This window comes from Nocardiopsis sp. LOL_012 (genome assembly GCF_048060475.1).
Lineage (GTDB): Bacteria > Actinomycetota > Actinomycetes > Streptosporangiales > Streptosporangiaceae > Nocardiopsis.
Window position 1 is genome coordinate 1 of the sequence record NZ_JBHMIV010000003.1, and the last position, 55,956, is coordinate 55,956.

General features: G+C 71.0%; 55 protein-coding genes, 1 tRNA gene, 2 pseudogenes and 1 CRISPR repeat array (1 of these 59 only partly in view). Of the genes and pseudogenes, 35 read left to right on the plus strand and 23 right to left on the minus strand.

Features of this window, described 5'->3' with window-relative positions:
- The 4 genes and pseudogenes from ACFHWE_RS02595 to ACFHWE_RS02610 form a co-directional block, all read right to left on the minus strand.
- A pseudogene (locus ACFHWE_RS02595) lies at window positions 1-696 on the minus strand (hypothetical protein); the annotation flags it as partial.
- Window positions 697-1,001: 305 nt separating this feature from the next.
- Window positions 1,002-1,688 carry a chaplin gene (locus ACFHWE_RS02600; protein ID WP_416598918.1) on the minus strand — a complete coding sequence of 229 codons (687 nt, stop codon included), beginning with the start codon at window positions 1,686-1,688 and terminating at the stop codon, window positions 1,002-1,004.
- Between the two features lie 159 nt (window positions 1,689-1,847).
- On the minus strand, window positions 1,848-2,780 hold the full coding sequence (locus ACFHWE_RS02605; RefSeq protein ID WP_416598919.1) for a hypothetical protein: 933 nt from the start codon (window positions 2,778-2,780) through the stop codon (window positions 1,848-1,850).
- Window positions 2,781-2,998: 218 nt separating this feature from the next.
- The gene (locus tag ACFHWE_RS02610; protein WP_416598920.1) at window positions 2,999-4,321 is read right to left on the minus strand and encodes a M20/M25/M40 family metallo-hydrolase; all 1,323 of its coding nucleotides are present in this window, start codon (window positions 4,319-4,321) and stop codon (window positions 2,999-3,001) included.
- 158 nt (window positions 4,322-4,479) lie between these two features.
- On the opposite strand from ACFHWE_RS02610, the gene ACFHWE_RS02615 reads away from it, so the two are divergent.
- A tRNA-Leu gene (locus ACFHWE_RS02615) sits at window positions 4,480-4,564 on the plus strand.
- A 743-nt stretch (window positions 4,565-5,307) separates the two neighbouring features.
- Here the strand turns inward: ACFHWE_RS02615 and ACFHWE_RS02620 are convergent.
- Window positions 5,308-6,576, minus strand: a complete 1,269-nt coding sequence (locus tag ACFHWE_RS02620; RefSeq protein WP_416599111.1) for an MFS transporter — start codon at window positions 6,574-6,576, stop codon at window positions 5,308-5,310.
- A gap of 252 nt (window positions 6,577-6,828) precedes the next feature.
- Window positions 6,829-7,965 (minus strand): LacI family DNA-binding transcriptional regulator, encoded by a 1,137-nt coding sequence (locus ACFHWE_RS02625; RefSeq protein WP_416598921.1) that lies wholly within the window; start codon window positions 7,963-7,965, stop codon window positions 6,829-6,831.
- A gap of 84 nt (window positions 7,966-8,049) precedes the next feature.
- Here ACFHWE_RS02625 and ACFHWE_RS02630 point away from each other — a divergent pair, with 84 nt between their 5' ends.
- The 14 genes from ACFHWE_RS02630 (at window position 8,050) to ACFHWE_RS02695 (ending at window position 22,200) form a co-directional block, all read left to right on the plus strand.
- Complete coding sequence (locus ACFHWE_RS02630; protein ID WP_416598922.1) at window positions 8,050-9,339, plus strand: ABC transporter substrate-binding protein; 1,290 nt, start codon at window positions 8,050-8,052, stop codon at window positions 9,337-9,339.
- A gap of 149 nt (window positions 9,340-9,488) precedes the next feature.
- A complete protein-coding gene (locus ACFHWE_RS02635) occupies window positions 9,489-10,331 on the plus strand; it encodes a carbohydrate ABC transporter permease (protein ID WP_416598923.1) in 843 nt (280 codons plus the stop codon).
- A complete protein-coding gene (locus ACFHWE_RS02640; protein ID WP_416598924.1) occupies window positions 10,321-11,247 on the plus strand; it encodes a carbohydrate ABC transporter permease in 927 nt (308 codons plus the stop codon). The genes ACFHWE_RS02635 and ACFHWE_RS02640 overlap by 11 nt, the downstream gene beginning before the upstream one ends.
- Window positions 11,248-11,286: 39 nt before the next feature.
- Window positions 11,287-12,054, plus strand: coding sequence for an SDR family NAD(P)-dependent oxidoreductase (locus ACFHWE_RS02645; RefSeq protein WP_416598925.1), 768 nt, complete (start codon window positions 11,287-11,289; stop codon window positions 12,052-12,054).
- Window positions 12,042-13,805, plus strand: a complete 1,764-nt coding sequence (locus ACFHWE_RS02650) for a heparinase II/III domain-containing protein (RefSeq protein ID WP_416598926.1) — start codon at window positions 12,042-12,044, stop codon at window positions 13,803-13,805. Before ACFHWE_RS02645 ends, ACFHWE_RS02650 begins: the two co-directional genes overlap by 13 nt.
- Window positions 13,806-13,813: 8 nt before the next feature.
- The gene (locus ACFHWE_RS02655) at window positions 13,814-15,841 is read left to right on the plus strand and encodes a hypothetical protein (protein ID WP_416598927.1); all 2,028 of its coding nucleotides are present in this window, start codon (window positions 13,814-13,816) and stop codon (window positions 15,839-15,841) included.
- A gap of 24 nt (window positions 15,842-15,865) precedes the next feature.
- Window positions 15,866-16,453 (plus strand): hypothetical protein, encoded by a 588-nt coding sequence (locus ACFHWE_RS02660; RefSeq protein WP_416598928.1) that lies wholly within the window; start codon window positions 15,866-15,868, stop codon window positions 16,451-16,453.
- A complete protein-coding gene (locus ACFHWE_RS02665; RefSeq protein ID WP_416598929.1) occupies window positions 16,450-16,962 on the plus strand; it encodes a hypothetical protein in 513 nt (170 codons plus the stop codon). Before ACFHWE_RS02660 ends, ACFHWE_RS02665 begins: the two co-directional genes overlap by 4 nt.
- A gap of 13 nt (window positions 16,963-16,975) precedes the next feature.
- Window positions 16,976-17,755, plus strand: coding sequence for a polysaccharide lyase family 7 protein (locus ACFHWE_RS02670; protein ID WP_416598930.1), 780 nt, complete (start codon window positions 16,976-16,978; stop codon window positions 17,753-17,755).
- Window positions 17,756-17,955: 200 nt separating this feature from the next.
- Window positions 17,956-18,633 (plus strand): bifunctional 4-hydroxy-2-oxoglutarate aldolase/2-dehydro-3-deoxy-phosphogluconate aldolase, encoded by a 678-nt coding sequence (locus tag ACFHWE_RS02675; protein ID WP_416598931.1) that lies wholly within the window; start codon window positions 17,956-17,958, stop codon window positions 18,631-18,633.
- Window positions 18,630-19,610, plus strand: a complete 981-nt coding sequence (locus ACFHWE_RS02680; protein WP_416598932.1) for a sugar kinase — start codon at window positions 18,630-18,632, stop codon at window positions 19,608-19,610. The genes ACFHWE_RS02675 and ACFHWE_RS02680 overlap by 4 nt, the downstream gene beginning before the upstream one ends.
- 70 nt (window positions 19,611-19,680) lie before the next feature.
- A complete protein-coding gene (locus ACFHWE_RS02685) occupies window positions 19,681-20,079 on the plus strand; it encodes a GNAT family N-acetyltransferase (RefSeq protein WP_416598933.1) in 399 nt (132 codons plus the stop codon).
- A gap of 935 nt (window positions 20,080-21,014) precedes the next feature.
- Complete coding sequence (locus ACFHWE_RS02690) at window positions 21,015-21,407, plus strand: nuclear transport factor 2 family protein (protein WP_416598934.1); 393 nt, start codon at window positions 21,015-21,017, stop codon at window positions 21,405-21,407.
- Window positions 21,408-21,561: 154 nt separating this feature from the next.
- On the plus strand, window positions 21,562-22,200 hold the full coding sequence (locus tag ACFHWE_RS02695; RefSeq protein ID WP_416598935.1) for a TetR/AcrR family transcriptional regulator: 639 nt from the start codon (window positions 21,562-21,564) through the stop codon (window positions 22,198-22,200).
- Between the two features lie 9 nt (window positions 22,201-22,209).
- Here ACFHWE_RS02695 and ACFHWE_RS02700 read toward each other — a convergent pair whose 3' ends face one another.
- Complete coding sequence (locus tag ACFHWE_RS02700) at window positions 22,210-24,222, minus strand: heavy metal translocating P-type ATPase (RefSeq protein WP_416598936.1); 2,013 nt, start codon at window positions 24,220-24,222, stop codon at window positions 22,210-22,212.
- Window positions 24,223-24,412: 190 nt separating this feature from the next.
- On the opposite strand from ACFHWE_RS02700, the gene ACFHWE_RS02705 reads away from it, so the two are divergent.
- Together ACFHWE_RS02705 and thiD are read left to right on the plus strand one after the other, a co-directional pair.
- Window positions 24,413-25,687, plus strand: a complete 1,275-nt coding sequence (locus ACFHWE_RS02705; RefSeq protein ID WP_416598937.1) for a flavin monoamine oxidase family protein — start codon at window positions 24,413-24,415, stop codon at window positions 25,685-25,687.
- Window positions 25,688-25,788: 101 nt separating this feature from the next.
- A complete protein-coding gene (gene thiD, locus ACFHWE_RS02710) occupies window positions 25,789-26,583 on the plus strand; it encodes a bifunctional hydroxymethylpyrimidine kinase/phosphomethylpyrimidine kinase (RefSeq protein ID WP_416598938.1) in 795 nt (264 codons plus the stop codon).
- An 81-nt stretch (window positions 26,584-26,664) separates the two neighbouring features.
- On the opposite strand, the gene ACFHWE_RS02715 is transcribed toward thiD, so the two are convergent.
- Window positions 26,665-27,159: a MarR family winged helix-turn-helix transcriptional regulator gene (locus ACFHWE_RS02715; RefSeq protein WP_416598939.1), complete on the minus strand. Its 495-nt coding sequence runs from the start codon at window positions 27,157-27,159 to the stop codon at window positions 26,665-26,667.
- Between the two features lie 149 nt (window positions 27,160-27,308).
- Between ACFHWE_RS02715 and ACFHWE_RS02720 the strand changes: the two genes are divergently transcribed.
- Complete coding sequence (locus tag ACFHWE_RS02720; protein ID WP_416598940.1) at window positions 27,309-28,235, plus strand: EamA family transporter; 927 nt, start codon at window positions 27,309-27,311, stop codon at window positions 28,233-28,235.
- Between the two features lie 91 nt (window positions 28,236-28,326).
- Complete coding sequence (locus tag ACFHWE_RS02725) at window positions 28,327-29,247, plus strand: Gfo/Idh/MocA family protein (protein ID WP_416598941.1); 921 nt, start codon at window positions 28,327-28,329, stop codon at window positions 29,245-29,247.
- 13 nt (window positions 29,248-29,260) lie between these two features.
- On the opposite strand, the gene ACFHWE_RS02730 is transcribed toward ACFHWE_RS02725, so the two are convergent.
- Window positions 29,261-29,521, minus strand: coding sequence for a GlsB/YeaQ/YmgE family stress response membrane protein (locus ACFHWE_RS02730; RefSeq protein ID WP_416598942.1), 261 nt, complete (start codon window positions 29,519-29,521; stop codon window positions 29,261-29,263).
- Window positions 29,522-29,727: 206 nt separating this feature from the next.
- Window positions 29,728-30,210, minus strand: coding sequence for a MarR family winged helix-turn-helix transcriptional regulator (locus tag ACFHWE_RS02735; RefSeq protein WP_416598943.1), 483 nt, complete (start codon window positions 30,208-30,210; stop codon window positions 29,728-29,730).
- Between the two features lie 226 nt (window positions 30,211-30,436).
- Here ACFHWE_RS02735 and ACFHWE_RS02740 point away from each other — a divergent pair, with 226 nt between their 5' ends.
- From ACFHWE_RS02740 to mnhG, 6 genes and pseudogenes are all read left to right on the plus strand, one after another.
- Window positions 30,437-33,385, plus strand: a complete 2,949-nt coding sequence (locus ACFHWE_RS02740) for a Na+/H+ antiporter subunit A (RefSeq protein ID WP_416598944.1) — start codon at window positions 30,437-30,439, stop codon at window positions 33,383-33,385.
- Window positions 33,382-34,212 (plus strand): Na(+)/H(+) antiporter subunit C, encoded by an 831-nt coding sequence (locus tag ACFHWE_RS02745; protein WP_416598945.1) that lies wholly within the window; start codon window positions 33,382-33,384, stop codon window positions 34,210-34,212. Before ACFHWE_RS02740 ends, ACFHWE_RS02745 begins: the two co-directional genes overlap by 4 nt.
- Window positions 34,212-35,882 (plus strand): Na+/H+ antiporter subunit D, encoded by a 1,671-nt coding sequence (locus ACFHWE_RS02750; RefSeq protein ID WP_416598946.1) that lies wholly within the window; start codon window positions 34,212-34,214, stop codon window positions 35,880-35,882. Before ACFHWE_RS02745 ends, ACFHWE_RS02750 begins: the two co-directional genes overlap by 1 nt.
- Entirely contained in the window at window positions 35,879-36,490 is a 612-nt protein-coding gene (locus ACFHWE_RS02755; RefSeq protein ID WP_416598947.1) for a Na+/H+ antiporter subunit E, read from the plus strand. Before ACFHWE_RS02750 ends, ACFHWE_RS02755 begins: the two co-directional genes overlap by 4 nt.
- Complete coding sequence (locus ACFHWE_RS02760; protein ID WP_416598948.1) at window positions 36,487-36,801, plus strand: monovalent cation/H+ antiporter complex subunit F; 315 nt, start codon at window positions 36,487-36,489, stop codon at window positions 36,799-36,801. The genes ACFHWE_RS02755 and ACFHWE_RS02760 overlap by 4 nt, the downstream gene beginning before the upstream one ends.
- An 8-nt stretch (window positions 36,802-36,809) precedes the next feature.
- Window positions 36,810-37,169: pseudogene (gene mnhG / locus ACFHWE_RS02765) on the plus strand (monovalent cation/H(+) antiporter subunit G); the annotation flags it as partial.
- 8 nt (window positions 37,170-37,177) lie between these two features.
- Window positions 37,178-37,511: direct repeats of the CRISPR family, unit length 29 nt; unit sequence GGGTCCATCCCCGCGTGCGCGGGGCTCAC.
- 219 nt (window positions 37,512-37,730) lie between these two features.
- Here mnhG and ACFHWE_RS02770 read toward each other — a convergent pair.
- Both ACFHWE_RS02770 and ACFHWE_RS02775 read right to left on the minus strand, forming a co-directional pair.
- Window positions 37,731-37,922 (minus strand): DUF397 domain-containing protein, encoded by a 192-nt coding sequence (locus ACFHWE_RS02770; RefSeq protein ID WP_416598949.1) that lies wholly within the window; start codon window positions 37,920-37,922, stop codon window positions 37,731-37,733.
- 12 nt (window positions 37,923-37,934) lie between these two features.
- Window positions 37,935-38,789 (minus strand): DUF5753 domain-containing protein, encoded by an 855-nt coding sequence (locus tag ACFHWE_RS02775; RefSeq protein ID WP_416598950.1) that lies wholly within the window; start codon window positions 38,787-38,789, stop codon window positions 37,935-37,937.
- Window positions 38,790-39,018: 229 nt separating this feature from the next.
- Here ACFHWE_RS02775 and ACFHWE_RS02780 point away from each other — a divergent pair, with 229 nt between their 5' ends.
- The 6 genes from ACFHWE_RS02780 (at window position 39,019) to ACFHWE_RS02805 (ending at window position 41,343) form a co-directional block, all read left to right on the plus strand.
- Entirely contained in the window at window positions 39,019-39,198 is a 180-nt protein-coding gene (locus ACFHWE_RS02780; protein ID WP_416598951.1) for a hypothetical protein, read from the plus strand.
- Window positions 39,195-39,464, plus strand: a complete 270-nt coding sequence (locus ACFHWE_RS02785; RefSeq protein WP_416598952.1) for a hypothetical protein — start codon at window positions 39,195-39,197, stop codon at window positions 39,462-39,464. Before ACFHWE_RS02780 ends, ACFHWE_RS02785 begins: the two co-directional genes overlap by 4 nt.
- Before the next feature lies 1 nt (window position 39,465).
- On the plus strand, window positions 39,466-39,696 hold the full coding sequence (locus tag ACFHWE_RS02790; protein ID WP_416598953.1) for a hypothetical protein: 231 nt from the start codon (window positions 39,466-39,468) through the stop codon (window positions 39,694-39,696).
- Window positions 39,693-39,899 (plus strand): hypothetical protein, encoded by a 207-nt coding sequence (locus tag ACFHWE_RS02795; protein ID WP_416598954.1) that lies wholly within the window; start codon window positions 39,693-39,695, stop codon window positions 39,897-39,899. The genes ACFHWE_RS02790 and ACFHWE_RS02795 overlap by 4 nt, the downstream gene beginning before the upstream one ends.
- A gap of 506 nt (window positions 39,900-40,405) precedes the next feature.
- Complete coding sequence (locus tag ACFHWE_RS02800; RefSeq protein ID WP_416598955.1) at window positions 40,406-40,879, plus strand: hypothetical protein; 474 nt, start codon at window positions 40,406-40,408, stop codon at window positions 40,877-40,879.
- A gap of 92 nt (window positions 40,880-40,971) precedes the next feature.
- Entirely contained in the window at window positions 40,972-41,343 is a 372-nt protein-coding gene (locus tag ACFHWE_RS02805; RefSeq protein ID WP_416598956.1) for a hypothetical protein, read from the plus strand.
- A gap of 15 nt (window positions 41,344-41,358) precedes the next feature.
- Here ACFHWE_RS02805 and ACFHWE_RS02810 read toward each other — a convergent pair whose 3' ends face one another.
- Both ACFHWE_RS02810 and xylB read right to left on the minus strand, forming a co-directional pair.
- Window positions 41,359-42,567: an ROK family protein gene (locus tag ACFHWE_RS02810; RefSeq protein WP_416598957.1), complete on the minus strand. Its 1,209-nt coding sequence runs from the start codon at window positions 42,565-42,567 to the stop codon at window positions 41,359-41,361.
- Complete coding sequence (gene xylB / locus ACFHWE_RS02815; RefSeq protein WP_416598958.1) at window positions 42,564-43,988, minus strand: xylulokinase; 1,425 nt, start codon at window positions 43,986-43,988, stop codon at window positions 42,564-42,566. Before xylB ends, ACFHWE_RS02810 begins: the two co-directional genes overlap by 4 nt.
- 154 nt (window positions 43,989-44,142) lie before the next feature.
- Here xylB and xylA point away from each other — a divergent pair, with 154 nt between their 5' ends.
- A complete protein-coding gene (xylA, locus tag ACFHWE_RS02820; protein ID WP_416598959.1) occupies window positions 44,143-45,309 on the plus strand; it encodes a xylose isomerase in 1,167 nt (388 codons plus the stop codon).
- 188 nt (window positions 45,310-45,497) lie between these two features.
- The gene (locus ACFHWE_RS02825) at window positions 45,498-45,806 is read left to right on the plus strand and encodes a DUF1801 domain-containing protein (RefSeq protein ID WP_416598960.1); all 309 of its coding nucleotides are present in this window, start codon (window positions 45,498-45,500) and stop codon (window positions 45,804-45,806) included.
- Between the two features lie 24 nt (window positions 45,807-45,830).
- On the opposite strand, the gene ACFHWE_RS02830 is transcribed toward ACFHWE_RS02825, so the two are convergent.
- Together ACFHWE_RS02830 and ACFHWE_RS02835 are read right to left on the minus strand one after the other, a co-directional pair.
- Window positions 45,831-46,565 (minus strand): dienelactone hydrolase family protein, encoded by a 735-nt coding sequence (locus ACFHWE_RS02830; RefSeq protein ID WP_416598961.1) that lies wholly within the window; start codon window positions 46,563-46,565, stop codon window positions 45,831-45,833.
- A gap of 64 nt (window positions 46,566-46,629) precedes the next feature.
- Window positions 46,630-47,223, minus strand: a complete 594-nt coding sequence (locus ACFHWE_RS02835) for a TetR family transcriptional regulator (protein ID WP_416598962.1) — start codon at window positions 47,221-47,223, stop codon at window positions 46,630-46,632.
- A 429-nt stretch (window positions 47,224-47,652) separates the two neighbouring features.
- Here ACFHWE_RS02835 and ACFHWE_RS02840 point away from each other — a divergent pair, with 429 nt between their 5' ends.
- A complete protein-coding gene (locus ACFHWE_RS02840; RefSeq protein WP_416598963.1) occupies window positions 47,653-48,771 on the plus strand; it encodes a WD40/YVTN/BNR-like repeat-containing protein in 1,119 nt (372 codons plus the stop codon).
- Complete coding sequence (locus ACFHWE_RS02845) at window positions 48,768-49,052, plus strand: MoaD/ThiS family protein (RefSeq protein WP_416598964.1); 285 nt, start codon at window positions 48,768-48,770, stop codon at window positions 49,050-49,052. Before ACFHWE_RS02840 ends, ACFHWE_RS02845 begins: the two co-directional genes overlap by 4 nt.
- Before the next feature lie 9 nt (window positions 49,053-49,061).
- On the opposite strand, the gene ACFHWE_RS02850 is transcribed toward ACFHWE_RS02845, so the two are convergent.
- From ACFHWE_RS02850 to ACFHWE_RS02880, 7 genes are all read right to left on the minus strand, one after another.
- Entirely contained in the window at window positions 49,062-50,519 is a 1,458-nt protein-coding gene (locus ACFHWE_RS02850) for an SDR family NAD(P)-dependent oxidoreductase (protein ID WP_416598965.1), read from the minus strand.
- 87 nt (window positions 50,520-50,606) lie between these two features.
- Window positions 50,607-50,906 (minus strand): DUF6221 family protein, encoded by a 300-nt coding sequence (locus ACFHWE_RS02855; protein WP_416598966.1) that lies wholly within the window; start codon window positions 50,904-50,906, stop codon window positions 50,607-50,609.
- Window positions 50,907-50,989: 83 nt separating this feature from the next.
- The gene (locus ACFHWE_RS02860) at window positions 50,990-51,823 is read right to left on the minus strand and encodes a glutamate ABC transporter substrate-binding protein (RefSeq protein WP_416598967.1); all 834 of its coding nucleotides are present in this window, start codon (window positions 51,821-51,823) and stop codon (window positions 50,990-50,992) included.
- Window positions 51,824-51,863: 40 nt separating this feature from the next.
- Window positions 51,864-53,312, minus strand: a complete 1,449-nt coding sequence (locus ACFHWE_RS02865) for a hypothetical protein (RefSeq protein ID WP_416598968.1) — start codon at window positions 53,310-53,312, stop codon at window positions 51,864-51,866.
- A 6-nt stretch (window positions 53,313-53,318) separates the two neighbouring features.
- Window positions 53,319-54,032, minus strand: coding sequence for an FHA domain-containing protein (locus ACFHWE_RS02870; protein WP_416598969.1), 714 nt, complete (start codon window positions 54,030-54,032; stop codon window positions 53,319-53,321).
- Window positions 54,033-54,101: 69 nt separating this feature from the next.
- Window positions 54,102-55,322, minus strand: coding sequence for a PP2C family protein-serine/threonine phosphatase (locus ACFHWE_RS02875; protein ID WP_416598970.1), 1,221 nt, complete (start codon window positions 55,320-55,322; stop codon window positions 54,102-54,104).
- Between the two features lie 17 nt (window positions 55,323-55,339).
- Window positions 55,340-55,956: the 3' end of a tetratricopeptide repeat protein gene (locus ACFHWE_RS02880; RefSeq protein WP_416598971.1), read on the minus strand. It continues 1,711 nt past the right edge of the window; 617 of the gene's 2,328 nt are visible here — the last part of the coding sequence; its start codon lies beyond the right edge, outside the window; the stop codon is at window positions 55,340-55,342.

Below are 55,956 nucleotides of genomic sequence, written 5' to 3' on the forward strand. Positions count from 1 at the left end.
CAGCTGGTTGCCGCCCAGCAGCGAACCGTTGCCCGAAGTGGCCACGTAGTCCGCGCTCTGGTGCACACGGGCCGACTGCTGCTGGCGCTCCGCGGGGGCGGACTGGCGCAGGACGCCCATGTCCACGCTGCGGGAGAGTTCGCCCACGGGCAGGACCGAGGCGTTCTCGGTCGCCTCGTTCAGCAGCTCCATCGCGGCCTCGGCGTCGGAGGCCGTGAAGGCCGGGCTGCTCTGGTGGGAGCGGTAGCCGTGGTCGCCCCCCTTGTCACCGTGGCGGCTGCGGTCGGAGGATTCGCGGACGATCGCGTCGGAGTCGGTGGCCGCCGCCCCGGCGACACCACCGACCGCCCCAACCGCGTTGCCCGCCGCGTTCACCGGCACGTCCAGCTCGGCCACCAGCTGGTTGCCGCCCAGCAGCGAACCGTTGCCCGAAGTGGCGATGTCGCGGTGCGGCTCCTTCACGACGGCGTCCGAGTCGGTGCAGGAGGCCCCGGCGATGCCGAGGACCGCGCCGATCGCGTTGCCGCAGACGTTGACGGGAACGTCCCCGTCGACCACGGCCTGGTTGCCGCCGAGGAGGGAACCGTTGCCGGAGGTGGCCACGTCGCTGTCGGCGTAGGCCGCTCCGGTGCCCAGCGTCACGAAGCCGAATGCCAGCAGCATCGTCTTCGCGGAGGTACTGGCCCACTTGCTCATGCGGGAAGTCCTTTCAGAGAACGAGGTGTTCGGGATGTGCTCGGGCCGCAGGCCGCTCCGCACCCCTGGATGGGGCGCGGGCCTTCGACCGGGGCCGGGGATCGTCCGGTCGGCTCCACACCTGGGCGGTGTGTGTCTGCCGGTCTGGCGAACGCTCGGCGCTCCGTCCCCGCCGGGTGCGGGGCGAACGCTCGGCGCTCCGTCGATCAGCTCCGCTCTGGTTGAGCGATGGCTGGCGTGAACCCCGCGAGCGATACGCGGGACTCACGTCAGCCCCCGGGCCGCGGGCGGCCCGGGCGAGCCGGTCAGGCGCCGGCGCGTCGGCGCACTCCGAGGACGATGAGGGTCATTCCGGCCGCGGCGGTGGCCAGGGCGGTGGCGACCATGCCGATCAGCCCGGAGCCGCCGGTCGTGGCGAGCGCGCCGCCATCGGCCCTGTCCTGCTCGGGGGTGCCGTCCCAGTCCGATCCGCCGGAGGAACCCGGTCCGTCCCCGCCGCCGCTGTCCCCGCCGCCGCCGTCCCCGCCGCCGCCGTCCCCGCCGCCGCTGTCGCCGCCGCCGCTGTCGCCGCCGCCGCTGTCGCCGCCGCCGCTGTCGTCGGAGCCTCCGTCTCCGCCGCCGCCATCGCCGCCATCGCCGCCGCCGTCTCCACCGTCCCCGCCGTCTCCGCCGTCGTCAGAGCCTCCGCCGCCACCGTCGTAGCCGTCACCCGGGGTCTCCCCTCCGTCACTCGGCCCGTCCGGGGACGAGGCCCGGCCGTCGACCGTCTCGGCCTCACCCCCCAGGCAGGCGGCCCCGGTGACACCGACGACGGCGATGGCGTTGCCGCAGACGTTGACGGGGGCGTCCAGGTCGAGAACGAGCTGGTTACCGCCGAGGAGGGAACCGTTCCCGGAGGTGGCCACGTCGTCGGCGTGGACGCCGGTGGCGGTAGCGGTGAGGAACCCGGCCGCCATGAGGGCGGTGAGGCGTGCGGAGGCCGTGTAGGGCATGGGATGTCCTTCGGTCGACGAGAAAGAAGAGGTGTCTGCTGCTCGTGGACCGCGGACGGCGGCTCCCAGCCCGATCAGGCGAAGGAGGGGGCGCCCACCGGAAGTCGGTGGGGCGGTCGCGCACAGGGGCGCACGGACCGGCCGCGGTCGAAAGCGCGGCTAGTCAGGGGAGAAGGAGGGGTCGTCCGCGGCGTCGCGGACCACCAGGGTGGGGTCGCCGGGAAGGGCGACCCGGTGGGCCTGGGGGACGAAGTACAGGTCCCTGGCCATGAGGTATCCGGCCGCGCCGGGCGCGGGGAAGGACGGAGCGGACGAACCGGTCGCGTCGGCGGCCGCCGAGTGCGGCGAAGCGCCGGGAGCGGGGTGCACGCGGTCGTCGGACCGCTCGTCGTGGGCGGTCCGGGCCACCTCGTCGCGGGCCGCCTCCCGAGCGGCTTCGGACGGGAGTCCGCCCGTGGCGGCGGCGGTACCCACGGGCTCCACCGGTCCGCCACCGGTCTCGGCGCCGTCCTGCTGCTCGCCTTCGGGTACCGCGGCGGAGCCACTGGTTCCGGGCGGGGGCAGCTGAATCGGGACCACGTGGGCCACACCGTCGGTCACACTCGCCGGGTCGGTCAACCCGGTGGTGACGGTGTCCACCAGTGCGGTTTCGCCCAGCGATCCGTCGGCGGACTCCACGACGCTGCGTCCGGTGCGGGCCAGACCCCTGACGAGGTCGTCGGCGCCACCTGCGGTGGCGGTACCGACCGTGTCCAGACCGTCCGCGGAGAGCACCGCGGTCGGACGGAGCACGGTGTCGGTGAGCGCCCCCGTGGTCGAGGCGGTCCGAGAAGCGGTCTCGGAGAGCATGGGACGACGGGTGTCGTCGGATGGAGCGCGGTCGGCGTTCCCTGCCGCTTCCTCCGGGAGCCCGACGATCGTGCCGACCAGGCCGCCGGCCTCGGGGCCGGTCTCAGCGTGGGCGACACCGACCCCGGCGAGCCACGCGGCGACGGCGAGGCCCGACAGGAGCAGCAGGCGGAGGCAGGCACCACGGGAACCGAAGGGCACGCGACCGGCTGCGGCCGGTCCCCCCCGCTCCGTGAAAGCCATCGGTGCCCCTTCGATCCCACTGCCACTGTGCGGCCGCGCCGCGCTCACGTGCGGGTGCCGGGCGGCTTCCGCCCTCTGACGCGAGCGGAGCACCTCAGCACCCTTCGACTGACCGCAACATTAACATCACGTTGGGTGATCGCGCACGAGGAAGCGCGCCTCCTTCGGCAGACTTCTCGCTTTCTCCGGACGTCCTGGCCCGACAAAGCAGGACATGGTCAGATCATGTCGATGAACCGGTCCAACACCCGTACACCGAACTGAAGGCCGTCGATCGGGACACGCTCGTCGACCCCGTGGAACATGCCGGAGAAGTCCAGCTCGGGAGGCAGCTTCAGCGGCGAGAACCCGAAGTTGCGCACTCCCAGCTTGGCGAAACTCTTGGCGTCGGTACCGCCGGAGAGGCAGTAGGGCACGGCCTTGGCCCCGGGGTCCTCCGCCAGAAGGGACGCTTGCATGGCGTGGACCAGCCCGCCCTCGAAGGGGGTCTCGACGGCGGGCAGGTGGGCGATGAACTCACGGTCGACCTTGGGGCCCAGCAGCCGGTCGATCTGCTCGAAGTACTCCTGCTCGGTCCCTGGGAGAAAGCGGCCGTCCACCTGCGCGGAGGCCTCACCGGGGATGACGTTGGCCTTGTATCCCCCGTCCAGCACCGTGGGGTTGAGGGTGTTGCGCAGCGTGGCACCGATCATGCTAGCGATCGGGCCGAGCCGAGCGACCGTGGCGTCGACGTCGCCCTCGTCGAAGGCGATCCCGAACTCCTCGCAGATCTCCTCCAGGAACGTGCGCACGGTCGGGGTGAGCCGCACCGGTGCCCGGTACTCGCCCAGGCGCGCCACCGCCGCCGCCAGTTCGGTGACCGCGTTGTCGCCGTTGACCATCGAACCGTGCCCGGCCGTGCCGCGCGCGGTCAGCTTCATCCAGGCGATGCCCTTCTCCGCGGTCTCCACCAGGTAGAGGCGGCGATCGTCCTTCACCGTGAAGGAGAAGCCGCCGACCTCGCTGATCGCTGCGTCGCAGTCGGCGAACAGCTCGGGGTGCTCGGCGACCAGGTAGCGGGCGCCCCACGTCCCGGCGGCCTCCTCGTCGGCGAGGTAGGCCAGCACGATGTCGCGCGGCGGGCGGCGGCCCTCGCGCAACCGCTGCCGCAGCACGGCGAGCACCATGGCGTCCATGTTCTTCATGTCGACGGCGCCTCGGCCCCACACGCAGTCATCGGCGACCTCACCCGCGAAGGGGTGGTGGGTCCAGTCCTCGGCTGCTGCCGGGACGACGTCCAGGTGCCCGTGGATGAGCAGGGGCGGGCGACTGGAGTCCTCCCCCTCGATCCGCGTGACCACGTTGCTGCGGCCCGGGTGCTTCTCGTAGATCCGGGACTCGACGCCCACCTCGTCGAGCTTTCCGGCGACGTACTCGGCGGCCTCGCGCTCACCGGGCCCCGAGTGGTCGCCGTAGTTGGAGGTGTCGATCCCGATGAGCTCCCTGCACAGGTCGACGACCTCGACCTCGGCGGTGCTCAACCCCTGCTCCGGCTCTGCCATCTGTCCAGCTCCCGTCCGGCCTCGCCCTCGTGGCCTCACTGACTGACGTTCCCGAGCCTGTCACACCGCCGCCCGACGGCGGGAAACTGGTTCGTGCCACTTCAGACCTTTGCTATGGTTGTCGTGTCCGGCGGCGAGCTCCGCTGGTCATCACACCGGTCCGGGTGGCGGAATAGGTAGACGCGCTAGCTTGAGGTGCTAGTGGCCGTTAAGGCTGTGGGGGTTCAAGTCCCCCCTCGGACACAGGATTACCCCCATGCAGGGGTACGGGCCCGGCCCAAGCGACTCTACGAGATTGCTCGGCGTCGGGCCTTCGGCGTTCCCTGCCCACACGAGCTCCCACAGCACCGCGTCACAAGGGACCACCAGGTCGCTTCTACGCAGACGCCGGACGATGGGGTTCGGGCCGACCGGGCGAGTGCATCGGCGGCTGTAGCGCCCGATCCGCTGCTCCTTACCGCGTCGCGCTCCACCAGGTTCGGTGCGGCGGTGTGGAAGGGGTCCTGCCGAGTGGAGCCGCGCTTCCATCCCTTGCGCGGGTGCGCACCGGCCAGACCGTTCTCACGCACGAGGCGCTCGACGCGCTTGCGAGATCAGCACACCCCCTGGCAGTGCAGATGGTGCCAGACCCGCGGGGAGCCCCGTAGGTCGGGTCGAACTCGCGGGCTAGGCGGATCTGGGTGATGCCCTCCAACAGTCCGGCGTCCCCCTTGCTTCAGGCGCTGGCACCGATCGGCCTCGTCCCGGCGGATCCAGTTGCGCGGTGCCTCGGGGCGCGTGTTCAGCCGCTCGGCCGGTCGGCCGAAGCTGAAGGGGACCTGGGGTCGGACTCGCGATACAAGCGCACCGCACGCTCGCGCAGGTCATCGGGGTGTCTCCCGGGCACCGCCGCACCAACTTCCCTCCTCGATCTGTCCTTGAGCGAGCCGGACCCGGAAGTCTCCGGACAAACGGGGGAAGCTCAGCACGGGCGTCACGGACGCCGGTCACTTGGGCAGGTCGGCTCCCTCGCTCGTCTTTCGAGGCTCGATCCGGATCCGCGGGAAGGGGCGGCTCCAGCCGACCACGATCCGGTGACCGCCGGCTCTGACGAGGAGGAGGCCGGTCATCGTCGCGGTGACAGCCGCCACCGCTCCGGCCGCAGCAAGGCCAGTCCGGGCTCCGTAGGTGTCGGTGATCCAGCCGACCACCGGAGCGCCGAGAGGCGCGCCGCCGAGGAGGACCATCATGTACAGCGCGGTGACCCGGCCGCGGATGGCCGGGGCAGTGGAGGTCTGCATGGTGGTATTGGTGGTGACGTTGACGACCATGGCGAACAGGCCCATAGGGACCAGGAGCAGCGCGAAGCTCCACAGAGTCGGCGTCACGGCGGCCACGGCCTGCAGTACGCCGAAGGCCAGCGCGGCGAGGAAGGGCAGTCTCCATGTGGCCTCGTGCCGGGCGGCGAGCAGCGCTCCTGCCAGGGAGCCCACGGCGACCAGGGTGTTGAAGAGGCTGTAGGCGCCTGCACCGGCATGGAAGACGTCGTCGGCGAAGGCGGAGAGATGAACGGGGAAGTTGAGCGCGAAGGTACCGAAGAAGCCGACCAGGACAATGGGCCAGAGCAGGTCGGGGCGGCCAGCGACATAGCGCAGGCCCTCACGCAGTTGCCCCTTTCCGCGCGGCGCGCGCTCAACAGCGTACAGTTCGCGACCGCGCATCAGCATCATGCAGACCAGAGGGGCGACGAAGGACACTCCGTTGAAGAGGAACGCCCACCCCGTGCCAACGCCCATGATCAAGAACCCCGCCAAGGCCGGACCGATGAGCCGGGCGGACTGGAAGTTCGCAGAGTTCAGGCCGACCGCGTTGCGCAGCAGTTCCGGGCCGACCAGTTCGGAAATGAAGGACTGGCGCGCGGGGTTGTCGAGCGCGGTCGCCAGGCCCACGGCGAACGCGGCGGCATACACGTGCAGGACGTGGACGTGGCCGGTCAGGGTGAGTACAGCGAGGGCGAGGGCTGTGAGGGCCATGGCCACCTGGGTGGCGAGGAGTACGGGACGTTTGGGCAGGCGGTCGACGAGGACGCCACCGTGCAGGCCGAAGAGCAGCAGAGGCAGGAACTGCAGGGCGGTTGTGATGCCGACTGCTGTCGAGGAACCGGTGAGGCTGAGAACCAGCCAATCCTGGGCGATGCGTTGCGTCCATGTACCGTTGTTGGAGACGACCTGGCCGAGGAAGAACAGGCGGTAGTTCCTCACCCTCAGCGCGGACAGTAGAGAGGCCCTGAGGGGAAGGGCTCCGAACGAATCACGGGTGTCGGGTGTGGGGGTGGAACCGTTTCCGGGTTCCGCACTCAATCGGGTTCGCCTCCTAGTCGTCGTCCGGCTCATACGTCGGCTTTCGTTCCGGTGTGCCGCTCCGTCCCCAACGAGGACGACAGCCTGGGCGGACCGGCTCCGTCAACGGCCGGGCGCGTGTGCGGGGAGTATCCGCGGGTTCGACTGTGGTGGAGAAGATGCGGTCGGCTACATGACCGGGGACGTCACGGGCGCTGAGGTCGAGTCTCGGACCACCAGTGCGGGCCGGTGCAGGATGGAATGACCACTCTCCCCGCCCTCCCCGTCCATGGCCTGGCGCAGCTTGGCGAACGCGGTGGCGGCCATCTCCTCCACCGGCTGCCGCACCGTGGTGAGTGCGGGCATGGCCATACCCGCGAGCATGATGTCGTCGTAGCCGGTCACGGAGACGTCGCGGCCGGCCACGAATCCCGCTTCCCTGGCACCCGCGACGATACCGAGCGCGCACATGTCGTTGATGGCGACGATCGCGGTCGGCGGATGGGGGGAGGAGAGGATTTCCAGCGCGGCGACACGTCCGAGTTCGGCGGTGTCCCGGTCGTCGAAGTCCAGGGTGTCCGCCCCCGACCACACGATTCCGGCTTCCGGGGGCAGGCCGGCGGCCTCGATGGCCTGTCGGAACCCGCTGTGGCGTTCGGCCCTGTTGATGCTGCCGATGGATCCGGACACGAAGGCTAGCCTCCGGTGTCCGAGCTCCAGTAGATGTTCTGTGGCCAGGCGCATTCCAAGCACGTTGTCCGTCCCGATGTTCACCACGTTGTGTGGGTCGCCGGGTTGGGCGGTGCGGTCGAAGGCCACCAGCTTGAGCCCCGCCTCGACGATCGGCGTCACGTGGTCGAGCGACGGGAGCGAGGAGCACAGGACCACGCCACCGATGCCGTCCCCCCAGAGCTGCTCGACGTAGTGGCGCTCACGGTCTTGGTCGCGCTCGCTGTTGCACAGGAGCATGTAGAAACCCTCCGCCAGGGCTGCGGCTTCGAGGTGACGTGCGAACGTGCCCCAGAACGGGTTGGCTACCGACGGCACGATCAGCCCGAGCGTATGGATTCGCCCGGTACGCAACTGCTGGGCGGCCCTGTTGGGCCGATAGCCCAGACGCCGGATCGCCGACTCGACCCGGGCCCTGGTCTCCGGGAGCATCTTGCCGGTCCGGCCGTTGAGCAAATTCGAGACCGTGCTAGGTGAGACCCCCGCTTCCGCCGCCACCTGGTAAATCGTTATTCCACCCACATCCACCCCCCGCTCGCCTTGAAAACTCAAGGTTTCCACGATGTTGACATCAAGTAAGAGTGTTCTTAGTCTCATACATCAATGCACTAGTAAATCGGTGCACCACGATCAACGCAAGTCTCGCCCACCCAGTGCACGTCCCACTGTAGGGAGTCAGTTGTGCGTTCATACCCCTCTTCCCTGTCCAGACGAAGCCTGCTTGGCCTAGGCGCCGCAGCGGTCGCCAGCGCGGCACTGACCGCCTGCGGCGGAGCCGCCCCCGGCGAGTCGGGCGGTGGCAGTGCCGCGCTGCGCCTACTTACGCCGATCTTCGACCGAGCGGATGGGCAGGAGCTCCTCACGTCCCTGCTCGAAGACTTCAAGAAGGACAACCCCGGCGTCAGCGTCCAGGTCGACTACACCGAGTACGGGAAGCTCAACGAGAAGCTGACCACCTCGATCGTGGGCGGCCAGCCCTACGACGTCATGCTCATGGGCGTCGGCTGGATACCGCCCTTCGCGGAGAAGGGGGTCCTGGCCGATCTGGAGACGACCGAGGCCGAACTGGCTCGAATGTACAACCCCCGGGTGATCCAGCCCGGTATATACGACGGCAAGGTCTACGCCCGCCCGATCCTGCTCGACACCAGGATGGGCATCTACCGCAAGGACATCTTCGCCGAAGCGGGCATCGAGGCTCCGCCCCAAGACCTCACCGAGCTGAAGGAGATGGCGAGGGAGCTGACGATCCGCAGGAACGGCGAGCTGACCCGCGCCGGCGTCGACATCCTCAGCAACGACCTCCGCCAGACCTATCTTCCTGTGATGTGGGCTCACGGAGCCGACCTGTTCGACGGCGGCAACCCGGTCTTCGACTCTGACGAAGCGGTGGACGCCCTCCAGTGGATGGTGGACATCATCCGCACGGAAAAGATCGAGGACTACGGGTTCACCCAGCAGGGGGCCGTCGCCGCTCCCCTCGTGCAGGGGCGAGCGGCCATGATGATCGGCCACAACGACATGTGGCGGCAGATCTCCGAGAGCGCCCCCGAGCTGATCACCGAGGACAAGGTCGCCGGGTTCATGCTGAACCAGCAGCGTCCCGCGCTCTTCCAGGGCGGCACGCTGGCCACCATGTCGGCGGAGACCAGCCACCCCGAGCAGGCCAAGAAGCTGGTGGAGTTCCTGTCGGGCGAGAAGGTGTCGCCCCTGGCCGCCGAGCAGCGGGGAAACATTCCGGCGGTCCTCAGCGCGGCCGACTCCCCGTACGTTCAGAACAACAAGCTCGTCTCCTTCGCCGTGGACAACCTCGACCACGCCTTCTCCGAGGGCGGGGTGCCCACCTGGCTCGAGATTCGTGAGGAGTTCAAGCCGGCGCTGGAAAACGCCCTGCTCGGCAACGTCACCCCCGCCGAGGCCCTCCACGGACTCGCCAGGAAGGCCGAGACGATCATCGCCGAGGGGCCCTGATGCCGGCGTCCCCCGGTGCTACCGCAGACACAATCGCGGAAGGGTCGGCAGTGCATCGTTCTACCACGCATTCGGGGCTGCCGCCCGGGAGCGGTCGCACTCCGCGCACGAAGAGGTTCGGTCATGATCGGCGCAGGGCGGCCGTGCTCATGCTGGCGCCTTCAGTCATCCACCTCGTCTGGTGGATCGGTATTCCCGTAGCCGCGACCTTCGTCCTGGCCTTCACCGACTACGACATCCTCGCCGGCACGGTCGCGTTCAATGGCCTGGACAACTTCCGGGAGATCTTCAGCGACGAGACGTGGAACGCCTCCATCTGGCACACGGTGGTGTTCACCTTCTTCACCGTGCCCGTCGCCATGGCCATCGCGGTGGTCCTGGCCGTCCTGCTCAACGTGAAGATGCGGGCAGCCGTCTGGTACCGCACCGCCGTCTTCATGCCGCATGTCACCGCGACGGTTGCGATCGCCCTCGTGTGGATGTGGATGTTCGAACCACGGCTCGGTGTGGTCAACACCATGCTCGGCTGGGTGGGCATCGACGGGCCGGCCTGGCTCGCCGACCCGGACTGGGCGCTCACCGCAGTGATCATCGTCAGCATCTGGAAGGGCATCGGCATCAAGATGCTCATCTACCTAGCCGCGTTGCAGGCGATGCCGGAGGACGTGTACGAAGCGGCTCGGATCGACGGGGCCTCGCAGATCCAGCAGTTCTTCGCCATCACGCTCCCCCTGCTGAAACCAGCGACGTTCTTCGTCCTGGTGGTGTCGATCATCGACTCCTTCCAGGCGTTCGACCAGCTGTACGTACTGACACCGGACGGTGGGCCCGGCAACTCGACCACGGTCATGACCTATGAGATTTACCGCACGGCGTTCAAGGAGTTCAACATGGGCGCTGCCTGTGCGCAGAGCGTGGTGCTGTTCGCGTTCCTGCTGGTGCTGATGCTGATCAGTCGACGCCTCACCGGAAAGGAAGAGGATGTCCGCTGAGAAGCTCCTCCAGGGAGACACGGATCGCGGGCCCCTGCCCGCGAACCGCCTCCCGCTCGCTCGCTTGTTGCGGAGGACGGTCCTACACCTGGCACTCGCCACGGTATCGCTCGCGATGGTGCTCCCCTTCCTCTGGATGATCATCACCTCGCTGAAAACCGATCCCGACCTCGCCTCCTATCCCCCCAACCTGCTGCCGCAGGTATGGGACTGGGACAACTACTCCGAGGCCCTGGAGTACGCCCCCTTCGGTACGTACTTCAAAAACAGCCTGCTCATCTCGTTCGGACACACAGCGTTCAACCTCGTCCTGGCGTCCACGGCGGGGTACGCACTGGCCCGCGTGCCCTTCCGCGGTCGGACCTTGGTGTTCATGGGGGTACTCGCCACCATGATGATCCCGACGTACACAAAGATTGTCCCGCAGTACCTGATAGCCAAGGGAATCCCGTTCTTCGGCGGGAACGACTATCTGGGACAGGGCGGGCACGGCTGGCTCGACTCCTGGTGGGGCCTGATCGTCCCGGGCGCACTGACACCCTTCGCCATCTTCCTCTTCCGACAATTCTACCTTTCACTGCCGCGTGAGCTGGAAGAGGCTGCCCGCATCGACGGAATGGGTGAGTTCGGTATCTACGCACGGGTGATGACGCCCCTAGTCAAACCAGCTATCGCCACTGTCGCGCTACTCACCTTCGAGAGCAGCTGGAACAACTTTCTCTGGCCGTTGATCATCACCAGCGACACCAATCTCCGTGTCATCCAGGTGGGTCTTTCCACCTTCCAGCAGGCCGACCAGAACGCCTGGGCTTATCTGATGGCGGGCACGACGCTGGCCACCATTCCGATGGTGGTGCTGTTCCTCTTCACCCAGCGCTACTTCGTCCAGGGATTCGCCAGATCAGGCATCAAATAGCCCCGCTCCTCTTTTCCGAAATAACCATGGAGAATTCTCATGCCTTTTGATCTCACAGGTCGCCGAGCGCTCGTCACCGGTGCAGGCCACGGCATCGGCGCGTCGGTCGCGCTCGGACTGGCGGGGGCGGGCGCGGACGTGATCGTTCATCACGGACACTCCGCCGCTGCCGCTGAGAGGGTCGTGGCCGAGATCATCGCGATGGGGCGCAAGTCCGCGTGTCTGGCCGCTGACGTCACCGACCCCCACGAGGTCACTCGACTCGTGGACGAGGGCGTCGCCCTTCTCGGAGGACTCGACATCGTCGTGGCCAACGCGGGACACCTGGTCGGTCGGGTGCCCGTCACCGAGATGAGCGAAGAGCACTTCCGCAGTGTGGTCGATGTCAATCTCTTCTCCGTCTTCCGCACGTGCCGGGCGGCACTGCCGTACGTGAAGGAGGCGGGACCCTCGGGCCGCTTCGTCCTGATGGCCTCCCAGGCGGCCCATGACGGCGGCGGCCCCGGGGCTGTCGCCTATGCCGCGGCCAAGGCCGGAGTGATCGGCTTCACCAAGGGGCTGGCCAAGGAGGTCGGAGGCAACGGCGTCACGGTCAACGCGCTCGCCCCCGGATACATTGGCGGCACCGCCTTCCACGACACGTTCACCTCGCCCGAGGCTCAGCAGGGCATTGTCGAGAAGCTTCCCATCGGCCGTGGCGGCACGGTGGAGGACGTCGCCGGTGCAGCCGTCTACCTCGCCTCGGACGAGGCCGGCTACATCACCGGAGCCACCCTCGACATCGGCGGTGGCGTATGGCCGCGCTGACCATCACCCGTGAGCGGGGCGGCTGGTGGCACGCCTATGTGTGCCCGGCCCACGGCGTCGAGCTCGACCACGGCGACCTGATCGGCGATCCCTTCCCGAGCACCGGAGCCGCATGCCGGTACGGCTGCCGGATGGACACGGAGGCGGTGCGCGGTGCGCGGACCGTACTGGCCCATCAAGCCGCTGCCCAGCGCCTGCGGCATCTCGCCTGCGGCGGGTCGGCCGAGCGCTCCGAAGCACTGCGGCTGCTCCTGGAGTACGCGGAGCTGTACGCGAGTCTTCCCAGCAAGCACCCGGGAGCGGCCAGCTGGATGCTGCACGGCCGCCTCTTCCATCAGGCCCTCACCGAAGCCATCTGGGCGGTGGCTGTCTCCCACGCTGCACGGACGCTCGCCGCGCACCGGGGGATGCGTACCGAACTCGGTACCCTGCTGCCCTTCCTCCGGTCGCTCGGAAACTGTGCCGGTGAGGCGCACGCGGAGCTGCGGCACAAGGGGGAGAGCCGTTCCAACTACACGGCATGGCTTGCCGCCGCGGAGATGTGCTGCCGGTCGGCCGCACTCGCCATTGAGGGTGTCGAACCCGACACCGTGGAACTGGCGGACCACTACGGGCTGTTCGAGCACATGCGCACGGCGGTGCACGAGGACGGCTGGGAGTGGGAGGGCAGTACCTATTACCACCTCTTCGTCCTGCACGCGTATCTGCTCGCTCTGCGAGGCAGCAGGCCGGAGCGGTTACCCGGGGACATCGCCGGAGTGCTGGGGGCGATGACCGTAGCCCTGGCCGGTATCGCGACTCCCGCCGGTACCCTGCCGGCCTTGCACGACGGCCCGTACCGGCGTGAAGCGCAGTCCGCCGAGATATGCGAGGTGGCTGCACTCGCTGATCAGTTGTTCGCCGGCGCCCCGTTGTCTGCGGTAGCCAGCGCCGCAGCCCGGGACGTGGCCACCGAGCTGCCAGCGGACCTCCCGGGCTGGTTCAGCGGACCGTCGCTGCCCGCCCGCGCCCTGAGGCGGTCCTTCTCGGATACGGGATACGCGGTGTTCCGTTCAGCCGGAGTACACGCGCTTCTGGATGCCGGACCACACGGGGGAGGGCACGGGCACCTGGACAAGCTGTCCCTCTACCTCTACGCGGATGACGGTACCGCCTGGCAGCCTGATCCAGGGCAGGTCCCCTACGCGCACCGGACCTATCGGACGTACTACGCCGGCACGAAGGCCCACCCGACCTTCCGCGTCGACGATTCGGAGCAGGCGCCTTGCGACGCAGTCCTCGACGGCGACACCGGCAGATGTGTCGGGGCCTACGACGGTGTGTCCGCCATGCGGCAGGTCGTCACGGGCTCCCCTTACCTCCTCGACATCCTCGTCCTCGAAGCCGATGACGAGCGACTGCTCACGGCTCAGCTACGCCCGGGTACCGATCTCGATGTCGTGGCTCAGGGCCCCGGTCGCTCACACACCGTCTGGGGCGAAGGCGGGAGCGGGACCGCGGTCATGACTGGGCAGCACGTATCGCGTCCGCCTGCCGAGTTCACCGTCGTCGCACACCCGGGCCCCGCCGATGACCCGGCGCGAACATGCCGGGGGGTCGACTGGTCGACCACCGGCCGGCGCGCGGTGTTCGCCTCCGTCTACCAGTCCGCCGAAGCGACACCACCCGTCCGCCGGGTGAGCCTGTCCGAACGAACCGTCCATATCGATCTGGCCGACGGAACCGTCGCCACCCACTCCATCGGAAGGTGAGTCCGCACATGCTGCTTCTCGAAGGGCGACTCGAACCGCTCCGCGGTGAGCTGAACGGGACGCTCGCCGCCCAGTGGCGCCGACTGTACGAACAGTGCGACTGGTACCGCCGACAGTCGCCGCCCACGGAGCACCCCGAGGCGAGCATCACCTACTTCGGGCCCGCCGCCGCCAACCTGGCACTCGCCTATCGGCTCACCGGACAGCGCGGCTATCTGGAGGAGGCATGGCGCTGGATCTCGACCTGCGTCGCCTTCCCCCACTGGGGCCGAGCCCACATGCCGGACCACGACCTGGACGCGGGATGGCTGCTGCACGGCCTCTCGCTCGCCTACTCCTGGCTGGGTGAGGACCTGGAGCCGGAACGGCGAGACACCCTGCGGGCCAAACTGGAACTCCAGGGAGAGCGGCTCCACTCGTACGCGGAGGAAACCACCGGCAGCTGGTGGTCGAGCGCCTACTGGCAGAACCACAACTGGATCTGCTGGACCGGTATCGCCACAGCGGGCTACGCACTAGGGCGTTCCGAGTGGACCAAAGCGGCCCGGGCGAATCTGGAGACGGTCCTGAGGATGCTGCCCGAGGACGGTTCGGACTCGGAGGGGGTCGTCTACTGGCGGTACGGTGTGCCGTGGCTCGCCATCCACACCGACCTCGTGCAGCGGCAGGAGGGGGCCGACCTCTGGTCGGTGGGCGGCTTCCTGCGCAACACCACGCACTGGCGCCTGCACCAGAGCGCGCCGGGTTTCGGGGAGAACATCGACCACGGCGACTGCCACGACCGGCGCAGCGGGCACAGCGTCGCCCTCTACTACCGCTTGGCCTCTGCCTACCGCGACAGCACGGCGCAGTGGCTGGGCGACCTGGTCGCGGAACGCCACTTCTGGCGCGAGGCGTACGAGTCGGGTGTGCGCCCCGGTGTCATGCCCGAAGCCTTCCTCGAACTGCTCTGGTACGACCCGGGGGTCGTGCCCGTCGCCCCCCACCAGGAACCCCTCACCGCGTACTTCCCAGACCTCGGGCAGATCACGGCGCGTACGGGCTGGGACAGCGCTGCCACCTGTGTCAGCTTCAAAGCCGCGCCCGGTGGCGGCCACCGCGCCTGGGAGGAGGGACACCGGCTGAAAGCCGCAGGCGGGTGGGACGCCATGAGCGCGGGCCACCACCACCCCGACGCCGGAGCCTTCGTCCTGCACTCGCACGGCTCCTTCCTCGCGGTCGACGAGGGATACAGCAACCAGAAGCGTGCCGCGCACCACAACCTGATCCTGGTAGACGGCCAGGGGTGGGCGGACGAGGGCCGTTACCACGTGTACGAAGGCCTGCCGTACGAGCGACGGGCAAGCGTACGGGACGTGCTCGCGGAGGGCGGATTCGCCCATGCCACGTCGGAATCCGCAGCGATGTTCTCCGAACGGCTGGGGGTGCGACGCCTCGACCGTACTCTGGTGGTGACTCCGCGCGGGCGTGTCGTCATCCTCGACGAGCTCGAGGCCGACTCCCCGCGCGAGTGGACCTACCTGCTGCACACCGACTGGCCCGCCTCCCAGCTGGACCCGGACGGCTGGCGGTTGGAGTCGGGGCCCGCAAGCGCGCGGCTCACCCGGCTTCTACCCACGGACGCCGATGCGGCTCAGGAGCGCACCGATGTGGAGGCGAACCCCACATCCAGCACCCCGAGCCTCAAGGTCAGCAAGACGATGCATACCCTGCGGCTCACCACCGCCAGGACCCGCAATGCCAGGTTCCTGACCGTCCTCGAGAGCACGGGGGCGCTCGACCCACAGCCCGGCCCCGCTGTTCTCCTGCCCTCGGACCAGGGGCACGCAGTGTCCGTCGGTGAGGGCGCCGAGAGCGAGCTCGTGCTCCTCGCCCCGAGCACGGGGGCCATCGAGACGGAGCGCGTACACGCCGACGCGGCGGCGGTTCTCCTCTCCGGAACACAGATCGCGACCGTACGGGCGCGCAGCATCGAGCTCGACGGCAGTAACAGGCTGCGGGCCGACCAGCCTTTCACGGGCCTGCTGAGTATCTGACCGACTGAGAACCGGGAGTACGTCATGAAGGGCTGGGAACGCGGTGCACTGCGGGCGATGGAGTTCGTCGCACAGCCAGCGCTGGCAGGCGCCGCGTTCTGCCTGCTGGCCCTGGGAATCCTCACCTGGCTCCCGGCGCTGGCAGCCGCTGGAAGCGCGTTGCAGGACTGGCGGAGCGAAGGGGGCGGACGTCCCTTCACCGGAACGCTGCGTGCCTTCCCCCGGCTCTGGCGCGCCCTGTGGCGAGAGAGTCTCATCGCCACCGCCGTGCTCGCCGTCCTCGCCCTGAACTGCCTCTTTCTCCTGGACACGCGAAGTGCGACGGGCCTGTTGCTGTTCCCCGTCCAGGTGGGACTGATGGCCGCGACGGCGGTGTACACCCTGTCGCTGGCCGCCGTCAGCGCGGTCGGCACGGATGAAGATCCACGCCGCAGGGCGGCCGTCCTGGCCTTCGGTTCGCCGCGGCGAACCGTCGTCCTGTTGCTCGTCGCCGTACTCGCTCCGTTCGCCGTGCTGCCGATCCCCCTGGGACCTCTGTTGTTCGGCCCCACCCTTCCCCTGCTCCTGGCCCTCTCCCTGCTCACACCTGCGGCTTCGAGGAGACCGGTATGAGAGTCACCCACCGCGGCGCTGCGTTGGGCGCCTTACTGGCGGCGGCGGTTCCCGCCGCGTCCGCCGTCGCCCAGGGCTCCGGCACCAGCCACGACAACTGGTTCCACCACAACCTGGTCAACACCCGGGGCGACGAGTGCGTGGACACCAAGGAGAACTCCGCCGCGAACCTGGTGGAGAGCAACGACTGCACGGGGCGGCGCGACCCCGGCACACACATCAGCGGCACCCCCTTCCGTGCCGACCACTCCCACGAAAACCTCGGCGCCGAGGTCCGAGTGGACGGCGACATCCCCGATGGAGGCATCCGCAACGACACCGAGGGCAACGCCCTCCCCTTCAACTCTGCAGGGGCGTCAAGTTCGAAGCCACCCCGCAGAGCCAGGTGCGCGACAGCACCCTGGCAGGCAACACCGACGGTGACGCGACAGGAACCTGTGGACACGGTTGCGCCCCGTCGCACACCTCATGACCCAACCCCCCACAACACCCGACACAACCAACAGTAAGGAAACAGCTGACATGCGCCTCACACGCAAGCGCACGCTCACCATGGCCGCCGTGGCCGCACTCTCCACCCTCACGGCACTGACCGCGCCCATCGTCGCCCCCGACGCCGCGGCCGCGGCTGCCCCGTGCGACTACCCCGCCCAGCAGCTCAACCTCACCAACTGGAAGGAGACCCTGCCGACCGGGCCCTCCGGCTCGCCGACCGAGATCAAGCAGCCCGCGCTCGCCACGTACTCCTCGGACCCCTGGTTCAGGGTGAATGACAGGTGCACCGGCGTGCAGTTCCGCTCCCCCGTCAACGGCGTGACCACGCCGAACTCCAGCTACGCGCGCTCCGAACTGCGCGAGATGACCAACAACGGCACAGAGAGAGCGTCCTGGTCGGCCACCTCGGGGACCCACACCCTCACCTTTAGGGAGGCGTTCAACAAGCTCCCCAACACCAAGCCGCACGTCGTCGGCGCGCAGATCCACGGCTCCGACGACGACATCACGGCTTTCCGCCTGGAAGGCTCCAACCTCTACATCACCAAGGGCAACGACACCCACCACAAGCTCGTGACCAGCAACTACAACCTGCACACGGTCTTCGAGGGCAAGTACGTCGTCAGCAACGGCCAGATCAAGGTCTACTACAACGGCGTCCTCCAGACGACCATCTCACACACCGGGTCCGGCAACTACTTCAAGGTCGGCGCCTACACCCAGGCCAACTGCGGCAACTCCTCGCCGTGCAGCAGCTCCAACTACGGCCAGGTGAGCGTCTACGCCCTGAAGGTCACCCACTCCTGATGAAAGGGGGTGTCGGGCCTCGGACCAGGAGGCCCGGCACCTCTCAGCAGAGTACAACGGGCTGAACCGACCTCCCGCGCCGCCCTCGGGGCGCGGGAGGCGCGGGGTCACCGATCCCGCCTCTCCCCGGTACACACCGCCCGTACGAGGGCCGGCGCCCAAAGCAAAGCATCTGCCTCAGAACAGGACATGAAGCGGAAATGACCCGAGCTGACGACCCGGCGCCCGCGCGGCCGGAATGCCCGATCACCACGGAGATCACCTCCCGTGGGCTGATCGCGATCCTGCGCGCCCCCACCGCCGAGCACTTCCCCGTGATCGCCGACACGTTGCTCGCCGCCGGGATCCACGCCATCGAGATCACCCTCACCACTCACGGAGCCCTGCGGTGCATTCGTGAGCTCACGACCGCCTACGGCCAAGAGGCGGTCATCGGAGCGGGGACAGTCATGACCGCCGACCAAGCGCAGACCTGCATCGATGCCGGTGCCCGGTTCCTCGTCTCGCCGGTGTCGGCGCCCGAGGTCGCCCGAACGGCCCGCGCCGCGGGCGTAGCCGCCTACCCGGGCGCGCTCACACCCACCGAGATCAACGCCGCCGACCATACCGGCGCACCCGCCGTGAAACTCTTCCCCGCCTCGTCCGTCTCGCCCCGGTACGTCTCGGACCTGCGCGGTCCGCTTCCCGGTATCCCCCTCATCCCCACCGGCGGCATCTCCCTGACCGAAGTTCCGGCATGGACCGCGGCCGGGGTCGCCGCCGTGGGCCTGGGCACGCCCCTGGTCGGCGCGGCGGCGACGGAGGGCGCCGACGGCCGCCTCGCGGCCCGCTGCCGCCAAGCCCTCGCGGCTGTCTCCGAAGGCAGGGCCGCGCGGTGACACACTCCCGAGACACACCCGCGCCGCGGGCCAACGACGGCCTCATCACCTTCGGCGAGACCATGGGCCTGATCACCGCGCACACGGTCGGCACTCTGGAGTACGCGCGTGACTTCACCTTCGGTATCGGCGGTGCCGAGAGCAACGTGGCCATCGGTGCCGCGCGCCTGGGAGCCCCGGTTACCTGGATCGGCCGCGTGGGAGACGACGCGGCCGGAGATCTCGTCGGACGCCGTCTGAGGGCCGAAGGCATCCACACCATGGTGGTCCGGGACACCTCCTTCACCGGCCTCATGGTCCGCCACCGCCGCGCTGCCGCCGTGGTCCATGTCGACTACCACCGCGCCGGATCGGCCGGTTCCCGCCTCACATCGCGCGACATCCCGGTCGACACGATCCGACGGGCCGCGATCCTGCATCTCACCGGCATCACCCCGGCCCTCAGTGCCTCCGCCCTCCAGGCCGCCTGGGACGCGGTCGTCACGGCGAAGGCGCACGGTGTACTCGTCAGTATCGACGTGAACTACCGCAGCAAGCTCTGGGACAGAACCACGGCCCGGTGCGAGTTGCGACGGCTCGTCGCGGAGGCGGACATCGTCTTCGCCGGGATTGAGGAAGCCCAACTCGTCCTCGACTCAGAGGAGGACGCTCCCGATTCCCTGGCCGCGGGCCTGACGGCGACGGGGCCAGACGAGGCCGTCATAAAGACCGGAGCCCAGGGGTGCACCGCCCGCATCGACGGCGCGATCCACAAACAACCAGCGCTGTCCGTCCCTGTCGTCGACACCGTCGGTGCCGGCGACGCGTTCGTGGCCGGGTACCTGTCAGAACGTCTACGGGGAGCCGACATCCTCCAACGGCTCCGGACAGCCTGCGCCATGGGTGCCTACGCCGTGTCCGTTCCCGGCGACTGCGAACTGTTGCCGACCCGCGGCGAACTGGAGACCTTCCTGACGACCGGAGACGTCCTGCGATGAAAGGTGCGCCCGCGAAACCGTGCATCCCCTTGGCTCTGGCTGAGCCCATCAGCCCATCAGCCCATGCCCGGTGACCTTGCACAGGACAGTGTTCGCCGACTGGCAGTCGGTCCACTCGTGGGCCAGCCTGCCCGATGTCTGCCGCTTCCAGTCCTGGGGGCCGAATACCGAGGACCAGACCCGCGATTTCGTGAGAGCGGCGGTCGAAGCCTGGGAGCAGGAACCACCCCGGAGGCTGACCCATGCGGCACGCGCCGGGAACGCCGTTGTCGGCATGGGTGAGCTGCACGTCCGCAGTCACACACAACGCCAGGGTGAAATCTCCTACATCGTGCATCCGAGGCTGTGGGGCCGGGGAATCGGCACGGAAATCGGCCGCTCGCTGCTCTCGCTGGGCTTCGACGGGTGGGGGCTCCACAGGATTCGCGTTACGTGCGCCCCCGGAACCGGGGATCCGCCCGGGTGCTGACGAAACTCGGCATGACGTACGAGAGATACCACCGGCACACGGCCTTGATCCGAGACGGATGGCGGGACTCCCTGGTGTTCAGCACCATCGAGGACGAATGGCGGGCTGCGACCCGAAGCCGTGCCGACGCTGTCGCGGAGGGACTGCGCCCCCTCAGCCGGGTGCCATGCCAGGGGCCGCCCCACCCGGGGCGACCACGCCGGGGCGACTGCCCTGTGCCTGCGTCAACCATCCGGTCTGCCAGGTCAGCGGCCAAGAGGGCGGCGGCGTTGGCCCCTGCCGACTCCGGTGACAGGGCAGGTGACGCGCCAGTCCAAGAACTCGCCGGTGAGGTCCCCACCGGCACAGCCAGGGACAAGGCAGCCGGGATACCCGGCACGACGATCGCGATCGCCCCGCTCTAAAGGTGCTCGGACGTCATACGGCGCGCGTGTCCGACAAGCGTCGCCCGAGCGAGAGACCGCCACCCCGGCGACGAACCGGGCCGCCATGATCAGGATGTCGTCGCCGGAGAAGGCCGTCACACTGTTGGCGAGGGCGAACCCCGCCATGCCGGGCTGCCCACCAGGATCATCAAACAGATCCTCCCCTGTCTGGACAAGCCCCGGACGATCCACTTCTCCGACGCCGCACCCGAGATGCTCGCCAGCCTGGAGCGGGAGCGGGACCGCGTGACCCACCGCATCGAGTACCTCACCAACAACCGGGACGCGGTCTCCGAAGTACCTCGACGCGGTACGCGACCACCCCTCCCACGGGGTGTCCGAGCCGAGCGGCGTACCGGCCTCCCCCTGACCCGCCCGTACGGCGGTCCGCGCCGGGGCCGCCCCGCAGCCCCCAACGGTATGACTACGGTCACATCAAGGCCATGGACAGCGCTATCCGCCCTGGTTAATGTCGGTCGGACTCAACGCAGATCTCGCTTAGGAGCGTCAGTGCATCCGTTCCGCAGGGCGGCCGAGGCCGATGACATGATCACGATCAAGGCGATGCTCGCCAAGGGCGTGCACCTCCACACGCCCGTCGTGCTGCGCCCCTACGTGGGCAGGAAGATCACCGCGGCGATCCTGCGCCACGTCCCGCAGACCTTCAAGGAGCTCCGCTACGTGCGCGAGATCGTCAGCGCCGACGGCCGCGACCTGGTCCTGACCTTCACGACCAAGGTGAACGGTGTCCAGACGCACGGGGTCGACATCCTGCACTTCAACGACGAGGGGCTCATCGACGACTTCGAGATCACCGTACGCCCCCTGTCGGCCGCCACCGCCCTGGCCAGTGCCATGAGCGAGCAGTTCCACCAGATCAAGCGGGCGGCCGAGCTGGAGTAGGCCCCTCCTCGCGGTCCCCCGGGTCCGGGTGGGGCGGGCGGCGTCGTGCGACCCCATCAACCCGTTCCATGTTAAGTCATATGACTTAACGCGGGGCGGGCCGGATATGATCCACGTCCCACCGGTCCCACCATCACCGCCTTCGGGAGGCCGCATGCCGACGCTCCGATCGGACACCCCTCGCACCACGCTCCTCGACACCGCCGAACGCCTCTTCGCTGAGCAGGGGATCACCGCCGTGTCCGACCGCAAGGTGGCGGAGGAGGCGGGACAGCGCAACCACTCCGCGGTCGCCTACTACTTCCGCAACCGGGAAGGGCTGCTGCGCGCCCTCATCGAGCGGCAGACCTCCTCCCTGGATCCCGAGCGCCAAGCCCTCTTCGAAGCGTCCGACTCCCTGCTCGACGACGTGCGCAGCCTCGTCCTCCCCCTCACCGACGACCTCGCGTCCCTGCCCTTGCCCACCTACAGGGCGCGCTTCCTCGCCCGGGCCTTCCACAACCCCATCGCCTCCGGACTCACACGTGAGAGCGTGGACGTCAGCCCGGTGGCCCGCGCGATCGGCGCCTCGCTCCTGCGCCGGCTCGACCACCTCGACCCGGCGATCGCCAAGGGACGGCTCACCCTGATGACGCAGATGGTGCTGCACTCCTGCGCCGACGTGGAGCGCATGGCCGAGAGCAACAACACCGCCCCGCCCTGGCGCTCCGTCGGCCTCTTCCTCTGCGACGCCATCGCCGGGATGCTCCAGGCGCCCTCCAGCCAGTCCAGCCGCTACCCGGACCTCGACTGAGGCCACCACTCAGGGAGCGGCCGCGGCCTCCGGGCTCAGGTCCAGCCCGCGCAGCGTCTGCGCGTTGAGCGCGACGACGACCGTCGACAGCGACATCGCCGCCGCACCGACCGCCATCGGCAGGACGAAGCCGACCGGGGCGAGCACACCGGCGGCCAACGGCACCGCGACCAGGTTGTACCCGGCCGCCCACCACAGGTTCTGCTTCATCTTCCGGTAGGCGGCCCGGGAGAGCCGGAGTACCGACAGCACCGCCCGGGGATCGTCGCCGGCCAGGACCACCCCGGCCGAGGCGATCGCCACGTCGGTTCCCGCGCCGATCGCCAGTCCGACGTCGGCCCGCGCGAGCGCCGGGGCGTCGTTGACGCCGTCGCCCACCATCGCCACGCGGCGCCCCTCGTCCTGCAGCCCGGCCACCTTCGCGCCCTTGTCCTCGGGGCGGACCCCGGAGAACACCTCGTCGATCCCCAGGTCCTCGGCGACCGCGCGGGCCACGGGTTCGGCGTCCCCGGTGACCATCACGACCCCGGTACCGCGATCCCGGAGTGCCCGCACGGCCTGGCGGGACTCCTCGCGGACCTCGTCGGCCAGGGCCAGTGCCCCGGCGGTCTCCCCGTCGGCCAGGACGTACAGGACGGTCGCTCCCCCCTCCCGCCACCGCACGGCGCCCTCGGGCTCGTCGGCCCCGTGTTCGCGGAGCATCCGGGGGCCGCCGACCCCGACCCGGGTACCGTCCACCTCGGCGGACACACCCACCCCCGCCGACGACCGGAAGCCCGAGGCGGACGGGACGTCGAGACCACGTTCACGCGCCTCCGCCACGATGGCGCGCGCGAGGGGGTGCTCGCTGTCTGCCTCGGCCGCGGCGGCCAGGGCGAGCAGACCGTCCTCTCCAGGGTCCGCCGCCACGACGCCCGTGACCACGGGCTCGCCCTTGGTCAGGGTTCCGGTCTTATCGAAGAGGACCGTGTCCACCGTCCGCATCCCCTCCAGTGCCAGCCTGTCCTTGACGAGGATCCCGGCCCCGGCGGCGCGCTCGGTGGCGATGGACACCACGAGGGGGATCGCGAGCCCGAGGGCGTGCGGGCAGGCGATGACGAGCACGGTGATCGCGCGGACCAGCGCGTCACCGGGGCCGGCGAGGACGGACCACATCGCGACCGTCGCCGTGGCGGCCGCCACGGCGAACCAGAAGAGCCAGGCGGCGGCACGGTCGGCCAGGCGCTGCGCCCGGGACGAGGAGTTCTGGGCCTCGTCGACCAGGCGCCGGATACCGGCGAGCGCGGTGTCGTCGCCGATGGCGGTGACCTCGACGCGCAGGGCGGTGTCGGTGGCGACGGTCCCCGCGACGACGTGGTCACCGGGGCCTCTGGGGACGGGGCGCGACTCCCCTGTGACCATCGACTCGTCGACGTCGGCGGTACCCTCCTCGACCGTACCGTCGGCGGGGACACGCTCTCCGGGCCGGACGACGACGGTGTCGCCGACGGCGAGGTCGGCCGGCGACACGGAGGCGGTACCGTCCCCGACCACCTTCTCCGCCTCGTCGGGCAGCAGTGCGGCCAGGGAGTCCAGTGCGGAGGAGGTCCTCGCCAGAGAGCGCATCTCGATCCAGTGCCCGAGGAGCATGATCACGACGAGGAGCGCCAGCTCCCACCAGAAGTCGAGGTCGTGGGGCAGGACGCCGAGGCTCGCCCCCAAGGAGGACAGGAAGGCGACGGTGATGGCGAGCGCGACCAGCAGCATCATGCCGGGCTGGAGCGAACGGAGTTCGCCGACCGCACCGGAGAGGAAGGGCCACCCGCCCCAGAGGTACATCACGGTGCCGGCCACGGGGGAGATCCACTCCGCTCCGGGCAGGTCGGGCACGGAGTAGCCGAGCAGGGCGGCGAACATCCCGTTCGCCAGAACCGTCGGCACCGCAAGGACCAGCATGGTCCAGAAGAGGCGGCGGAAGCGGGCGACATGACCGTCGTGATCCGAGTCGCGGGTGCGGCCTGCGTGCTCCGAGTGCGTGACCATGAGGCCAACATACCCTTGAGGGGTATATTTGCACGGGTTTCAGCGTGCCGCTCCTCACTCCCGCTTCCTCCACCGGTGTCCCGGACCGGCGGACCGCCGTCGGCGCACCGTCTCCACCGTTTCGGGGGAACCGGCACGCGGCCTGGACGCGTCTCCTACCGTTGAGCCACCCAGTCGCCGAGGAGCCGCCATGCCGGAAGCCCCGATCACCCGCCGCGCCGCCCTCCTCGTCGGGGGCGGAATCCTGGCCGGGGTGCTTCCAGGGGCGTCCGCGCCCCTCACCGTGTGGGACGCCGCGGTGGTCGGCGCCGGGGTGTCGGGGCTCTCAGCGGCGCGCAACCTCATGGACCACGGCCTGCGCGTGGTCGTCCTGGAGGCACGCGACCGGATCGGCGGCCAGTTGTACACCGACCACCGCGTCTTCGGGTCGGTCCCGGTGGAGCTGGGCGCCGGGCTCATCCACGGCAGGGACGCCTCGACTTGGGAACTGGTCGCGCTCACCGGGGCGGACACCGTGCCCGTCCCCCGGGAGGGCACGGCGGGCACGACACTCGTCCTGGGCTCCGCACCGCACCCGTACGAGAGCGCCGCCGCCTACCTGCGGCGACTGGGCGTTCCCGAACGGGACTGGCCTCCGGTGGCCTCCGACAGCGAGCCCCTGCACCGGTGGAGCGCCACCTGGATGTATGAGCGGGGACACTTCGACTGGTGGGCCTCGCCCCGCCGGGACTTCCGGGTCGTGGGCGGCTACGACAGGCTCCTCCCCCCGATCTCCGATGGGGTGCCCGTCGCGCTCCGCAGCCCGGTCCGCGTGGTGCGCCGCTCGCGCCCGGGCGTGGAGCTGCTGGTGGAGACCCCGGCGGCCCGCTGGACCGTGCACGCCCGGACCTGCGTCGTGGCCCTGCCGATCGGGGTGCTGAAGGCGGGGACGGTCCGGTTCGAGCCCGCCCTGCCGCGGTCCCACCGGGACGCGGTCGACGCCCTCGACAGCGCCGACGTGGCCAAACTCCTCTACGCGTTCGACCACCCCGTGCTCTCTGGCGCGACCGTCCCCGCCTCGGGGAGGGCCGACATGGCCTTCTCCGGCGTCGGCGGCGCGGAGCCCGGCGGGCCGGAGGTCGTCACGGTGTGGGCCGCGGGAGCGAGCGCCCGCGCGCTGCTCTCGCTGGACCGGAGGCGGAGGTTCGCGGAGGGGCTGCGTCTGCTGGGCCGGGCGGTCGGCGAGCGCGGCCTCTCGCCCGTGCGCCGGGCCACCCACGACTGGTCCACCGATCCCTGCAGCCGGGGCGCCTACCTCCACGTTCCGCCCGGGGCCCACGACGCGCCGACCGCGCTCGCCGCGTCCGTGGACGGGGCCGTGCGCTTCGTCGGCGAGGCGACCACGGGTGAGAACACCGTCGACGGGGCCTACGACCACGGCTACGACGCCACCGACCTGCTACTGGAACGGGACGGATGGCGCTGACGGCGCCGCCCCGCCCGCTGTGATCCACTGTGTCTTGACCGGTGGGCCCCTCGGCGGGCTTTCCGTGACAGTGACGGAACAGATCGAGACAGGAGGCGCCGATGACCGACCGCGCGTACGTGATCGCAGGATCGGAGGCCACCGGCGGCGCCGGTATCCAGGCCGACCTCAAGGCCTTCCAGGAACTGGGCGTCTACGGGATGGGGACGATCACGTGCATCGTCTCCTTCGACCCGAACAACGACTGGGGGCACCGCTTCGTCCCGGTCGACCCGGGCGTCATCGCCGACCAGATCGAGGCGGCGACCTCCTGCCACGACGTCGACGTGGTGAAGATCGGCATGCTCGGCACGCCCGACACCATCGACGTGGTCGCCGGGGCGCTGGCCGCCCGGCCGTGGCGCCACGTGGTCCTCGACCCGGTCCTGATCTGCAAGGGCCAGGAGCCCGGCGCCGCCCTGGACACCGACAAGGCGCTCACCGAGAAGGTCATCCCCCTGGCCACGGTCATCACGCCCAACCACTTCGAGTCCCGGACGCTCTCGGGAATGGAGTCCATCGACACGGTCGAGGACCTCGTGGAGGCCGCCAGGCGCATCCACGCGCTCGGGCCGCGGCACGTCGTGGCCAAGGGCGGCGTGGAACTGCCCGGACCGGACGCGGTGGACGTGTACTTCGACGGCGAGGAGGCCACCGTCCTGCGCTCACCGAAGATCGGCGAGGAGCGGGTGAGCGGCGCGGGCTGCACGTTCGCGGCGGCGATCACCGCGGAACTGGCCAAGGGCGGAGGTGTGGGCGAGGCGGTGGCCAGGGCCAAGGAGATGGTCCGCGCCGGCATCTCCGCACGGCTGGTCACCCGCGCCCCGTTCGCCTCGGTGGTGCCCCTGGCCCCCTAGATGGGCTGTTGCACCTTCGCCGGCTCCGCCCGCCACCGCCCGCGGAGGTGCCTGGGGGAGGGCGGCGGGGCGCGCCCTCCCTCAGACCGTGTCGCCCAGCGACAGCAGGAGTTTGCGCAGCAGGTCGGCGAGCTGTTCGCGCTCCTTCTCGTCGAGCCCGGCGAGGAGGCCGCGCTGGTTGGCCACGTGGTGGACCACGGCCCGGTCGATGAGCTCCAGCCCCTCCGGTGCGAGGGTCACCAGGGTCCGCCGCCGGTTGGCCGGATCGGTCTCACGGGTGACCAGCCCCCGCGAGACCAGTCGGTCCACGCGGTGGGTCATCGCCGCCGAACCCACCATCATCATGCCGACCAGTTCCTTGGGCGTCAGGGAGTAGGGCTCCCCGGACCGGCGCAGGGTGGCCAGCACGTCGAACTCCCAGGCCTCCAGGCCCTCTTCGGCGAGGCCGCCCTCGACGGCGCGGCCGACCACCCGGGACGCCCGGCTGAGCCGCCCGACGACCCCCATCGAGGACACGTCCAGATCGGGGCGCTGGCGTTCCCACTGGCTGAGGAGAAGGTCGACGACGTCGTTCACCCGACCGATGATAGTGCCGCGCCCTTGACCGGACGGAGCCCCGCACCTTAACCTTTCGATATCGAACAATTCGACATCGAAAGATTAGGCATCGAAATGACCGCCCGCCCCGAGGCCTCCCCGCGCTCCCCGGCCCCTGGACGGCCACGATGAACCGCGGCCGAGCCGTCCTCGACCCCCTGATCACCCTCGTCGCACCGGTCGTGTGGGGCAGCACCTACATCGTCACCACCGAACTCCTGCCGCCCGACCGCCCCCTGCTGGCGGCCGCCGTGCGCTCCCTGCCCACCGGGCTGGTCCTCCTCGCCTTCTGCCGGGTCCTGCCGCGCGGAGTGTGGTGGTGGCGCGCCCTGGTCCTGGGCACCCTCAACATGGGCGCCTTCTTCTACCTGCTCTTCGTCGCCGCCTACCTGCTGCCCGGCGGGATCGCGGCCCTCGTCATGTCGGTCCAGCCGATGTTCGTCCTGGTGCTCGCCGCACTCGTCCTAGGCAGCAGGATCCGGCCGGCCCACGTGGCGGCCTGCGCGCTGGGCGCCACGGGCGTGGGCCTGCTCGTCACGGGACCGGAGGCCGCGCTGAACCCGGCGGGTGTCCTGGCCGGGCTCGCCGCCGCGGCCTGCATGGCAGGCGGGATCGTCCTCACCAAGCGCTGGGGGCGCCCGGACGGGGTGGGTCTGCTGACGATGACCGGATGGCAGTTGACCGTGGCGGGTCTGATGCTCGCCCCGGCAGCCCTGGCGGTGGAAGGGCTCCCCGACCGGGTCACCGGGGCCAACCTCGCGGGGTTCGCCTACCTCGGCGTGATCGGCACCCTGGTCTCCTATGCCCTGTGGTTCCGCGGTGTCGAGCGCCTGCCCGCCCCGACCGTGTCCTTCCTGGCCTTCGGCAGCCCCCTGGCCGCGGTGTTCCTCGGGTGGGCGGTCCTGGGCCAGGGGCTCTCCCCGGTCCAGGCCTGCGGTGCCCTGCTCGCGGTGGCCGCGGTGGTACTGGCCCAGTTCGCGGCCCCGGACCCGCCGAAGCGGCGTTCCGGCCACCGCTCCCCCGGTGGGACGCACCGCGTCCGGCCGCCGACCTGAGCCGCTCCCCCGGTGAAGCGCTCCCGACTCCGGCTGTGGGAGCGCTTCCATGGACAATGGCAGGGCCACGGACACGAAGGAGTGAAACACCATGGGTCTCAGGTTCGGACTGCTGGGCACGGGCTACTGGGCGAAGGAGACACAGGCCGCCGCCCTGGCCGAGCACCCCGAGGCGGTCCTCGCCGGGGTGTGGGGGCGCGACCCCGCCAAGGCGGCGGCGCTCGCCGACCGCTACGGCACACGCGCCCACGACGACGTCGACGCGCTGCTGGCCGACGTGGACGCCGTGGCGATCGCCCTGCCACCCCACATCCAGGGGAACCTGGCGCTGCGCGCGGCCCGGGCGGGCAAGCACCTGCTGCTGGACAAGCCGGTGTCCCTGTCCACCGCGGTCGCCGACGACCTGGTCCGGGAGACGGACGCACGGGGCCTGGCCTCGGTGGTCTTCTTCACCAACCGGTTCTCCGACGGCATCGACGCCTTCGTGCGCGGTGCCGCGGCCGAGGGCGGCTGGCACGGGGCCCGCGCGACGCTGTTCGGTTCGATCTTCCAACCCGGCAACCCCTTCGGCGCCTCCCCGTGGCGCAAGGAGAAGGGCGGCCTGTGGGACGTGGGCCCGCACCTGTTGTCGGTCGTCGTCCCCGTGCTCGGTGAGGTGGAGGAGGTGACGGCGGTCCAGGGCCCCAGGGACACCGTGCACGCGCTCACCCGGCACCGCGGCGGTGCCGTCGGATCGCTCGCGATGACCCTGGACGCCCCGGACGACGCGCAGACCTTCGAGGTGGTCCTCCACGGGGAGCGGGGCTGGCGGTCCCTTCCCGACGGGGACCGCACGCCGGTCGAGGCGTTCGGGGCCGCGGTCGACCGCCTGCTGGACCAGGTCGCCCACGGCCCCGGCGACCCGTGCGACGTGCGGTTCGGCCGGGACGTGGTCGCGGTGCTGGAGGCCGCGGAACGGTCCGTGCGTACCGGCCGGGCCGTGCGCGTGGCCCGCACCGGACCCGCGGCCTGAACCCGCGACCGCCTCAGGGCGTCTTGCCCTTCTTGGAGTACACGCCGTCGGCCACGTAGACGATGGCCGCCGCGACGAGTACCTGGACGATGACCACCCACCACCACGCGGACGAGATGAGGCTGGCGAGGAATCCGCCGACGAAGGCGGCGACGATACCCAGCAGAAGGGTCAGCCAGATCGGCAGGTGCTGCTTGCCCGGGACGACGAGACGGCCCAGGGCTCCGATGATCAGACCGATGACGAGCGCACTGATGATTCCGGTGATCTCCACGGGTTCCTCCCTACGATCGGCCTCTCTGCCTCGTTCCCGTGGTTCCCGGAACGGACACGGCCGACACGCCGCCCGGAGCCGACTCTTGGTGAGGCCTTGGTGAACGGATGGTGGTGCGGGGGCGGGCTCGGCCGCCCCGGCCCGGGGCCGGTGCGAGGAACGGCTCGGACGTCTGCTGGACCGCACGCGCTGACGCCGCCACGCGCTCAGGTGTCGTCCATGGCCTCGCGCAGGTCGTGCAGGATGTCGATCACCATGGGCCGCAGCGACGGCCGGATGGCGTCGTACATCCTGCGCTGCCTGGCCTCCAGGGCGCGGCGGCGCACGGCGAGGACCCGCTCCCCCTCCTCGGTGATTCCCACGACCGTGCTGCGCTCGTCGCGCGCGGACCGTCGGCGCGCCACCATGCCCTTGCGTTCGAGCTGTTGGATCATGCGTGTGGCGGAGGGGGAGGAGACGCCGACACACCGGGCCACGGAGCCGACGCTCGGTTCGACGAGTCCGCGCACGGCCTCCATGAGGAGCACCTGTGTGAGGGTGAGCTCCCCGTGGGACTGGCCGCTGCGGGTGCGTGCGTGTATCGCCGCGTTGATCAGCTCGGTCCACGCCCGCCGGAACTCCGTGAGCTCGGCGTCGTGGGGAGGGGGGACCGGCGGCACCGCTTGGGGGTCGGTTGTCTCGTCAGGCACGAAACAATCCTCGCTGACTCGGTGTGCGCCGCGCACCGTGGCCGCGCGGTGATTTGACTGTTATGTAGTCTAGCTATTAAATAGCCTAGGTAATTATTTTCGCGCCCCCCGCCGAGCCTTCAGCAGTGGCGCCCCGCACCCGGCCCACGCCGCACGCGGAGCCCGTGCCCGGGACTCACGGCGCGCTCCGGCCACAGCCGTCACCGCCCCGTCGGGGAGGAGCGTCTTGACCATCGCCCTGATCGCGCACTTCGCCGCCGCGGCACTGGCGCCCCTGCTCGTGCGCCGATGGGGCCGGAACGCCTTCCTCGCGCTGGCCCTCGTTCCGGGCGCCACCGCGCTCTGGGCGCTCTCGCTCGTCCCCTCCGTCGCACGCGGTGGGACGTTCACGGTCTCCACCGCGTGGGCGCCGCAGTTCTCCCTGCGGCTGGGCCTGCACATGGACGCGCTCGGGCTGGTGATGACCCTCGTCGCCACCGGTGTCGGCGCACTCGTCCTCGCCTACTGCGCGCGCTACTTCACCGACGCCGAACCCGGGCTGGGGCGGTTCGCCGGGGTGTTCACCGCCTTCGCCGCGACCATGCTCGGCCTGGTCCTGGCCGACGACCTCATCCAGCTCTTCGTCTACTGGGAGCTGACCACGGTCTTCTCCTACCTGCTCATCGGGCACAGCACGGAGCAGAAGGAGAGCCGCCGCGCCGCCATGACCGCTCTGACGGTCACCACCGCCGGCGGCCTCACCATGTTCGTCGGCATCGTCGTCCTGGGGCTGTCCGCGGGCACCTTCGTGCTCTCCGAACTCGTCGCCTCACCGCCCGGCGGCACGGCGGTGAACATCGCGCTGGTGCTCGTGATGGTCGGCGCCATGTCCAAGTCGGCGCTGTTCCCATTCAGCCTGTGGCTCCCCGCCGCCATGCGCGCCCCCACCCCGGTCTCCGCCTACCTGCACGCCGCCGCGATGGTCAAGGCCGGGGTCTACCTGGTCGCCCGCCTCACCCCCGCCTTCCACGACGTCCCCGCCTGGCAGTGGACGGCCGTGGTTTTCGGGCTGGCCACGATGGTGCTCGGCGGCTGGAAGGCCCTGCGCCAGTTCGACCTCAAGCTCGTCCTGGCCTACGGCACCATCAGCCAGCTCGGCTTCCTCGTGGTGCTGATGGGCGCCGGGACGCGCGCGGCCGCGCTCGCCGGGATCGCGGCCCTGCTCGCCCACTCCCTGTTCAAGTCCGCCCTGTTCCTCGTGGTCGGCGTGATCGACCACACGACAGGCACCCGGGACCTGCGCGAGCTGTCCGGACTGCGCACCTCCTCCCCCACCGTCCTGTGGATCTCCGTCGCGGCGCTGGCGTCGATGGCGGGCCTGCCGCCCTTCCTCGGCTTCGCCGCCAAGGAGCTGGCCTTCGGAGCGTTCACCGGCGGGGGCACCGCGGACACCGCCGTCCTGGTCGGCCTGGTCGCCGGCTCGATCCTCACCGTCGCCTACAGCCTGCGCTTCCTGTGGGGCGCCTTCGCGGTGAAGGAGGGCGTTCCCGAGACCCCCGTGCACCCCGCCGGTGCGCTGTTCCTGTCCCCCGCGGCGGTCCTGGCCGCGCTCGGCCTCCTGGGCGGGGTGTGCTCGGGGCTCATGGACCCGCTCCTGGCCGTGTACGCCGACACCGTCCCCCTGGCACCGGGGGCCCACGCGACCCACCTCACGCTGTGGCACGGGTTCGGGGCACCGCTGCTGCTGTCCGCACTGTGCCTGCTCCTGGGGTACGCGATGCATGCCGCGCGCCACCGCGTGGTGTGGCTGAGCGCGCGCACGGCCCTCGTCGACCCCGACCGCGTCTACCGCCGGATGCTCGCGGGCCTGGACGACCTCGCCCTCCAGGTCACCGGCCGCACACAGCGCGGTTCGCTGCCGGTCTACCTCGGCACGATCCTGGTCAGCGTCGTGGCCGTGTCGGGGTGGCCGATCATCAGCGGCCGCCTGTGGGAGCTGCCCGCACCGCCCGTGCGCGCGATGGACACCCCGGTACAGCTCATTCCGGCGGCCATCATCGTCCTCACCTGCCTGTCCGCCCTGTTCGTACGGCGCCGCCTGTTCGCGGTCGTCCTGGTGGGCATGACCGGCTACGGGTGTGCGGTGCTGTTCTTCCTCCAGGGCGCGCCGGACCTCGCGCTCACCCAGTTCCTCGTGGAGACGGTGAGCATCCTCGTCTTCGTCCTGGTCCTGCGCCGCCTGCCCGCCCGCTTCTCCACCCCGGCGCTGCGCGGGCGCCGCATGTGGAACCTGCTGATCGGTGTGGCCACCGGGGCACTCGTCGCCAGCATGACCTACTTCACGCTCGCCGGGCGCCGGGACGAGACCGTCTCCGGCGGCTTCGCGCACCTGGCCGAGGAGGTGGGCGGGGAGAACATCGTGGCCGTCCTGCTGATCGACGTCCGCGTGTGGGACACCATGGGGGAGATCTCCGTCCTCGCCGCCGCGGCGGCGGGCGTCGCCAGCCTGATGTTCGTGCGGCGCCGCTCCCAGCCGCGGGTGAACCGCAGGACCCGGCCGCTGTCCCACACCACCCCTCCCCCGGCCCCGAGCGGCGGGGGGATCGACCTCGGCGGCCTCCGGACGGCACCGCGCTCGATGCACCTCAGGCCCGTTCCCGGACGCAAGTGGCTGCCCAGCGCCGGTGCCCTGCCCACGGAGCGGCGCTCCCTGATCTTCGAGGTCGTCTCCCGCTTCCTCTTCCCCGTGGTCATGGTGATCTCGGTGTACCTGCTGCTGACCGGGCACTCCGCGGTCGGCGGCGGGTTCGCCGGGGGGCTCCTGGCCGGGCTCGCCCTCACGGTCCGCTACCTCGCGGGGGGCCGGTTCGAGCTCTACGCGGCGGCCTGGCTCCAACCCGGCGCCCTCATCGGCACCGGCCTGGCCCTGTCCACCGGAACGGCCCTGGCCGGACCGTTCCTCGGCGAGGAGATCCTGTCCGGCGCGGCGCTGGACCTGCACATCCCGCTCATGGGACACCTGCACCTGACCTCCGGCCTGGTCTTCGACCTGGGGGTCTACCTGCTGGTGATCGGACTGGTCCTGGACATCCTGCGCAGCCTGGGCGCCCGTATCGACGAACAGGTGGAGCGGGACGCCACGCACGCCGCCGGGCGGGACCGGGGCGCGGAGACGGCGGAGGAGGTCACACCGTGAACGACACCCCGAGCCTGGTCCTGGTCCTCGTCGTCGGCGTCATGGTCGCGGTCGGCGTGGTGCTCCTGCTGGAGCGCAGCCTGACCCGCGTGCTCCTGGGGTTCGTCGTGCTGAGCAACGGCGTCAACCTGATGATCCTGGCCGTGGGCGGCGAGGCCGGAGGGCCGCCGATCCTGTGGCTGACCGAACCGGACCGGATGTACGACACCCTGCCCCAGGTGATGATCCTCACCGCTATCGTCATCACCCTCGGCGTCACCGCGTTCCTGCTCGCCATGGCCTACCGGAACTGGCAGTTGGAGGGTAACGACGAGGTGCAGGACGACGCCGAGGACCTGCGCATAGTCCGGGGCGAGGGCGCCCAGGCCGTCCGCAGGCGCTACCGGCGCGAACGCCACCGGTTGCAGGCCGACATCCGCGCCCAACGGGCCGAACTCCAGGCGACCATCGCCGCCGCCGACGCCCAGGAGTTGGCGGAGCAGGCCCGGATCAGGGCCGAGATCGCCGCGGCCCAGGCCGAGCTCGCCCGGATCGAGGCGGACACTGAGGAACGGGGGGCCGACGAGCGCTCCGAGGAGACGGTGCGCCGTCTGACCGACCGCACGCAGGACATGGTCGAACAGGTGGCGGAGCTGCGCAGGCGCATCCGTCAGGGGCGCAGGCGGCTGCGGGAGCACCGCCGCGCCGACCGCGCCGCCGAACGCGAGCTGTGGCGGGAGCTGCGCCGCCGGGTGCGCGCCCAGCGGCGGGAGGTGCGCCGGAGCATGAGGGCCGAGCGGGAACGCCTGGCACGCGCCGAGGACAGCGAACTGCTAGGGAACGACTGATGCTCGACGGACCCCTCTTCTCCGCCCTCGTCCACCACCTCGTCCCGCTGCCGGTGGTCCTGCCGCTGTTCGCCGCGGGGGTGAAACTGGCGCTCGGCGTCCGCAGGCCGCGCCTGCAACGGTGGATCAGCGTCGCCACGCTCACAGCGGTCCTGGCCATCGGCGTCCTGCTCATGCGCGGGGCCGACACCTTCGGTCCGCTGGCCGTGCAGTTGGGCGGCTTCGAGGCGCCGCTCGGGATCACCGTGGTGGCAGACCGGCTCTCCGCCCTGTTCGTGACGGTGTCGGCGGCCATCACCCTGGCCGTGCTCGTGTACTCCATCGGGCAGGGCATGGCGGGCAAGGCCGAGGTGGCGCCCCTGTCGGTGTACCAGCCCACCTACCTGATCCTGGTGGCCGGCGTCTCCAACGCCTTCCTGGCCGGAGACCTGTTCAACCTGTACGTGGGCTTCGAGATCCTGCTGACCGCCAGCTACGTGCTGCTGACCCTGGGCGGGACCCAGTCGCGGATGCGGGCGGGCGCGGTCTACGTGGTGGTGTCGCTGCTCTCCTCCGTACTGTTCCTCATCTCGATCGGGCTCGTCTACGGGGCGACGGGAACCGTGAACATGGCGCTGCTGGCCGAGCGGCTGTGGCACATCCCCGCCGAACTGCGGCTCGTGCTGGAGGTCCTGCTGGTCATCGCGTTCGCGGTCAAGGCTGCGGTGTTCCCGCTGTCGGCGTGGCTGCCGGACTCCTACCCGACCGCACCGGTCCCGGTCACGGCGGTGTTCGCCGGCCTGCTGACCAAGGTGGGCGTGTACGCGATCATCCGCACCGAGACACTGCTGTTCCCCATCACACACATCACCACGCTGCTGCTGTGGGTGGCGCTGGCCACGATGGTCATGGGCGCGCTGGGGGCCGTGGCGCAGAAGGACATCAAGCGGCTGCTGTCCTTCACCCTGGTCAGCCACATCGGGTACATGCTGTTCGGGGTCGCGCTGGGCACCGAGCTGGGGTTGGCCGGGGCGGTGTTCTACGTCGCGCACCACATCACCGTCCAGACCACGCTGTTCCTCATCACGGGGCTGATCGAGCGGCGCGGCGGGTCCACCTCGCTGGACGACCTCGGCGGGCTGGGGCGGATCGCACCGGTACTGGCCGTGCTGTTCTTCATCCCGGCGATGAGCCTGGGCGGCATCCCGCCGCTGTCCGGTTTCCTCGGCAAGCTCGGCCTCGTCCAGGCAGGTGTGCAGGAGGGGACGCCGATGGCCTACACGCTGGTCGTGGCGTCGATGGTCACGAGCCTGCTCACGCTCTACGTCATCGCGCGGGTGTGGAACTACGCGTTCTGGCGGGCCCCGGCCGAGGGCATGGTCGCCGAGCCCGGGACGGTGCTGGAGGAGAGCGAGGACGATTCGGAGGAGACCTCCACGTCCGCCTTCGGCCCGGAGGAGGCGGTCGGCCCCACCTCCCGGCTGGGCGGCGCGGAGACGGAGGCGGGCGCGCGCGTGGTCACCTCCGTGGTCCTGCCCCGGAGCATGACCGGCGCCACCATGGCCCTGGTCGCCATGGGGCTCTCGCTGACGGTGTTCGCGGGGCCGCTCATCGCCTACTCGTCCGAGGCCGCCGCCGACCTGACGGCCCGCACCCCCTACATCCACGCGGTTCTCGGAGGTGAGCGGTGACCTGGAGACGCACAGCCTCGCGCGGCCCCGAGCGGCTGCGGTCGCTGCGCCGCCGCCTGGGCAAGGTCGAACCGGTCTCGGTGGCGGGCATGGCACTCGTGTGGATGCTGCTGTTCAACGGCTTCCGGCCGCGCGAGGAGTCCCTGGGCCTCCTGGTGCTGGGGGTTCTGGTGTCGGTACTGATCATGGTGCTGTTCCCCCTGCCGCCGGTCGCCTCCGGGCTCCGGCTGCGGCCGTGGAACACGCTGCGCCTGGTCGGCCGCTTCTGCGCGGACCTGGTCAGGGCGAGCCTCCAGGTGAGCCGCCAGGTGTTCACCCCGGGGCCGCCCGTGCGCAGCTCGGTGATCGCGGTGCACCTGCGCAGCGACTCCGATCTGATGCTGGTGTGCACCTCGGTCCTGCTGTCGGTGATCCCCGGGAGCGTGGTGATCGAGGTCGGGCACCCGGAACGGGTGCTCTACCTGCACGTGCTGGGCGCGGTCGACCGCGAGGGGACCGAGCGGGCCCGCAGGATCGCACTGAACCTGGAGGAGCGGATCGTGCGGGCCATCGGCACGCGCCGCGACATCGCCGACCTGGAGGCCGCGACCCGGGGGGAGGGCCCGTGAGCGCCCTGTGGACGACCATCGCCGTACTGCTCGGGGTCGCCGCCCTGCTCGGTACGGCCCGGCTCATGCTGGGGCCCAGCATCCTCGACCGTGCTCTGTCGGTCGACGTGCTGATGGCCTCCTCCCTCACCGGGATCGGCGCCTACGCCGCGTTCAACCGCGACCCGTCGGTGCTGCCGATCCTCCTGGTGCTGTCCCTCGTCGGCTTCGTCAGCTCGATCGCCGTCTCGATGTTCGTGGTCCGCCGCCACCTCGACGGGCACCCGGAGGCGACCGGAACCGGTGGCGACGACGAGGGGAGGGCACCGTGAGCGGTCAGATGATCGCGGTGCTGGACTGGATCGCGGTGCTGTGCCTGGTGGCGGGGGCGCTGCTGTCCCTGGTCGCGGGGGTGGGCCTGGTGCGCTTCCCCGACCTGCTCTCCCGGATGCACACCGCCGCCAAGCCCCAGGTACTCGGGCTGCTCCTCGTCCTGGTGGGGATCGGTCTGCGCATCGCTCCGGTGGAGACCGGGGTGTTCAACGTGGGCACCCTGCTCCTGGTGGGCCTGTTCCAGATCATGACGGTGCCCGTCGCCGGCCACATCGCGGCCCGGGTGGCCTACCGTTCGGGGCGGATCCGGGAGGACCTGCTGGTCACCGACGAACTCGCCGAGCACCTGGAGCGGCGGCGCAGCGACGAGCAGTCCTGAGCATCCCCGCGTGCGCGGGGCTCACGACTCCCCAAAGCATCCGGGGAACTCGGGACCCGGTCCATCCCCGCGTGCGCGGGGCTCACGTACTCGCCCTTGACGTCGCCGGGCACCAACAGGGTCCATCCCCGCGTGCGCGGGGCTCACCACGACGCCCTCGACCCGATCTGCCTGAAGGTGGGTCCATCCCCGCGTGCGCGGGGCTCACTCCTTGGCGAGGTCGTCGATCTCGGAGTTCAAGGGTCCATCCCCGCGTGCGCGGGGCTCACGAAAGCGGCTTCGGGGCAAGCGCCCCGCCCCGGGGTCCATCCCCGCGTGCGCGGGGCTCACCCTAAATGACCTGGGACAACGCAGCGCTTTATCCTCTTGTAACATCGCTTGCGCGGCCTGTCCTCAACCGTATCGCCCTGGACACGTACACGCAGCCCTGCGGGCTCGCCGTCTGGTCGGCGGGGCGGCCCGGCGATAGACTCGGCGCGGGATCATGCTTCTGGTGAGCATGGACAAGGCCCCGGCCGTCATCGGACCGGGGCCTTCGTCTTGCCCGCTTCAAGAGCGAGCAGCGGCCTTGAGCAGGGCGTCCCACTCGGCGGAACCGAAAGCCAGGTGTCCCGCCTCGCGGTTCTGGGTGTCGCGGACGGCGGATCCGCCGGGGAAGTCGGCGACCTCCACGCAGTCCTGCCCCTTCGCGGAGGAGTAGGAGGACTTGCGGAACTGAAGGTGGGATTCGCTGGTGAACATCGTCGGTGTCCTCTAGTCGAGCTGGTTGAGTCGGCGCTCTATCCAGGCACGGGATTCCTCCACGCTGAGCGCGGCCGCCTGGACGTGGTCAAGCACCGTCTCGTAGAGCGTAATCTGCTCCGAATCCTCCATCAGCAAGCCGGACCCGCCGGTCTGCTCGGCGTAGACCGCTGACGGGTCATGGGGGAAATCCAGGATGACGAAGGAGCCGTCCATCCCGGCGTGCGGCCCCACGGAGTCGGGCAGGACCTGGACCCGCAGTGTCGGCCGTTGCACGTCGAGCAGGTGGCGGAGTTGTTCGGCGGCGATCTCGGGTGGGGTCTTGCGGAAAGCGGTTTCGTCGATGATCGCCCACAGGCGTGGTGCGTCCGCACGACTGAGAATGTGCTGACGGACCATACGCACTTCGACGCGGCGTTCCACCTCGTCTTCATCGGTGACGCCACCGGCTCGGATCATCGTGCGGGCGTAGCCCTCGGTCTGGAGCAGGCCGGGAAGGTGTTGGACCTGGTACGTGCGTATCCGCGAGGCTTCGGTCTCAAGGTCGATGTAGGTTCCGGCGCCGAGGATGTCCCGGTATCCGAACCACCATCCCGATTTGGAAGCCTCGCGGGCAAGCCTGCGGTAGGCCTCCCGCTCGTCTGGGTCCATGACGCCGTAGATGTCCAGAAGGATCTGGAGGTCGGCGTCGCGCACGCGCTGCTTGCGGGTCTCGATCCGGGTGATCTTGGCCTCGAACCAGCTCTTGTCCGGAGCCCGCTTCTTCGCTTCGGCAGCAGCCTGTTTCGCGGTCAGCCCTGTGTCCTCACGCAGACGGAGTAGCTGACGGGCCAGTCGTCGGCGTCGAAGGGTTGGACTGGCGGCCAAATCCTCGCTCCTCGTGATCCGGGCTGAACTGTGTTGGTGCTTCGACCCTACGCTCCGTGTCGCATCTTCAGACATTTGTCGCATCCTTCGACAGCATGAGTCAGTATCTACTGAGATTGTTTCATGCGATCTTGTAATGCATCTTGCGATCTGATGCGCAGTCAGCGACGATGGTGTCACCAGAAGCCGCCGGACCTCCCATCCGGCACGACCCCTGGAGGTGTGCGCTTTGCGCTACCTGCGACACGACGAACTCCGCCCCGTGCGGCGGCTCGCATCCACCGTCCCGCCCCCGCGCCGCCCGCGCCGCGCCCGCCGCGTGCGCTTCTACGCCCACCCGGCCGGAGACCTCGCACCGCTCGCCCAGGCCCTCGCCCGCCTGCTCACCCTCCAGGGGGCGGCCGCATGATCGACATCACCACCTCGGACCTGTTCGCGGCCGTCCGCGACGTCCTGGACGTGCCCCCGCCCGGCGGAGCGGACGGCCACCTGCCCTATCTGGAGCTGGTCCGCGACCGGGGCGCGGCGGCGCGTCGGGCGCTCGCCTACGCCGCCGATTCGGGGGACCTGGTGGGCGCGGTGGACATGGTGGAGGGAGCGCTCTCGCGCCTGCCCGTCTCCTACGCCACCGGGCCACAGCCCGAGCGGGCGCGCTCCATCCGGCGGGTGGTCTGACATGAACCACGTGTGCGACATCGCCGAACTGCGCTCGCTGGCCGACCTCGCCGCGTGGGCGCGCGGGCACGGGGCCGCCCTGCGCTACCTCGGCCCCGACCTCCAGGGCCGCGCGGTCTACGCCGCGACCCGGGGCCACCTGACCCGGGTGGCGGTCACCGACCGGCCCGACCCGCACCGGCCGCCGCTGGTGTGGACCTCACCCCTGGAGCGTCTGGAGAGGGCGACGTGACCGGGCTGGAACACGCCCTGGACCAGGTCCAGCGCGGAGCGTGGGTGCTCACCACCCGCACCGCACCCGACGGCACCGTGACCTACGTGGCCCACCGCCCACCCGGCTGGTCCGGCCCCGGCGATGCCTTCGAGGAGATCACCGCCCCGGATACGGCCGCGCTGCGCGCCCGGCTCGCCCACAGGTGCCGCAGGGACGCCTAGTCTCCGCGCGCCCGGGACCCCTGGAAGCCTCCCGGGCGCGCGGGGTCGAGGTGCGTTGTCGTGTAGTCGAGGTTCGCTCTGGGGCGAACCTCGGCGCTGATCTTCGTCCTGGGGCGAACCTCGACGGCGTGGTGGGGCGGGCACCGCACCCGACACGGTGACCGGTTCGGGACCGGGGAGGCCGCGGACCGGGCCGACCGTCCCGACCCGGGCTTCGGGACGGTCGGCACGCGAAGACCCCGGACCGCCGGAGAGGGCGACGATGACCCTTCTAACGCACGAAATCCTTTCTCTGCACACCTGAATACACATTCATCCATCAATCACCCCATTCTTCAATGAAACCCCCGTGTTTTTTGTTAGAAAAAACGAAAAGTCATGAAATCTCTGCGATTACCCATGCCTTCCGCCTAGGGTTCATGGCATCCGTAGAGGCCGTTTGTGGGCCGGAACCGTTCACCCGCGGGCCGACGCCAGTCGCTCGTTTCTTCCTTTGAGGAGCCGAGGTGCTCACCATCGACCAGGAGATGCAGGAGATGCTCCAGACCCCTGGAGTGTGCAGTGTCTGTCTCGTCGACTGGCGGACGGGCGACACCGTGGCCCGCGCCGGGGCCGAGGACCGGACCACGGACTCGGTATCACTCCTCCGAGCCATCGACAACGGTCCTCTCTACGACGCTGAGGCAGTGGAGGACCTGGTCGTCACCGACGGCGGCCACTATCTGCTGCTCGCCGTTCTGAAGGGCTCTGACCTCTGTGTTCAGGTACGGATGGAGCGCGGTCGGGGGCACCTCGGCTTCGCTCTGCGACAACTGCGCGGGTTGGCGGGCACGGCCCGCCTGCCGCCACCCCGCCGCGACCGCGGCCGCCCCGCGGCGCGCCCCGCGACCACCGTGGACCGGGCGCTGCTCGAACGCGTACTGGTGGGCCTCAGGTCGCTCTCGGTCGACAGGCCGAGGACCGGAGCGGTGATCGCGTGAGCGGTCGCCGGTTCCACTTGCGGCCGACCGTGCGCCGCTGGATGGCGCAGCGGCCCGCCCTGCGCCGAACCACACCGAATAGGGAGAAGGACATGCCGAATATCGAAACCGGTTTGAAGGACATGATGTCGATCGAAGGGGCTCTCGGAGCCGCCGTCGTCGACTACGGCAGCGGAATGGCTCTGGGAACCCTCAGCGCCACGAGCTCACTCGACCTCAACGTGGCCGCGGCCGGGAACACGGAAGTGGTCAGGGCCAAGATGAGGACCATGGACCAACTGGGGATCAACGAGACCCTTGAGGACATCCTCATCACCCTCTCCGGCCAGTACCACGTCATCCGCCCCCTCACCGACCGCAAGGGGCAGGGACTGTTCCTGTACCTGGCGCTGGACCGGTCCCGGAGCAACCTCGCCCTGGCCCGCCACCGCCTCAAGGGCATCGAGGAGACGCTGGAGGTCTGATCCGGCCCGCCGCGCTCAGCTCCGCTCGGTCACGCACGCCGGATCGTCGAGCACGGCGCGGACCACCGAGTGGGCGGCGCCGAGCAGCGGGCCCTCCTTGCCGAGCCGGGAGGCCGAGACCGGGCAGTCCCGGCCTCCGGTTCGGCGGGAGAGCTCCTCCTCCAGTGGGGGCAGTACCCAGGGGGCCAGGGCCGCGAGCTCACCGCCCACGACCACCGCCCGTGGGTCCAGCAGGTTCACCGCCCCCGCGAGCGCGATACCGAGGGCGGTCCCGGCGCCGCGCAGGGCTCGGAGCGCGGTCCGGTCCCCGCGGGCGGCGCGTTCGGCGAGGAGGCTGCTGCGCCCCTCCCCCGGGTCCAGCCCGGCCGCGCGCAGCACAGCGTCCTCCCCGGCGTACCGCTCCAGGCAGCCGCTGCCGCCGCACCGGCAGGCGGGACCGTCGGGGTGGACCGGGACGTGTCCGAGCTCGCCCGCGAACCCGTGGGTGCCGCGCAGCAGCCTCCCGTCCACGACCAGCGCCGCACCGATGCCGATCTCGGCCGAGACGTGCAGGAAGTCACGCGGTGCACCGGGGTCGAGCCAGAGCTCGGCGAGGCCGCCGTAGTTGGCCTCGTTGTCGACCGACAGCGGCGGAGCCCCGGGCAGGAGCGCCCCGAGATCGGTCCGGGGCCAGCCGAGGTTGGGGGCGCGGTCCAGGATCCTGCTGTCCCTGGCCACCAGGCCGGGGACGGCGACCGCGAGCCCCGCCGGCCACAGCCCCCGGCCACCGCACTCCTCGACGACCCGGCGCACCCGCAGTGCGAGGTCGGCCAGGACCGTCTCCGGCGGGCGGCCGCGGTTGGCGCCGCGCAGCTCGGCCCGGGCCCTGACCGTGCCGCGCAGGTCGACGGCGCACACGGCGAGGTGGTCGACGCCGATCTCGGCACCGATCCCCACCGGGCCGCGGTCGCTGACGGCGAGCGCGGAACCGGGGCGGCCCCGGCCCGCGGCGGGGGGCCGCCCCGGGCCGTACTCCTCCAGCAGGTCCCAGCGGACGAGGTCGTCGACCAGGGTGGAGACGGCGGCCCGGGTCAGGCCGGTGCTCGCGGCGACGGCGGCCCGGGAGAGCGGGCCCTCGGCGCTGACCGCGTGCATGACCCGGGCGAGGTTGCGACGGCGCATGCTCCGCTGCGTGTCGGGCAGGCCTCGGAGGCCGTCGGCGGAGCGGCTCGGTGGCGGTGTCATCGGCGGTCCAGCAGTGGGGTGGAGGCGTCGAGGATACCGGTGATCCGGTCGAGTGCGGCCTCGTCGCGCCCGACGGGGCCGAACACCGGGCCGCGGGCGGTGTTCCAGCGGCGGGCGACCGCGACCGGGTCCTCGCCGGTCAGCAGGCCCGCGGCCTGCGCGGCAGCGCCGAGCGCGACAAGCTCCTCGGCCTCGGGTACCCGCACCGCTCGGCCGCTGAGCCGGAGCACGGTCTCCCGCCAGGCGGTGCCGCGCGCCCCGCCACCGATGAGCAGCAGCGGGGCGCTGGGGTCGGCGTCCTCGTCCAGGACCAGGTCGAGGGCGCCGAGCAGGGCGTGCACGGCACCGTCGTAGGCGGCCTGGAGGAGCTGGCCGGGGGTGGTGTCGTGGGTCAGGCCGTGGACCAGCCCGGAGGCGCGGGGCAGGTCCGGGGTCCGTTCGCCGTCCAGGTAGGGGAGCACCGTCACGTCCGCGCCGGGCTCGACGGCCTCGCGGTCGAGCCCGATCAGCCGGGCCACCCGGTCCACGGCCAGGGTGCAGTTGAGGGTGCAGGCGAGGGGGAGCCAGCCGCCGACGGCGTCGGCGAACCCCGCCACCGTGCCCGTGGGGTCGGCGGGACGGCGCCCGGTGACCGTGTACACGGTGCCGGAGGTGCCCAGGCTCATCACCGGGGTGCCGGGGAGCAGTCCCAGGCCCAGGGCCGCGGCGGCGTTGTCGCCCGTGCCGGCGGCGACCCGGGTCCCGGGGGCGAGCGGCAGGCCGTCGCCGACCGTGCCGGCCGCCTGGCCGGGGCGGACCACGCGGGGGAGCAGGTCCGGGTCGAGACCGATCCGGTCGAGGATCTCCCCGTCGTAGGCCTCGGTGGCCGGGGACCACCAGCCGGTGCCGGAGGCGTCCCCGCGGTCGGTGGTGCCCAGGCCGGTGAGCCGCTCGGTGAGGTAGTCGTGCGGGAGGCGGACCGCGGCGACGCGGGCGAGGGACTCCGGTTCGTGCTCCGCCAGCCACGCCCACTTCGTCACGGTGAAGGAGGCGCCGGGCACACTGCCGGTGCGCTCCGCCCAGCCCGCCGGGCCGCCGAACTCCTCAGTCAGCCGCCGTGCCTGCGGCGCCGAGCGCACGTCGTTCCACAGCAGCGCGGGACGGACCGGCCTGCCCCCGGAGTCCAGGGTGACCAGGCCGTGCTGCTGTCCCGCGATCGAGACCGCACCTGCCCGGCGCGCCGCGTCCCCGCACTGGCGCAGCGCCTCGCACAGGGCGTCCCACCACTGCTGCGGGTCGCTCTCGCGGATCCCGCCCGGCGTGACGTTGTGGGGCGCCCGGCCCTCGGCCACGACGCTCCCGTCGGCGGTGTCGACCACCAGGGCCTTGGTGGACTGGGTGGAGGAGTCCACCCCGATGGCGAACGGACCTCGCGACGACATGTGTCCTCCTTCGTGTTCCGGGGGCCGCGGACCGGTCCCGCGGTGTCCCGGCGGTGGGCGGGTCCCGCCACGGGGTTGCCCGCGCACCGCGCTGCACCGCATAATAATTTGTCAACGGCCATGACAAAATAGCCGAGCCCGTGAGGAGCCCGCTATGAGCTACACACCCACCCCCGAGGACAGGTTCACCTTCGGTCTGTGGACCGTCGGCTGGCGGGGCGCGGACCCGTTCGGCGACGCCACCCGCCCCGCCCTCGACCCGGTCGAGGCGGTGCACCGCCTCGCCGCGCTCGGCGCCCACGGGGTGACCTTCCACGACGACGACCTCGTCCCCTTCGGCTCCTCCGCCACCGAACGCGACGCGATCATCGCGCGCCTGCGCACCGCCCTCGACGCCACCGGCATGAAGGTGCCGATGGCCACCACCAACCTCTTCTCCCACCCGGTGTTCAAGGACGGCGCCTTCACCGCCAACGACCGCGGCGTGCGCCGCTACGCCCTGCGCAAGGCCATGCGCAACATGGACCTGGCGGCCGAACTGGGCGCCACGACCTACGTCGCCTGGGGCGGGCGCGAGGGCTCCGAGTCCGGCGCCGCCAAGGACGTGCGCGCCGCTCTGGACCGGATGAAGGAGGCCTTCGACCTGCTGTGCGAGTACGTGGTCTCCCAGGGCTACGACCTGCGTCTGGCCATCGAGCCCAAGCCGAACGAACCGCGCGGCGACATCCTGCTCCCCACCATCGGCCACGCCCTGGCGTTCATCGACCGCCTGGAGCGCCCGGACATGGTCGGCCTCAACCCGGAGGTCGGCCACGAGCAGATGGCGGGGCTGAACTTCCCGCACGGCATCGCCCAGGCCCTGTGGTCGGGCAAGCTCTTCCACATCGACCTCAACGGCCAGTCCAGCATCAAGTACGACCAGGACCTGCGGTTCGGCGCCGGCGACCTGCGCCAGGCCTTCTGGCTGGTGGACCTGCTGGAGAGCTCGGACTACACGGGCCCGAGGCACTTCGACTTCAAACCGCCCCGGACGGAGGACTCCGAGGGTGTGTGGGCCTCCGCCGCGGGGAACATGCGCAACTACCTGATCCTCAAGGAGCGCGCCCTGGCCTTCCGCGCCGACCCGGAGGTCCGGGAGGCGCTGCGGATCTCCGGACTGGACGAACTGGCCGCGCCGACGGCCGAGGACGGCCTGCGGTCCCTGCTCGACGACCGCTCCTCCTTCGAGGACTTCGACGCGGACACGGCCGCCGAGCGCGGTATGGCCTTCGAGCGCCTCGACCAACTGGCCATGGACCACCTGCTGGGCGCCCGCGGCTGAACTCCCCGCCTGCGGCCGGTGCTCCGCCCCGGACCCGTCGGTGCCCGTGGCTAGGGTGGCGCCATGGTTTCCGGTCGGGCGGCCACGGTCGAGGCGTACCTGTCCGAACTGCCCGAGGACCGGGCGGAGACGCTGCGTGCGCTCCGCAGGGCCGTCCTGGACCGGCTGCCCCCGGCTATGAGGAGGGCATGCACTACGGGATGGTCTGCTACACCGTCCCGCTGGAGCGCTTCCCCGACACCTACAACGGGCAGCCGCTGACGTACGCCGGTATCGCGGCCCAGAAGCGGCACTTCTCCCTGTACCTCATGAGCGTGTACTGCGAGCAGCGCCAGGACGAGTTCGCCGAGCAGTCGGAGGCCGCCGGGAAGAGGCCGGACATGGGGAAGTCGTGTGTCCGGTTCCGCGATCTGGACGGCGTGGCCCTGGACGTGGTGGGCGACTGGGTGGCGCGCTACCCGGTGGAGGACTTCATCGCCGCACACCGCCGGACCTGAGGCCCGGCGGTGTGCCCGCCCCGGTCAGTGTTGGGCGGGTCTCCCCAGGTGCTCGGTGAAGAAGGCGTCGATGCGCCGCCACGCGTCGGCGGCCGCCTCGGGGTGCGGGCCGATCCCGGTCACCCTCGCCAGCGGTCGGAGGAGCGCGGGGCCGTTGGGCCCCTCGTTCATGAAGGAGTGGCCGGCGCCGGGGTACTCCTTCACGTCGTGCGCCACCCCCTCCGCCGTCAGGGCGGCCTCCAGTCTCGCCGCGGCGCCGGGGGTCTGCCAGTCCTTCGACCCGTAGCTGGCGACCATCGGACACGCGCCGCGGACCGCCTCCGACAGGTCGTTGCAGAGGACCCCGTAGTTGGGCGCGGCGGCGTCGAAGCGGGGCGCGGTCACGATCGCGAAGCCGCCGCCCATGCAGAAGCCGACGACCCCGATCCGGCCCGTGCAGTCGGGCCGGTCCAGCAGCCAGCGCCGGCCCGCCTCGATGTCGGTGACGGCGCGTCCGCGCCCACGCGACATGGCACGCATCACCCCGGCCACGCACCGCCACTTCCCGCCCTGGCTGTACAGGTCGGGGACGATCGTGAGGTAGCCGAGCCGGGCCAGGCGGTCGGCGTGGAGCCTCATCTGGGCGTCGACCCCGAAGACCTCGTGGGCGACCACGACGCCCGGCCAGGGGCCCTCGCCCTCCGGCCGGGCCGTGTATCCGCGCAGTCTCGGAGAACCGTCGTTGTCTCGGGTGTAGGAACTCAGGTCGGTGTCGGGCACGCTCGCCCCTCTCACTCGTCCCGGGCACGGCGAACCGCCGGTGCGGGTGGTCCCGCTACCAGGTTCAGCCGAGGAGGGGCCCCAGCAGTTCGTAGGCCTCCTCCAGGCGGGCGGAGACGTCCTCCGGTCCGCCGGAGAGCCGCATGGCGGCGAGCTCGCAGGCCGTGGCGGTCTGGGCGGCGACCACCGCGACCGCCTCGACGACGCCCCTCTCCATCAGCGCGTCGGCCATCCTGTCCGCCCGGCGCTGCTGGAGGAGCAGGTGGCGCGACCGCAGTTCGGGACTCTCCCTCATCAGCCGGGACAGCACGGCCGCGTGGGTGTAGGGCTGGTCGGCGGGGGGCCGGACCGCCGCGCCGGCCTCCCTCAACAGGGAGAGGGCGGCTGACAGGTCGTCGCCGACCGGGAGCGGCGGCTTCTCGCGGATGTGGGCGCACACGCGGTCCACCTCGTCCGCGGCGTCGGCGAACACCACCTGTTGTTTGTCGCCAAAGTACCGAAAGAAGGTGGTTCGCCCAACTTCGGCGTGTTCGGCGATCGCCGCGACAGTGACGTTGTCGAACCCGTGCTCAGCGAAAAGCCGGAAGGCGGCCGAGACGATCGCGGCCCTGGCCTTGCGCCGTTTACGGGCATGGAGTGTATCCGGGGGGTGGTGCATGGGCGACCCTATCGAGTGGAAACCCGACTCTCTGTGAGACGTGGGACCATCAGGACCCTAGTCCCAAAACGCTTCGCAGGAAGCCGGGCAGCGGGAAGTCTGTGGCCGTGAACGCCAGAGGGCACGGGCTTCGAGCACGGCCAAGGGCTCGAAGCGCCCGTGCTACGTGTTGAGGCGGAATTGTATTGCAGGACCGCCGAGCGATGGCAACCGGCTCCACGGCGAAGGACGGCGCTCTACGCGTGTATCGCCTCCCTGGCGGGGTTATGCCGCCGAACGGTGCTCCTTTTCCCGCCCGGTGGATTCCGCCGACCGACAGCGTCTGGCAAATCCTACCCCGAGCCCCGGAAACCCCACACCTCGCTGCTACCCCAGAACGTCACACACTCGTGCCACAGTGGTGGCCAGTCACACACATTGGAGAATTCCATGGCGTACCTCCTGGTCATCGGCACACGCAAGGGGCTGTTCACCGCCCGGTCCCGAGACCGCCGATCCTGGGACGTGAGCGGTCCGCACCACCTCGACGCGGACGAGCGCACCGGCACGGGCCCGGTGTACGCGGTCGGGATCGATCCGCACTCCGGCCGGGTCCTCGCCGGGGTGGAGCACTGGCACTACGGACCGAGCCTCTGGTATAGCGACGACGGTGCCGCCACGTGGAAGGAACCCGCCTCGGCGCCCATCGCCTTCCCCGAGGACACCGGGGCCTCCTGCACCCGGGTCTGGCAGTTCGCCTTCGGCCCCGAACCGGGCACCGTGTACGCGGGTGTGGAACCGCACGCCCTCTTCCGGTCCACGGACGGCGGTCTGAGTTTCGAACTCGTGCGCGCACTCTGGGACCACCCGCACCGGGCCGACTGGTTCCCCGGCGCGGGCGGCGGAGCCGTCCACACCATCCTGCCGGGCCTCCTGGGCCGCGATCGGCGCTCCTCCGACGCCATCACGGTCGCCATGTCCACCGGGGGCGTCTACCAGACCCGGGACGGCGGGGCCAGTTGGGGCCCGGCCAACCGGGGGATCTCCGCGGGCTTCATACCGGGAGAGGAGCCCGAGTACGGGCAGTGCGTCCACAAGGTCGCCGCCGCCCCCGACGGCCTGCTCTACGCCCAGAACCACCACGGTGTCTACCGCAGCGACGACCCCGCCGGCCAGGGCTGGACCGCCGTGGAGGAGGGCCTGCCCACCGACTTCGGGTTCGCGCTGGTCCCGCACCCCCGGCGCCCGGGGTCAGCGCTCACCTTCCCCGTGGTCAGCCAGGAGGTCCACTTCCCTCCCGGCGACCGTCTGAGCGTGTACCGCACCGACGACGCCGGCGACCTGTGGCGGCCGGCCACGGACGGCCTGCCCCAGGACCCCTACTACGGGATCGTGCTCCGCGACGGCGCGTGCACCGACGGCGCGGAGGAGCCCGGGTTCTACTTCGGCACCCGCACCGGCGACGTGTTCGCCGCGGTCGACACCGGTGACGGCGCGATGCGCTGGCACCAGGTGGCCGCCCACCTTCCCGATGTCCTGTGCGTCCGCGCGGCGGGGTGCGCGGCATGAGGGTGACGGTCCACCTCCCAGGACTGCTGCGCGCCGACGCGGGCGGAGCCGCGCACGTGCCCCTCGACGTCGACGACGGAACCGCGCTGCGCGGGGTCCTCGACGCCCTGGCCGCCCGGCACCCCGGCCTGGACCGGAGGATCCGCGACGAGCAGGGGGCACTGCGCCGCTACGTGAACGTGTTCGTGGGCGACGACGAGTGCCGGGGCCTCGGCGGCCTGGACGCCGAGGTCCCCGACGGCACCGACGTACGGCTACTGCCGTCGGTCGCCGGGGGGTGAGACCGGGCCCTACCACTGGGCGGGGGCGTAGTCCTTCAGGAAGCAGCCGTGCAGGTCCTCGCCCAGCTCACCGCGGACGATCGGGTCGTACACGCGCGCCGCGCCGTCCTCCAGGTCCAGCGGCGCGTGGAAGCCCTCCCCGGCGATGCGCTCCTTGTCCGGGTGCGGGCGCTCGTCGGTGATCCAGCCCGTGTCCACACTGGTCATGAGGATGCCGTCGGTCTCCAGCATCTCCTGGGAGCCGGTGCGGGTGAGCATGTTCAGCGCGGCCTTGGCCATGTTGGTGTGGGGGTGGCCCGGCCCCTTGTAGCCGCGGCCGAACACGCCCTCCATCGCCGACACGTTGACGACGTAGGTGCGCCGGGCCGGGGAGGCGGCCAGCGCCGGGCGCAGCCGGTCCACGAGCAGGAACGGCGCGCTGACGTTGCAGAGCTGCACCTCCAGCATCTCCACCGGGTCGACCTCGCCGACCTTGCGCGTCCAACTGTTGACGGGGGCCAGGTCCGGCACCAGCCCGCCCGCGTCGATGGCCGTACCCTGCCGCACCCGCTCCATGGAGGCGGAGCCGGTGGTCAGCGCCAGCGAGGCGAGCATCTCCGGGGTGAAGCGCGCACCGCCCGGCACCGTCCCCTCCCCGTCGGCCCCCTCCAGGGCGTGGGGCCGCACCCCGCCCAGGACCAGCGGCCGGGGCAGGCCCTCACCGGTGAGCGGCAGCGCCTCGGCCGCCACCAGCGGCCCGTAGGAGCCCGGCGCGCGCTTGACGGTCTGCGCGGCGTTGTTGATCAGGATGTCCAGGTGCCCCTGCTCGGCCACGGAGTCGGCCAGCCGGAGCACCTGGGCGGGGTCGCGCAGATCGATGCCGACCACCCGGAGGCGGTGCAGCCACCGGTCGCTGTCGGGCATGGCCGCGAACCGGCGCACGGCGTCCTTGGGGAAGCGGGTGGTGACCGTGGTGTGCGCGCCGTCGCGGAGCAGCCGCAGGGCGATGTACATCCCGATCTTGGCGCGGCCGCCGGTGAGCAGGGCCCGACGGCCGGTCAGGTCGGTGCGCGCGGCGCGGCGCCGCCTGTTGAGGTCCGCGCACGGCGGGCACATCTGGTGGTAGAAGGCGTCGACCTCGGTGTACTTCTGCTTGCAGACGTAGCAGGGCCGGGGCCTGCGCAGGACTCCGGCCAGCGCTCCGGTCGCGGTACCGGTGAGGGCGCGGCCGTTGGTCTCGTCGTCGATCCGGTCCGGCGCCGCGGTGGCGGTGGCCGCCAGGACGGCGTCGTCGTGCGCCTTCTCCGCCGCCCTGCGCTCCCGGCGCCGGTTGGCCTTGAGGCTCTTGAAGAGCTTGGCGGTGGCCCGTTGCAGGGCGAGTGAGTCCGGATGCCGGCTCGGCAGCCCCTCCGCGCGCTGGAGCACCTCCAGGCACACCCTCAGGTGCTCCGGGTCGATCCCCGCCGTCTCCGTCGTCGTTTCCGTCACCGCTGGCTCCACCGCTGTCCTCGTGCGCCCCTGGGCGGGGCCAAGAGGAACCCTACGCGCACCCGGGGACCGCGATGGCTGGGCCCGCTACTCCTCCCAGGAGGGGTCGAACCGGGGGTGGCCCCTGTACACGGAGGCCAGGTACTTGAGGGCCAGCCGCCAGGCGAGCAGTTCCGCCCACGGGTCCCCGTCGCCGGGAGAGGGCCGTGAGGAGGGGTCGATGCTGCGCATGCTCTGAGAGTGCGCCCGGGTGTACCCCTGGACGATCCTGCGCTTGGCCGCCACCTCGGCCAGCGCCCGGTCCCGTCCCCGGGACCCCTCGGGAACGGCCTTGGACGCACGCTCGTCCTCGTCCAGCCGAGCGTTCAGGAACTCCACGATCGTCAACGGACGGCTCCCCTCCTGTCCACACTGTCCTCATGCGTTCGGTTTAGTATCTGTGATAGGCCCGCATCGGGCCACGCGCCGGGTCAGACGCACCCCTCGAACTGGGGAACGCTCGTGAGGACCTCCAGGTCGCTGTCGCCGAACCAGGTCTCCAGCAGCCCCTCGGCGGTGCCGTCCTGGTACATCTCGGTGATCGCCTTGTTGACCGCTTCGCAGGCCCGCACGTCCCCGTGGGGCAGTCCGACACCGTACTTCTCCTGCGTGAACGGGCTGTTGACCAGGCGGAAAGCCTCGGGCTCCCGCGCGAGGAAACCCGCGAGGATCAGGTCGTCGGTGGACACCGCGTCCACCTCGCCCTCCCGCAGCGCGTCGACGCACGCGCTGTAGCTCGGCGCCTCCACGAGTTCGGCACCGATACCGAGCCCCTCGGTGACCCGTGTCGGCGAGTACGACCCCCGGGCCTGGCAGAGCCTGCGCCCCTCCAGGTCGTGCACACCCTGGATGCCGGTGTCGTCGGCGGCCACCATCAGGTCCTGCTGGGCCACGTAGTAGGGACCGCCGAACGTCACCTCGGTCTTGCGCGCCTGAGTGATGGAGTAGGTCGCCACCACCATGTCCACCTCACCGCCGACGAGCACCTTCTCCCGCTCAGCGGAGGTGACCCCGGTCAGTTCCACCCGTTCCGGGGGGAAGCCCATCCGCTCCGCGAGGTAGTGGGCGACATCCACGTCGAAGCCGGTGAGCTCACCGTCTGGCCCCTCCAGTCCCAGGCCGGGCTGGTCGTACTTGACCCCCACGGTGAGCGTCGCCCCGTCCAGGACCGACGGCGGCTCCGCGACCAGTGCCGAGCAGGCCGACGCCCCCAGCGCCAGTACCATCGCCGAGGCCGCCGCCCCGCGTCCGCATCGCACTCCCATACTCCTCTCCCCTCTCTCGGACGGATCGGCGTTCCCGGCCTCACCGGTACTCCGCGAGCCGGGGCCGGACCCCCAGCAGGACCAGGCCGAGCAGGGCCAGGGATCCGGCCGTCGGCAGCCACGCCCACAGCGACAGCACCGCCTCTCCCCTCTCGATCCCCTCGTGGAACGCCTCCACGTGCAGTTCGGTCAGCCCATCCAACGCGCTCTGGCAGTCCGGGAAGGTGCCGTTCCCGGAGTCGGCGATCGCCATCCGCACCGCGATCGCCGTGTCCGTGTCGCCCTCACGGGCGGCCTCCCTGAGCGCACCGTCCTGTTCCTGGAGCCGGTCGTAGCACTCCAGGACCTCGGCCAGCGCGTCCTCGTGCTCCTGTCCCGGCAGGATCGCCTCCTGTGCGCGCTCCCCGAGGTAGCCCAGCGTGCCCGGGTCACCGCCCTCCTCCCGTCCTCCCGGCAGGTCCGGGTAGGCGGCGGCCACCTCGTCCACCCGCGCGTAGTAGGCGTCGAGGTTCTCCGCGGGACGGAACAGGATCTGCTGGGCCCGTTCCAGGTACACCTGCTGGTAGGCGTCGGCCTGTCCGGGGTCGGCGAGGTAGCGGCTCTGATCCGCCTGCATGTCGGTGGCGAGCGCGCCGGCCCGCGCCAGCGCCATGGCGGCGTCCAGCCCCTCCTCCTTGGCGTCATGCTGGTGCCCGCTGCCCGCGTTCAGGACGAGGACCACCCCGACGGTGAGGGCGACCGTCCCGGCCGTCGCCGCCAGGAGCGGCGGGTTGAACCGGCGCCGGAACCGCGCGCGGAAGTAGAGCTGGAGCCCCGCCAGCGACGCGAGGGCCGCCGTGCCGGACCCGCAGACCCACACCAGGCCCAGAGCGACGGAGCGCTGTCCGTCCCCGTGGTTGCGCCGCACGATGGCCGAGGAGTCCAGCCCCAGGTTGAACGCCTTGGGCAGCAGTTCGGTGTGCATCAGCCTGGTCGCGCGGCGGTACTCCGCCAGCGCCACCGCGTCCACCTCCCCCGGGGGCGCCTCCGCCTGGTCGTTGAACAGGCGCGCCTGGGTGGCGAGGCGCTCGTAGTCCCCCATCCCGTCGAGGACCTCCTGGACGTTGCGCTCCTCCACGCTGTCGCCCTCGGTGAGCGAGGCCGCCTGGAGCAGCGCCTCGTTGGCGCGGTCGCGGCTGGACCCGTAGCGCTCCAGGGCGTCCTCGCGGCCGGAGCCCAGGTCGTGGTCGGTCCCCATGAGGAGTACGTCCGCCACCCGGGCGTCCATGTCGGCCAGGGCCAGGTAGAGGTCGGTGGTGGCCATCGCCCGGGGCCCGGCGTCACGGCCCAGGACGTACAGCCCGTCGCGTGCCTGCCCCAGAGCCAGGGCCGACGACGAGAAGAGTCCGGCGATCGCGGCGACGCACACTCCGGTCAGGGTCCACACCCGGAGCGGGGTCGAGGCCCGGCGGCGCACCGGTACGCGCTCTCCGGCGCCGGGACGGGTCACCGGCGCTCATCCCCTCTGGATGGTGATGACTGTCCACGCTCCGACGTAGATCCTGTCGCTGTCATACAGGGGAACCTCCACGTTGCGGGGGATGGGGTCGGTGGTTCCGTTGATGGTGGTGCCGTTGGTCGAACCGGCGTCGAGCAGGGACCAGGTCCCTCCGAGCCGGGGCAGCAGGACCGCGTGTTCGTGGGAGACCGCGGGATCGCCCTCAGGGCCCCCCAGGTCGATCTCGGGGGTGAGACCGCGCGACTTGCTACGCCGACCGATATGTACCCGTTCACCCCGGAGAGTGAGCCTACGCTGCGCACGCTGTACGGGATAGGCGATCTGCGCGGGGTCGATCATGCCCCGGTCGACCATGTACTGGTAGTAGGCCGGGTCGGGCGACACGATCGCCCGCCAGCGCACATCGGCGAGGGCCCCGTCCGGGCCGGGGCGGCGCGGGTACCGGTCCTCGGACTGCGAGGCGAAGTCGAAACCGCACTCCTCGCAGAACCGGCCGGCCCGGGACGTACCGCAGTCCGGGCAGGGGCCGCCCCGGGGCCCGTCGGCGCACGGCTGCGAAGCCGCCTGCGACTCGGTGTGCGGCGGAGCCGTCGACGGACCGTTCCAGGGCCGCGGGGCCGGAGGGGGCGGTGTGGCCTCCTGGAGGCGGAGGCCGCAGACGTCGCAGAGGTCGGGGGCGGCGGACACGTGCCCTGAGGGGCAACTGGGCATGGGGGGTCACTCCTACCCGAGGGCCCCGAAGCGGCGCCGTGCGCGACCGCCCCGGGGCCCGGGAAGCATTCAGTGTTCTCTGCCGCCGGGTCTGCCCCACCCCTCGGGGACGGGGACGACCACGACGGTGATGTTGTCCTTGCCACCGGCCGCGAGGGCGAGATCGACGTACCGGCGGGCGGTGGCCTCGGGCGCGGTGGCCGCTCCGGGCGCGGCGGCAGCCAGCTTCTCGGCCTCGGGGTAGTAGTTCCACAGGCCGTCGCTGCACAGGACCACGGCACCGGGGCCGGAGGGCGTGACGGTGGAGATGTGCGCGTCGACCTTGCCGGAGTCGGCACCCATCCAGGCGACGAGGGCGTGGGCGTTGGCCGAGCGCATCGCCTCCTCCCGGGAGAGCACCCCGGCCTCCACCATGGCCTCGCTCCAGGAGTCGTCCTTGGTGAGCAGTGCGGAGGCGCTGGAGCCGGGACCGTCGGAGACCCAGTAGGCGCGGCTGTCACCGACCCATCCGACCGTGACCTCTCCGGTATCGGGGCGCACCACCGCCGAGACGAAGGTGCAGGCGGGCGCGGAACCGGGTGACTCCGCGATCGCGGCGACGGCCTGGGCGGCCTCGACCATCGCCGCGCCGGTCGCCTCCCGCGGGTCCTCTCCCCGGCGGACGCGTTCGGCGAGGACCTCGGCGCCCGTCTCGGCGGTCACCCTGGACGCCTCGTCGGGCCGGGGGGAGCTGGACACCCCGTCGCAGACCACGGCGACCACCGTGCCGGGGGCGCCGGTGTCCAGCACCCGGACCGCCATGGCGTCCTCGTTGCGCTTGTGCCGCAGCCCCCGGTCGCTGACGCCGACCGCGCCGGGGACACGCACGGCGACGTGGTCGCGTCCGGTGGGTTGGAGGCGCTCGCAGGCGTCGCAGTAGCCGTCCCGCACCCGGCCCGGACACCACACGCACACGGCGGGGTCTGCCGAGGCGGCGGGGGCGCCGTCCGCGGGGCCGCGCCAGAGGTCACGGGTCACCGTGGCGTCCTCGTCCCGGACGGAGGCCCCACCGGCCAGGCTCACCTGCGGTGCGGTGGGGGCGCCCTCGTCCGGCGCCAGCCCCGGACGGTCCCCCGCGGCGTCGCCGACCGAGCCCGACAGGCTCACCTGCGGTGCGGTGATCGCCGCGCCGGGGCTCTCGGCGGGGGCGTCCCTGATCTCGCCCGGAAGGGTGCGTCCGCACCCTTCGCAGAAGGCGTCACCAGCGGCCACCCTGTCGGAGCACGCGGGGCAGGTGCGCACCTTGGTCATCGCGGTTCCCTCGTTCCTCACAGCAGTGTCACGGGGCGTAGGGAGTTGGCCTTGTCTATGAGCTCGTGGCGCTCCCGTACCGTCTCGGCACGGTGCGCCAGGGCCCGGTAGCGGCGCTCCAGGTTGCTACGTACCCCGTCCTCGGTCGGTGGGGCGCCCAGGATCTCCTCGCCCCCCGGTGCCCGGCCGTCCGGGCCGAGCCAGGAGAGGAGGCTCTCCAGCACCCTGACGCCCAGGCGGTCGGAGGTCTCGGCGTCCAGTCCGAGCCGTTCCAGCCGTCGGCCTGCTTCCAGGAAGTCCCCGACCTCCGTGGCGGGGTGCCGGGCGGCGAGGACGGATACGAGTGCCGTCTGGGCGTGAATGTACATGCTGGACAGTTCGGGCACCGTGTCCAGGACGGCGATCGCGGCGGCCCGGTCGCCCTGCGCGAGGCGGATGCGCGCCAGTCCGAACGCGGCGCTGACGAAGGAGTGGTCGGTGCCCCACACGGTCCGGTACTGGTCGGCGGCGGTCCTGTGGTCTCCGGTCCGCTCCGCGGCGATGGCCAGGCCGAGCTTGGGGGCGCTCTCCCCGGGCAGGTGGTCGTAGAGCCGGTCGAAGTGGTCGCCCGCCTCGTGGAAGCGGCCGGTGCCGA

What these genes read in the sequence shown, in the direction of transcription:
- ACFHWE_RS02600 (WP_416598918.1), bottom strand. Translation starts at nt 1,688, where the DNA reads ATGCCCTACACGGCCTCCGCACGCCTCACCGCCCTCATGGCGGCCGGG.
- ACFHWE_RS02605 (WP_416598919.1), bottom strand. Translation starts at nt 2,780, where the DNA reads ATGGCTTTCACGGAGCGGGGGGGACCGGCCGCAGCCGGTCGCGTGCCC.
- ACFHWE_RS02610 (WP_416598920.1), bottom strand. Translation starts at nt 4,321, where the DNA reads ATGGCAGAGCCGGAGCAGGGGTTGAGCACCGCCGAGGTCGAGGTCGTC.
- ACFHWE_RS02625 (WP_416598921.1), bottom strand. Translation starts at nt 7,965, where the DNA reads ATGAGACTAAGAACACTCTTACTTGATGTCAACATCGTGGAAACCTTG.
- ACFHWE_RS02635 (WP_416598923.1), top strand. Translation starts at nt 9,489, where the DNA reads ATGCTGGCGCCTTCAGTCATCCACCTCGTCTGGTGGATCGGTATTCCC.
- ACFHWE_RS02640 (WP_416598924.1), top strand. Translation starts at nt 10,321, where the DNA reads ATGTCCGCTGAGAAGCTCCTCCAGGGAGACACGGATCGCGGGCCCCTG.
- ACFHWE_RS02645 (WP_416598925.1), top strand. Translation starts at nt 11,287, where the DNA reads ATGCCTTTTGATCTCACAGGTCGCCGAGCGCTCGTCACCGGTGCAGGC.
- ACFHWE_RS02650 (WP_416598926.1), top strand. Translation starts at nt 12,042, where the DNA reads ATGGCCGCGCTGACCATCACCCGTGAGCGGGGCGGCTGGTGGCACGCC.
- ACFHWE_RS02655 (WP_416598927.1), top strand. Translation starts at nt 13,814, where the DNA reads ATGCTGCTTCTCGAAGGGCGACTCGAACCGCTCCGCGGTGAGCTGAAC.
- ACFHWE_RS02660 (WP_416598928.1), top strand. Translation starts at nt 15,866, where the DNA reads ATGAAGGGCTGGGAACGCGGTGCACTGCGGGCGATGGAGTTCGTCGCA.
- ACFHWE_RS02665 (WP_416598929.1), top strand. Translation starts at nt 16,450, where the DNA reads ATGAGAGTCACCCACCGCGGCGCTGCGTTGGGCGCCTTACTGGCGGCG.
- ACFHWE_RS02670 (WP_416598930.1), top strand. Translation starts at nt 16,976, where the DNA reads ATGCGCCTCACACGCAAGCGCACGCTCACCATGGCCGCCGTGGCCGCA.
- ACFHWE_RS02675 (WP_416598931.1), top strand. Translation starts at nt 17,956, where the DNA reads ATGACCCGAGCTGACGACCCGGCGCCCGCGCGGCCGGAATGCCCGATC.
- ACFHWE_RS02695 (WP_416598935.1), top strand. Translation starts at nt 21,562, where the DNA reads ATGCCGACGCTCCGATCGGACACCCCTCGCACCACGCTCCTCGACACC.
- ACFHWE_RS02700 (WP_416598936.1), bottom strand. Translation starts at nt 24,222, where the DNA reads ATGGTCACGCACTCGGAGCACGCAGGCCGCACCCGCGACTCGGATCAC.
- ACFHWE_RS02705 (WP_416598937.1), top strand. Translation starts at nt 24,413, where the DNA reads ATGCCGGAAGCCCCGATCACCCGCCGCGCCGCCCTCCTCGTCGGGGGC.
- thiD (WP_416598938.1), top strand. Translation starts at nt 25,789, where the DNA reads ATGACCGACCGCGCGTACGTGATCGCAGGATCGGAGGCCACCGGCGGC.
- ACFHWE_RS02720 (WP_416598940.1), top strand. Translation starts at nt 27,309, where the DNA reads ATGAACCGCGGCCGAGCCGTCCTCGACCCCCTGATCACCCTCGTCGCA.
- ACFHWE_RS02725 (WP_416598941.1), top strand. Translation starts at nt 28,327, where the DNA reads ATGGGTCTCAGGTTCGGACTGCTGGGCACGGGCTACTGGGCGAAGGAG.
- ACFHWE_RS02750 (WP_416598946.1), top strand. Translation starts at nt 34,212, where the DNA reads ATGCTCGACGGACCCCTCTTCTCCGCCCTCGTCCACCACCTCGTCCCG.
- ACFHWE_RS02770 (WP_416598949.1), bottom strand. Translation starts at nt 37,922, where the DNA reads ATGTTCACCAGCGAATCCCACCTTCAGTTCCGCAAGTCCTCCTACTCC.
- ACFHWE_RS02785 (WP_416598952.1), top strand. Translation starts at nt 39,195, where the DNA reads ATGATCGACATCACCACCTCGGACCTGTTCGCGGCCGTCCGCGACGTC.
- ACFHWE_RS02790 (WP_416598953.1), top strand. Translation starts at nt 39,466, where the DNA reads ATGAACCACGTGTGCGACATCGCCGAACTGCGCTCGCTGGCCGACCTC.
- ACFHWE_RS02805 (WP_416598956.1), top strand. Translation starts at nt 40,972, where the DNA reads ATGCCGAATATCGAAACCGGTTTGAAGGACATGATGTCGATCGAAGGG.
- ACFHWE_RS02810 (WP_416598957.1), bottom strand. Translation starts at nt 42,567, where the DNA reads ATGACACCGCCACCGAGCCGCTCCGCCGACGGCCTCCGAGGCCTGCCC.
- xylB (WP_416598958.1), bottom strand. Translation starts at nt 43,988, where the DNA reads ATGTCGTCGCGAGGTCCGTTCGCCATCGGGGTGGACTCCTCCACCCAG.
- xylA (WP_416598959.1), top strand. Translation starts at nt 44,143, where the DNA reads ATGAGCTACACACCCACCCCCGAGGACAGGTTCACCTTCGGTCTGTGG.
- ACFHWE_RS02825 (WP_416598960.1), top strand. Translation starts at nt 45,498, where the DNA reads ATGCACTACGGGATGGTCTGCTACACCGTCCCGCTGGAGCGCTTCCCC.
- ACFHWE_RS02835 (WP_416598962.1), bottom strand. Translation starts at nt 47,223, where the DNA reads ATGCACCACCCCCCGGATACACTCCATGCCCGTAAACGGCGCAAGGCC.
- ACFHWE_RS02840 (WP_416598963.1), top strand. Translation starts at nt 47,653, where the DNA reads ATGGCGTACCTCCTGGTCATCGGCACACGCAAGGGGCTGTTCACCGCC.
- ACFHWE_RS02845 (WP_416598964.1), top strand. Translation starts at nt 48,768, where the DNA reads ATGAGGGTGACGGTCCACCTCCCAGGACTGCTGCGCGCCGACGCGGGC.
- ACFHWE_RS02860 (WP_416598967.1), bottom strand. Translation starts at nt 51,823, where the DNA reads ATGGGAGTGCGATGCGGACGCGGGGCGGCGGCCTCGGCGATGGTACTG.
- ACFHWE_RS02870 (WP_416598969.1), bottom strand. Translation starts at nt 54,032, where the DNA reads ATGCCCAGTTGCCCCTCAGGGCACGTGTCCGCCGCCCCCGACCTCTGC.
- ACFHWE_RS02875 (WP_416598970.1), bottom strand. Translation starts at nt 55,322, where the DNA reads ATGACCAAGGTGCGCACCTGCCCCGCGTGCTCCGACAGGGTGGCCGCT.